This window comes from Ruegeria sp. D4 (assembly GCF_056534475.1).
Window position 1 is genome coordinate 1 of the sequence record NZ_JBQFPJ010000001.1, and the last position, 55,965, is coordinate 55,965.

55 protein-coding genes, 1 tRNA gene and 1 other RNA gene (1 of these 57 only partly in view) are annotated in these 55,965 nt (G+C 58.5%); 24 read left to right on the plus strand and 33 right to left on the minus strand.

Annotated features, from left to right (window positions below; all coding sequences use genetic code 11):
- The first annotated feature begins 527 nt into the window (after positions 1-527).
- Positions 528-3,680, plus strand: a complete 3,153-nt coding sequence (locus ACR0MI_RS00005) for an adenylate/guanylate cyclase domain-containing protein (protein ID WP_480442324.1) — start codon at positions 528-530, stop codon at positions 3,678-3,680.
- A gap of 171 nt (positions 3,681-3,851) precedes the next feature.
- Here the strand turns inward: ACR0MI_RS00005 and ACR0MI_RS00010 are convergent, their stop codons facing one another.
- Positions 3,852-5,504, minus strand: coding sequence for an adenylate/guanylate cyclase domain-containing protein (locus tag ACR0MI_RS00010; protein ID WP_170816668.1), 1,653 nt, complete (start codon positions 5,502-5,504; stop codon positions 3,852-3,854).
- A gap of 387 nt (positions 5,505-5,891) precedes the next feature.
- On the opposite strand from ACR0MI_RS00010, the gene ACR0MI_RS00015 reads away from it, so the two are divergent.
- The 4 genes from ACR0MI_RS00015 (at position 5,892) to ACR0MI_RS00030 (ending at position 11,036) form a co-directional block, all read left to right on the plus strand.
- A tRNA-Gly gene (locus ACR0MI_RS00015) sits at positions 5,892-5,966 on the plus strand.
- A 266-nt stretch (positions 5,967-6,232) separates the two neighbouring features.
- Complete coding sequence (locus tag ACR0MI_RS00020; RefSeq protein WP_170609814.1) at positions 6,233-8,053, plus strand: ABC transporter transmembrane domain-containing protein; 1,821 nt, start codon at positions 6,233-6,235, stop codon at positions 8,051-8,053.
- A gap of 156 nt (positions 8,054-8,209) precedes the next feature.
- Positions 8,210-10,099: an acyl-CoA synthetase gene (locus tag ACR0MI_RS00025; RefSeq protein WP_170609816.1), complete on the plus strand. Its 1,890-nt coding sequence runs from the start codon at positions 8,210-8,212 to the stop codon at positions 10,097-10,099.
- 13 nt (positions 10,100-10,112) lie between these two features.
- Entirely contained in the window at positions 10,113-11,036 is a 924-nt protein-coding gene (locus ACR0MI_RS00030; RefSeq protein WP_170609818.1) for an alpha/beta hydrolase, read from the plus strand.
- 9 nt (positions 11,037-11,045) lie between these two features.
- Here the strand turns inward: ACR0MI_RS00030 and ACR0MI_RS00035 are convergent, their stop codons facing one another.
- The 15 genes from ACR0MI_RS00035 to ACR0MI_RS00105 all read right to left on the minus strand — a co-directional run bounded on the left by ACR0MI_RS00035 (position 11,046) and on the right by ACR0MI_RS00105 (position 26,617).
- Positions 11,046-11,882: an alkaline phosphatase family protein gene (locus ACR0MI_RS00035; RefSeq protein ID WP_480853305.1), complete on the minus strand. Its 837-nt coding sequence runs from the start codon at positions 11,880-11,882 to the stop codon at positions 11,046-11,048.
- Positions 11,883-12,040: 158 nt separating this feature from the next.
- Positions 12,041-13,678 (minus strand): ABC transporter ATP-binding protein, encoded by a 1,638-nt coding sequence (locus tag ACR0MI_RS00040; protein WP_170609822.1) that lies wholly within the window; start codon positions 13,676-13,678, stop codon positions 12,041-12,043.
- On the minus strand, positions 13,675-14,490 hold the full coding sequence (locus tag ACR0MI_RS00045; RefSeq protein ID WP_170610901.1) for an ABC transporter permease: 816 nt from the start codon (positions 14,488-14,490) through the stop codon (positions 13,675-13,677). Before ACR0MI_RS00045 ends, ACR0MI_RS00040 begins: the two co-directional genes overlap by 4 nt.
- Positions 14,490-15,446, minus strand: coding sequence for an ABC transporter permease (locus tag ACR0MI_RS00050; RefSeq protein ID WP_170609824.1), 957 nt, complete (start codon positions 15,444-15,446; stop codon positions 14,490-14,492). Before ACR0MI_RS00050 ends, ACR0MI_RS00045 begins: the two co-directional genes overlap by 1 nt.
- A 15-nt stretch (positions 15,447-15,461) precedes the next feature.
- A complete protein-coding gene (locus ACR0MI_RS00055; protein ID WP_170609826.1) occupies positions 15,462-17,048 on the minus strand; it encodes an ABC transporter substrate-binding protein in 1,587 nt (528 codons plus the stop codon).
- A gap of 357 nt (positions 17,049-17,405) precedes the next feature.
- The gene (locus ACR0MI_RS00060) at positions 17,406-18,509 is read right to left on the minus strand and encodes a DUF4147 domain-containing protein (RefSeq protein ID WP_170816667.1); all 1,104 of its coding nucleotides are present in this window, start codon (positions 18,507-18,509) and stop codon (positions 17,406-17,408) included.
- Entirely contained in the window at positions 18,509-18,946 is a 438-nt protein-coding gene (gene dtd, locus ACR0MI_RS00065; RefSeq protein WP_170609830.1) for a D-aminoacyl-tRNA deacylase, read from the minus strand. Before dtd ends, ACR0MI_RS00060 begins: the two co-directional genes overlap by 1 nt.
- 39 nt (positions 18,947-18,985) lie before the next feature.
- Positions 18,986-19,654, minus strand: a complete 669-nt coding sequence (locus ACR0MI_RS00070; RefSeq protein WP_170609832.1) for a nitroreductase — start codon at positions 19,652-19,654, stop codon at positions 18,986-18,988.
- Positions 19,655-19,736: 82 nt separating this feature from the next.
- Positions 19,737-20,861 (minus strand): TFIIB-type zinc finger domain-containing protein, encoded by a 1,125-nt coding sequence (locus ACR0MI_RS00075; RefSeq protein ID WP_480440502.1) that lies wholly within the window; start codon positions 20,859-20,861, stop codon positions 19,737-19,739.
- An 83-nt stretch (positions 20,862-20,944) separates the two neighbouring features.
- Complete coding sequence (locus ACR0MI_RS00080) at positions 20,945-21,343, minus strand: hypothetical protein (protein WP_480853311.1); 399 nt, start codon at positions 21,341-21,343, stop codon at positions 20,945-20,947.
- 4 nt (positions 21,344-21,347) lie between these two features.
- Positions 21,348-22,496 (minus strand): SPFH domain-containing protein, encoded by a 1,149-nt coding sequence (locus ACR0MI_RS00085; protein WP_170609838.1) that lies wholly within the window; start codon positions 22,494-22,496, stop codon positions 21,348-21,350.
- Between the two features lie 28 nt (positions 22,497-22,524).
- Positions 22,525-23,514, minus strand: coding sequence for a DUF2927 domain-containing protein (locus tag ACR0MI_RS00090; protein ID WP_170609840.1), 990 nt, complete (start codon positions 23,512-23,514; stop codon positions 22,525-22,527).
- The gene (locus ACR0MI_RS00095; protein ID WP_170609842.1) at positions 23,489-24,679 is read right to left on the minus strand and encodes a toxic anion resistance protein; all 1,191 of its coding nucleotides are present in this window, start codon (positions 24,677-24,679) and stop codon (positions 23,489-23,491) included. Before ACR0MI_RS00095 ends, ACR0MI_RS00090 begins: the two co-directional genes overlap by 26 nt.
- A 30-nt stretch (positions 24,680-24,709) precedes the next feature.
- A complete protein-coding gene (locus ACR0MI_RS00100; protein WP_170609844.1) occupies positions 24,710-25,624 on the minus strand; it encodes a 5-bromo-4-chloroindolyl phosphate hydrolysis family protein in 915 nt (304 codons plus the stop codon).
- Between the two features lie 177 nt (positions 25,625-25,801).
- Entirely contained in the window at positions 25,802-26,617 is an 816-nt protein-coding gene (locus tag ACR0MI_RS00105) for a pseudouridine synthase (protein ID WP_170609846.1), read from the minus strand.
- Between the two features lie 62 nt (positions 26,618-26,679).
- Here ACR0MI_RS00105 and ACR0MI_RS00110 point away from each other — a divergent pair, with 62 nt between their 5' ends.
- Positions 26,680-27,138: a nucleoside deaminase gene (locus ACR0MI_RS00110; RefSeq protein ID WP_170609848.1), complete on the plus strand. Its 459-nt coding sequence runs from the start codon at positions 26,680-26,682 to the stop codon at positions 27,136-27,138.
- Between the two features lie 27 nt (positions 27,139-27,165).
- Here ACR0MI_RS00110 and ACR0MI_RS00115 read toward each other — a convergent pair whose 3' ends face one another.
- Together ACR0MI_RS00115 and ACR0MI_RS00120 are read right to left on the minus strand one after the other, a co-directional pair.
- Positions 27,166-28,137 carry an adenylate/guanylate cyclase domain-containing protein gene (locus tag ACR0MI_RS00115; protein ID WP_480853315.1) on the minus strand — a complete coding sequence of 324 codons (972 nt, stop codon included), beginning with the start codon at positions 28,135-28,137 and terminating at the stop codon, positions 27,166-27,168.
- Positions 28,138-28,144: 7 nt separating this feature from the next.
- Positions 28,145-28,837, minus strand: coding sequence for a metal-dependent hydrolase (locus ACR0MI_RS00120; protein WP_170609852.1), 693 nt, complete (start codon positions 28,835-28,837; stop codon positions 28,145-28,147).
- A gap of 57 nt (positions 28,838-28,894) precedes the next feature.
- Between ACR0MI_RS00120 and ACR0MI_RS00125 the strand changes: the two genes are divergently transcribed.
- Complete coding sequence (locus tag ACR0MI_RS00125) at positions 28,895-29,548, plus strand: ceramidase domain-containing protein (protein ID WP_170609854.1); 654 nt, start codon at positions 28,895-28,897, stop codon at positions 29,546-29,548.
- Here the strand turns inward: ACR0MI_RS00125 and ACR0MI_RS00130 are convergent.
- Together ACR0MI_RS00130 and ACR0MI_RS00135 are read right to left on the minus strand one after the other, a co-directional pair.
- Positions 29,539-30,111 carry a DUF4202 domain-containing protein gene (locus tag ACR0MI_RS00130; protein WP_170609856.1) on the minus strand — a complete coding sequence of 191 codons (573 nt, stop codon included), beginning with the start codon at positions 30,109-30,111 and terminating at the stop codon, positions 29,539-29,541. The genes ACR0MI_RS00125 and ACR0MI_RS00130 overlap by 10 nt on opposite strands.
- Positions 30,112-30,262: 151 nt before the next feature.
- Complete coding sequence (locus ACR0MI_RS00135; RefSeq protein ID WP_170609858.1) at positions 30,263-30,421, minus strand: hypothetical protein; 159 nt, start codon at positions 30,419-30,421, stop codon at positions 30,263-30,265.
- A 233-nt stretch (positions 30,422-30,654) separates the two neighbouring features.
- Here ACR0MI_RS00135 and gatC point away from each other — a divergent pair, with 233 nt between their 5' ends.
- The 5 genes from gatC (at position 30,655) to rnpB (ending at position 34,356) form a co-directional block, all read left to right on the plus strand.
- Positions 30,655-30,942, plus strand: coding sequence for an Asp-tRNA(Asn)/Glu-tRNA(Gln) amidotransferase subunit GatC (gatC, locus tag ACR0MI_RS00140; RefSeq protein WP_170325838.1), 288 nt, complete (start codon positions 30,655-30,657; stop codon positions 30,940-30,942).
- 3 nt (positions 30,943-30,945) lie between these two features.
- The gene (gene gatA / locus ACR0MI_RS00145; protein WP_170609860.1) at positions 30,946-32,433 is read left to right on the plus strand and encodes an Asp-tRNA(Asn)/Glu-tRNA(Gln) amidotransferase subunit GatA; all 1,488 of its coding nucleotides are present in this window, start codon (positions 30,946-30,948) and stop codon (positions 32,431-32,433) included.
- A gap of 38 nt (positions 32,434-32,471) precedes the next feature.
- Positions 32,472-33,173, plus strand: a complete 702-nt coding sequence (locus ACR0MI_RS00150) for a hypothetical protein (protein ID WP_170816665.1) — start codon at positions 32,472-32,474, stop codon at positions 33,171-33,173.
- Positions 33,124-33,825, plus strand: coding sequence for an N-acetylmuramoyl-L-alanine amidase (locus ACR0MI_RS00155; RefSeq protein ID WP_170619103.1), 702 nt, complete (start codon positions 33,124-33,126; stop codon positions 33,823-33,825). The genes ACR0MI_RS00150 and ACR0MI_RS00155 overlap by 50 nt, the downstream gene beginning before the upstream one ends.
- A 139-nt stretch (positions 33,826-33,964) precedes the next feature.
- Positions 33,965-34,356: RNase P RNA component class A (gene rnpB / locus ACR0MI_RS00160), an RNA gene on the plus strand.
- Positions 34,357-34,362: 6 nt separating this feature from the next.
- On the opposite strand, the gene ACR0MI_RS00165 is transcribed toward rnpB, so the two are convergent.
- The 3 genes from ACR0MI_RS00165 to ACR0MI_RS00175 form a co-directional block, all read right to left on the minus strand.
- Positions 34,363-34,695, minus strand: coding sequence for a GYD domain-containing protein (locus ACR0MI_RS00165; protein WP_170609866.1), 333 nt, complete (start codon positions 34,693-34,695; stop codon positions 34,363-34,365).
- Between the two features lie 65 nt (positions 34,696-34,760).
- Positions 34,761-35,603 carry a DUF2182 domain-containing protein gene (locus ACR0MI_RS00170; protein ID WP_170609868.1) on the minus strand — a complete coding sequence of 281 codons (843 nt, stop codon included), beginning with the start codon at positions 35,601-35,603 and terminating at the stop codon, positions 34,761-34,763.
- 12 nt (positions 35,604-35,615) lie between these two features.
- Entirely contained in the window at positions 35,616-36,251 is a 636-nt protein-coding gene (locus tag ACR0MI_RS00175; RefSeq protein ID WP_170609870.1) for a DUF1326 domain-containing protein, read from the minus strand.
- 348 nt (positions 36,252-36,599) lie between these two features.
- On the opposite strand from ACR0MI_RS00175, the gene ACR0MI_RS00180 reads away from it, so the two are divergent.
- The 3 genes from ACR0MI_RS00180 to ACR0MI_RS00190 all read left to right on the plus strand — a co-directional run bounded on the left by ACR0MI_RS00180 (position 36,600) and on the right by ACR0MI_RS00190 (position 38,321).
- Complete coding sequence (locus ACR0MI_RS00180; protein WP_170609872.1) at positions 36,600-37,304, plus strand: DUF533 domain-containing protein; 705 nt, start codon at positions 36,600-36,602, stop codon at positions 37,302-37,304.
- 128 nt (positions 37,305-37,432) lie between these two features.
- Positions 37,433-37,600: a 50S ribosomal protein L33 gene (rpmG, locus tag ACR0MI_RS00185; protein ID WP_010441901.1), complete on the plus strand. Its 168-nt coding sequence runs from the start codon at positions 37,433-37,435 to the stop codon at positions 37,598-37,600.
- A gap of 214 nt (positions 37,601-37,814) precedes the next feature.
- Positions 37,815-38,321 (plus strand): hypothetical protein, encoded by a 507-nt coding sequence (locus ACR0MI_RS00190; protein WP_170609874.1) that lies wholly within the window; start codon positions 37,815-37,817, stop codon positions 38,319-38,321.
- Between the two features lie 53 nt (positions 38,322-38,374).
- Here ACR0MI_RS00190 and ACR0MI_RS00195 read toward each other — a convergent pair whose 3' ends face one another.
- The 3 genes from ACR0MI_RS00195 to ACR0MI_RS00205 form a co-directional block, all read right to left on the minus strand.
- Positions 38,375-38,857, minus strand: a complete 483-nt coding sequence (locus tag ACR0MI_RS00195) for a GNAT family N-acetyltransferase (protein WP_170609876.1) — start codon at positions 38,855-38,857, stop codon at positions 38,375-38,377.
- 71 nt (positions 38,858-38,928) lie between these two features.
- On the minus strand, positions 38,929-39,705 hold the full coding sequence (locus ACR0MI_RS00200; protein ID WP_170609877.1) for a Bax inhibitor-1/YccA family protein: 777 nt from the start codon (positions 39,703-39,705) through the stop codon (positions 38,929-38,931).
- Between the two features lie 172 nt (positions 39,706-39,877).
- Complete coding sequence (locus tag ACR0MI_RS00205) at positions 39,878-40,096, minus strand: DUF1127 domain-containing protein (protein ID WP_170609879.1); 219 nt, start codon at positions 40,094-40,096, stop codon at positions 39,878-39,880.
- A gap of 126 nt (positions 40,097-40,222) precedes the next feature.
- Here ACR0MI_RS00205 and ACR0MI_RS00210 point away from each other — a divergent pair, with 126 nt between their 5' ends.
- Positions 40,223-41,104 carry a LysR family transcriptional regulator gene (locus ACR0MI_RS00210; RefSeq protein ID WP_170609881.1) on the plus strand — a complete coding sequence of 294 codons (882 nt, stop codon included), beginning with the start codon at positions 40,223-40,225 and terminating at the stop codon, positions 41,102-41,104.
- A 6-nt stretch (positions 41,105-41,110) separates the two neighbouring features.
- On the opposite strand, the gene ACR0MI_RS00215 is transcribed toward ACR0MI_RS00210, so the two are convergent.
- Positions 41,111-42,067 (minus strand): NADPH:quinone oxidoreductase family protein, encoded by a 957-nt coding sequence (locus tag ACR0MI_RS00215; protein ID WP_170816663.1) that lies wholly within the window; start codon positions 42,065-42,067, stop codon positions 41,111-41,113.
- A 344-nt stretch (positions 42,068-42,411) separates the two neighbouring features.
- On the opposite strand from ACR0MI_RS00215, the gene ACR0MI_RS00220 reads away from it, so the two are divergent.
- The 3 genes from ACR0MI_RS00220 to ACR0MI_RS00230 all read left to right on the plus strand — a co-directional run bounded on the left by ACR0MI_RS00220 (position 42,412) and on the right by ACR0MI_RS00230 (position 45,070).
- Positions 42,412-42,783, plus strand: a complete 372-nt coding sequence (locus ACR0MI_RS00220) for a helix-turn-helix domain-containing protein (RefSeq protein ID WP_170609884.1) — start codon at positions 42,412-42,414, stop codon at positions 42,781-42,783.
- A gap of 44 nt (positions 42,784-42,827) precedes the next feature.
- Positions 42,828-43,619: a histidinol-phosphatase gene (gene hisN / locus ACR0MI_RS00225; protein WP_170609886.1), complete on the plus strand. Its 792-nt coding sequence runs from the start codon at positions 42,828-42,830 to the stop codon at positions 43,617-43,619.
- A 116-nt stretch (positions 43,620-43,735) separates the two neighbouring features.
- The gene (locus ACR0MI_RS00230; RefSeq protein WP_170609888.1) at positions 43,736-45,070 is read left to right on the plus strand and encodes an 8-oxoguanine deaminase; all 1,335 of its coding nucleotides are present in this window, start codon (positions 43,736-43,738) and stop codon (positions 45,068-45,070) included.
- Between the two features lie 65 nt (positions 45,071-45,135).
- On the opposite strand, the gene guaD is transcribed toward ACR0MI_RS00230, so the two are convergent.
- Positions 45,136-46,425 (minus strand): guanine deaminase, encoded by a 1,290-nt coding sequence (gene guaD / locus ACR0MI_RS00235; RefSeq protein WP_170816662.1) that lies wholly within the window; start codon positions 46,423-46,425, stop codon positions 45,136-45,138.
- A gap of 138 nt (positions 46,426-46,563) precedes the next feature.
- On the opposite strand from guaD, the gene mgtE reads away from it, so the two are divergent.
- A complete protein-coding gene (gene mgtE, locus ACR0MI_RS00240) occupies positions 46,564-47,958 on the plus strand; it encodes a magnesium transporter (RefSeq protein WP_170609891.1) in 1,395 nt (464 codons plus the stop codon).
- Positions 47,955-48,527 carry a 5-formyltetrahydrofolate cyclo-ligase gene (locus tag ACR0MI_RS00245; protein WP_170609893.1) on the plus strand — a complete coding sequence of 191 codons (573 nt, stop codon included), beginning with the start codon at positions 47,955-47,957 and terminating at the stop codon, positions 48,525-48,527. The genes mgtE and ACR0MI_RS00245 overlap by 4 nt, the downstream gene beginning before the upstream one ends.
- Before the next feature lie 3 nt (positions 48,528-48,530).
- Here the strand turns inward: ACR0MI_RS00245 and ACR0MI_RS00250 are convergent, their stop codons facing one another.
- On the minus strand, positions 48,531-48,764 hold the full coding sequence (locus ACR0MI_RS00250; RefSeq protein WP_170816661.1) for a DUF333 domain-containing protein: 234 nt from the start codon (positions 48,762-48,764) through the stop codon (positions 48,531-48,533).
- Positions 48,765-48,853: 89 nt separating this feature from the next.
- On the opposite strand from ACR0MI_RS00250, the gene ACR0MI_RS00255 reads away from it, so the two are divergent.
- From ACR0MI_RS00255 to ACR0MI_RS00265, 3 genes are all read left to right on the plus strand, one after another.
- Complete coding sequence (locus ACR0MI_RS00255; protein ID WP_170682012.1) at positions 48,854-49,675, plus strand: TIGR00282 family metallophosphoesterase; 822 nt, start codon at positions 48,854-48,856, stop codon at positions 49,673-49,675.
- Positions 49,676-49,757: 82 nt separating this feature from the next.
- The gene (locus ACR0MI_RS00260) at positions 49,758-51,536 is read left to right on the plus strand and encodes an SLC13 family permease (RefSeq protein ID WP_170609899.1); all 1,779 of its coding nucleotides are present in this window, start codon (positions 49,758-49,760) and stop codon (positions 51,534-51,536) included.
- 97 nt (positions 51,537-51,633) lie between these two features.
- Positions 51,634-52,380, plus strand: coding sequence for a YbaY family lipoprotein (locus ACR0MI_RS00265; RefSeq protein ID WP_170609901.1), 747 nt, complete (start codon positions 51,634-51,636; stop codon positions 52,378-52,380).
- A 4-nt stretch (positions 52,381-52,384) separates the two neighbouring features.
- Here ACR0MI_RS00265 and ACR0MI_RS00270 read toward each other — a convergent pair whose 3' ends face one another.
- The 4 genes from ACR0MI_RS00270 to ACR0MI_RS00285 all read right to left on the minus strand — a co-directional run.
- The gene (locus tag ACR0MI_RS00270) at positions 52,385-54,046 is read right to left on the minus strand and encodes an FAD-binding dehydrogenase (RefSeq protein ID WP_170816660.1); all 1,662 of its coding nucleotides are present in this window, start codon (positions 54,044-54,046) and stop codon (positions 52,385-52,387) included.
- An 11-nt stretch (positions 54,047-54,057) separates the two neighbouring features.
- Positions 54,058-54,915 carry a bile acid:sodium symporter family protein gene (locus tag ACR0MI_RS00275; protein WP_170609904.1) on the minus strand — a complete coding sequence of 286 codons (858 nt, stop codon included), beginning with the start codon at positions 54,913-54,915 and terminating at the stop codon, positions 54,058-54,060.
- A 72-nt stretch (positions 54,916-54,987) separates the two neighbouring features.
- Positions 54,988-55,722 (minus strand): glutamine amidotransferase, encoded by a 735-nt coding sequence (locus ACR0MI_RS00280; RefSeq protein WP_170609906.1) that lies wholly within the window; start codon positions 55,720-55,722, stop codon positions 54,988-54,990.
- A gap of 16 nt (positions 55,723-55,738) precedes the next feature.
- Positions 55,739-55,965, minus strand: the 3' end of a protein-coding gene (locus ACR0MI_RS00285) for an SLC13 family permease (RefSeq protein WP_480853329.1). Its footprint extends 1,546 nt past the window's final position; 227 of the gene's 1,773 nt are visible here — the last part of the coding sequence; its start codon lies beyond the right edge, outside the window; its stop codon occupies positions 55,739-55,741.

A 55,965-nucleotide genomic window follows, 5' to 3' on the forward strand; every position in this document is an offset into this window, starting at 1 on the left:
CACATCATGCTCTGAACATGCGCCCACCTGTGCCTGAAACCTTATTAGAGAAACCTCAATTTAGTGGTGCCGAACGAGGGGGCTAGACAGTTCAACTAATCCTGATAAACAGAAGTGGCGCCATGAAGATCACCTCGGTCGAGGTCCTTCCCTTGATGCCGGAGACCCGCGTTTGAATGCCCAATCCGCTTGTCCGCCGCATTCACACCGATAAAGGCATCTTTGGTGATGGTGAGGCCGGGACCGGCCGTGTGTTAAGTCTCGGAGCATTCTGCCGTCGAATTAATTCGAACAGCAACTCTGCATCGCGGACGTTGGTGAGAAGCGCGGCGAATGACCGCTTTCCGCCCTGAGTGACGAATGCTGCGCTCATCATCTATGTCTGCTTTGGGTTCGAAGCAGACATTGACTGCGCGGTGAATGAGCGACTGCCTTGCGGACAAAGAAGACCTTTAGAAAATACAAATCGCGACAATCTTTTATATGCCTGCTAGTCTGGAGGGGTGGGACCTACCAAACACATCGGCATGTCGATCGACCGATTTCTGAAGGAGATTGGACTCGAAGAGTATATCGATGTTTTCCGGGATGAGGCTGTGGAGCTCGAAACACTCCGGGATCTTCGCGATGAAGATTTGCGCTTGCTTAAAATGCCTCTCGGGCACCGAAAGAAGCTCCTTCGGGCAGCTGCAGCATTCGCACATGTCGAGAACACCCATACTGATGAAAAGCCAGAAAACCGGCGTGTCACAGTATTGTTTTCCGATCTAGTTGATTCAACGCGCTTGGCTCAGAAAATGTCGACCGAAGATTTGCGCGATTTGTTGGCCTCGTTTCACATGGCCAGCGCGCAAGCTATCGAACGGCAAGGTGGCCATGTCGCCAAGTATCTTGGCGATGGGCTGATGGCTTACTTTGGGTATCCAAACGCGCATGAAGATGACGCACTTCGTGCAGTCGAAGCTGCTCTCGCACTTAGGCATGCAGCGCGTAGCATTCCGTTGCCTGAAGGCGACGCCTTGCAGGTGCGCATAGGGATTCACACCGGTCGAGTCGTGGCGGGTGAAATGGGAGCGGGCCGCACGCGGGAGAAGCATTCAATTGTTGGTGAAGCGCCAATTGTCGCATCGCGACTCGAACAATTGGCCGAGGCAGACGAGATTTATGTTAGTGGTGCAGTACGTCTACTGGCCGAGGGTTTTGTGAACACCGAAGCCATCGGCGAACAAAAGCTGAAAGGAATTGATCACCCGCTTCGGGTGTTTCGTGTATTGGGCCGAACCAATGCCAAAAGCCGTATCGAAGCGCGCAGCGAACGTGGCCTGACCAAAATTGTAGGTCGAGGCGCTGAAATCGCCCTGCTGCAATCTCGGTGGCAAAGTGTCTGCGAGGGTGAGGGGCAGACAATCCTTCTGAGTGGAGAACCCGGCATCGGAAAGTCTCGCCTAGCCGCGCATCTTCACGATCGACTGATGCAAAGCAATTCTACGTCAGTGATTACACAGTGCTCGGAGCAACACAGCACTAGTGCGCTTTATCCTTTCATCACGTTGCTCGAAACGACCGCCGAAGTTTTGGACAACGATTCAAAGAAAACCCGACTATCGAAGCTGTCGGGCCACGTTGATTCCTTGCTCGGCAGCGAGGCCGCCAAAAGCGTCGAAGACTACCTGTCGATCGAAGATACCCCCATGGTTAGCGGTCAGCCAACACAGAAGCGCCGAAATTTCATTGCGGCTTTGTTGGATTGGCTGTGCCGACCAGCAAAAAACGGATATGCCTGCCTGATTTTTGAAGATGCGCATTGGTCTGATCCCAGTTCGTTAAAATTGCTGACTCAACTGATTGCTCGCACACGCCAATTGCCAATACTTGTGGTCGTCACCTCGCGCCCTGGATTTGATCCCGAATGGGTTAGACAGCATAATGTGACAGCAATTTCACTGAACCGGTTGGGACGCAGAGCAAGCAGAGAAATTGTTCGCGAAAAACTACTCAGGGAACCAAGCTCCCGAGACCGCACCGAAGAAATTGTAACCAGGGCTGAGGGGGTACCTCTGTTCCTCGAAGAGTTCTGTCGGGCTTTGCGCGACGGAGGTGAGAGGAACGGCATTTCAACGATACCTGAAACGCTAGACGAGTCCTTATCCACTCGCCTTGACGGTTTAGGCCAAGCCAAACGTCTTGCTCAAGTTGGCGCAATGTTGGGGCGCCGGGTTCCACGAGATCTTCTGGCCAACGTTTTGGACACAGACCCTGCCGACATTGAGCAAAACATTTCCAAGTTGGTAGATGCCGCTATCTTTGCGCGCGAGGACCACGGAGGTAAAGTTGAATACATGTTCACTCACGCTCTCGTTCAAGACGCAGCGCTAGCTAGCCTGTTGAAGCGCGAGCGCGAAAAGTTGCATGGTAAAATCGCTGATGCGTTGATCGGCCTAAGTGGAGACAGCAGGTTCCCAGCTGAGGCAATTGCGCGTCACCTCTTTGAGGCCAGGCGCTTTGATGAAGCGGTGCATCTGTGGTTCCATGCTGGACGCCTGATGCAGCAACGGTCGGCGGATCATGAAGCGATTAAGCATTTTCGCGAAGGTCTCGCAGCACTCAATATGCTTCCTCAGTCTGACGAACGGGACAGAAGAGAGCTTGAGCTTGTCATGGCGCTCGCACCTCTAATACTTGTCGTCAATGGCTGGAGTGCAAAAGAGACATATGAGATCTACGCGAAGGCAAGGGCTCTTTGCGAAAAACTTCGCGATCGCAGAGGTTTACTGCCAGTTAACTACGGTGAGTATCTGATACATGTGTCTAGGGCGGAATATGGTAGTGCGCTCGCTTTAGCCCAAGAGCTGCTGGCGCTTGCGGAGGAACTGGAAGACGAGGCAGGGCTTTTGCAAGGTCACCGGGTCGTCGCTTGGTGCTCTCTCTATTTGGGCAGATTGGCCGAGGCGGATACGCATGCTCAGAAGCTCCTTGCGATGTACGACTTGGATCGGCATCAGAAAGTCGCTTTGGACTATGGCTATGATCCCCGCGTTGCTGGGCTGTCCATTCTGGCAATTATCTTTTCGTTGCGAGGAGAATGTGCAGAAGCAGAGCGACTTGGTGTTGAAGCGGTAGCCCACGCACGCAAGATTGGGCATGCAAGCAGCCTTGCGTACGCCCTGATGTTTGCATGCGCAATGTCGGCAGCAATGCGCGCAGACGCTGAGACGGCAAAGCATTACGGACAGCACCTGAAATCGTTAGCCGAAGAGCAGGAGAGTGAATTGTGGGCTGCTTATGCCGACGTGATACTTGGCTGGTCCGGTAAAAAAGGATCGGATGTCGTCCGCGCAGCTATCGACAGACTGTCTCTGACGGCCCGCAACCCATGGCTTCCGTTTTTCCAATCACTTTGCGCCGAACTCTTGATGTCTGAAGGAGAGCAGAGCACCGCACAGGATTTGCTACATGACGCTCTGTCATTCGTTGAGCGAAGCCAAGAGCGGAACTGGGAGCCGGAAATTTGTCGACTGCTTGCGCACACGTTGCCCGGTAAGAACGCAGGTCTTCGAGCTACAGAACGCGGCTGGCTGACGCGAGCAATCCAAGCCGCCACAAGAAATGGCGCAAGGGCCCTCGAACAGCGCGCTCGGCGTGATTTGTCGGAAGTCGATGACAGATTGCGAAGTGGATAGGCAAGTTTGCTGCTCGACTGTATTGGGATCGGGGCAGTCATTCGCTCAATGGCAACGAATGTCTAACTTGCGGACATAACGGTCATTCGTCGCGCAGTCGGGCGTCTTTTGGCGCACTAATATTGGACCCCGGCCAGAGCGCCGGAGGTATAAACGGGCAGAACTCTCACGTCACGCGTCCAAGACGAGCAATGCATCCGAAATCCGGTCTGCGGCAGATTGATCGCGCAAGGGGAGCCGGGCCAGTGAGGTCGGTTCGAAATCTGCTTCGATCTGCTTAAGATGCATTAGTCTTTGGAGTGCAGCTTCTGTGTCGCCAGAAACAGAAAGTGCTTCAGCCAGCAGCGCTAGATTCGCCGGCAAATTTGGCTCTGCATGGTCGGCCTGCATTAACTGTTGGACTGCACGAGAATGATCTCCAGCTACCAGCGCGACATAGCCGGCGTCTCGATAGTAGAGATGCCGGTAGGGATAGGCAGGGTCGCACGCAAGCGCGATATGCGACAACTTGGTTGCGTCATCAATTGAGCCTTCGGCCAGCTTAATTAGGGCCATAGTATTAATCGCGTGATAGTAGTCGGGGTTCAGCGTCAGAGCCTCTTCCAAATCAATGCGCGCGGCTTGCAAGTCGTGGTTCCCAAAAAGCGATAGCGTCCCGCGTACGGTCCGGATCAGGTGGTCATTTGGCCTAATTTTCGTTGCGGTATCGATCAGTCCTCGCGCTTTTACGACTTGCTGAAGGCCCATGTCTCGCCAGCCAAGGATGCGGGACATGCTGACTATATTCCAGCATAGCATTGTCATTGCCATCCAGTTGTCTGGATCAAGGCGCAGAACACGTTGCAGCAAGGATCGCGAAAGCTCCCAAGATTCCTTGGTAAATGTGAAGTTGCAGCCCATCGCAAAGTTGAGCAGTTCCTCAACGCTCATGTCTTCTGGAGATTTGTGCTTGAATTTTTCCGCCAGTAGGGCTGGAAGTCGAATTCGGATTGATCCGGCCACGCGCTGACACAAGCGATCCTGGATGTCGAAAGCGTCTGAGCCTCCTTCATCAATTCGATCGGTCCAAACACACGTGCCCGTGGCGCATTCCACGAGTTCAATCAGCACGCGCCAACGATCGCCCGAAACCCGAATGGATCCACCAAGTTTAAAGTCTGCGTCGTTTTTGACGGCAACGAGTTCCAATCCGGTTTGACGGCCGAATGCGTGGCTCAAATCCGCGCGCAACGCAGACGCCATTTCAATCGCCGCAGCATTTCCTCCTTCAAGGTTGCTCAAGTGGAGCTTGGGTTTGCCATTCATGCCGACTGGTGTCCGGGTCAAAGCGGGGAGCGGTCCTGGCCAGCTCCAAACCTCAACTGGCATTTGAATGTTTTTCAGTTCTACAACACCGTTTGGGTGGAACTCTGCATCCACCCCACGGTGCATAAGGCGTTGAGCATCTGCAGAAATGGCGATGCCGCCGCCATCTGCGACCGTCTCAAGACGTGCCGCCACGTTTACCCCAGAGCCGAAGATGTCGCCGTCAATGTGAGTTATGTCGCCCACGTTTACCCCGATCCGAAGTGACAGATCCGAACCTTGCATGTCCGATTGGATTGCCAGGGCGCAGTTTACGGCGTCGGCGGCAGACGCAAACTCAGCCAGCCAGCTATCGCCCATTCTTTTTACCACCTGTCCATGCCTACCTGTGATTTGCTTCTCGACAATCTCGGACTGGATTTTCAGAACGGCGTTGAGCGTGTGAACCTCGTCGAGCTCCATTCGGCGGCTGAACCCAACTATGTCTGCCGCGAGCACTGCTGCAAGTCGTCGTTCCATGCATTGGACTATAACGGTTCAAAGCAAACTTGGCAGCCAACGTATACGGTATATGACCAAGTTGGGCTCAAATCGGTCATTCGCTGCGTCTCGGCGCATACAGTCCATTTGAACGTCCGCTCCGGGCTCGGTGCAGTCATTGCCGCCAATAAGACGAATGCCCGTTCTTTCAGCAATGGGGACATTCGAACAGTTCCGATTGGAACAGGGACACTTTGATTGTTCAGTGCTTCTATTTGAAAATTGACAGCTTACTTTTCGGCCAAACTCCATTACTTGCCTGCGATTCAGCTGCAGATTTTTTGTTCAACAAAGATCAGTTGCCTGAAAAAAAACAAATCCTCTATTGACCGTAAATTCGGGATGAAATACACCCGCTCGAGCTGAGCGGGCGTCGTATACTGGCTATTACCTCAGCCTTCCAAGCTGATGAAGCGGGTTCGATTCCCGCCGCCCGCTCCAAGAATTTATTTCCGACATATAGCCTGCAAAATGACTATATGTATTTTAATAGTGCATTGAAATATTTGTGAAAGTAGTGATAAAGACGCTTGCCTTCCAAGCTGATGAAGCGGGTTCGATTCCCGCCGCCCGCTCCAGATCAGCCCCGAAAACTCTGCGTCAAATGGCCCATGTGGACCGCTGATTTTGCCATGCGGCTTGACCCTGCCGGTCACTGCCGTCAAGAAAGCGGTCACTCAAAACCGATCAAGACACAAGGGCCAGACATGGCAAGAAGCACGACCGCCAGTCCAGCAACAACACCGGCCCCCGGTGCCAGCGAAGAGCGTAAGGGATCCAGAAAGGTTGGGGTACTGACGTCTCTCTGGCCGTTCATGAAGCCGTATCGGTTGCTGATGATCGGGGCCAGTCTGGCGTTGGTGCTGACCGCGAGCATGACGCTGACACTGCCGCTGGCGGTGCGTCGGGTGGTGGACAATTTCCGCATCGAAGACGGTGAGCTGCTCGATTGGTATTTTCTGGCCGCACTGGGCATCGCGGCGGTGTTGGCGGTCGGAACCGGGGTTCGTTACGCTCTGGTGACGCGGCTGGGTGAGCGTGTGGTTGCCGATATCCGCAAGGCGGTGTTTGACCGTGTGATCGGCATGAGCCCGGAATTTTATGAACGCATCATGACCGGTGAAGTTCTGAGCCGCATCACCACAGACACAACCTTGATTCAATCTGTGTTGGGGTCGTCGGTCTCGATTGCGCTGCGCAACATGCTGCTGTTTTTCGGTGGTCTGGTGCTGATGCTGCTGACCTCGGCCAAGCTGACCGGCATGGTTTTGCTGCTGATCCCGATCGTGGTCGTTCCGATCCTCGTTCTGGGCCGCCGCCTGCGCGTGATCAGCCGCGAGAACCAGGACTGGATCGCCGCTTCGTCAGGCAACGCGGGTGAGGCGCTGGGCGCCGTTCAGACCGTGCAGGCCTTTACCCACGAAGACGCCAGCCGCAAGCAGTTCGGTGACATGACCGAGACTTCGTACGTGGTTTCGCTGCGCCGAATTCAGACCCGTGCGGTGTTGACTGTAATCGTTATTTTCCTAGTGTTTTCCGGCATCGTCGGCGTGTTGTGGATGGGCGCGAATGATGTGCGGAACGGGGTCATGACCGAAGGCGTTCTGATCCAGTTCGTGATCTATTCGATCATCATGGCAGGCTCGGTCGCCGCGCTGTCGGAAATCTGGAGCGAGCTTCAGCGCGCCGCAGGGGCAACCGAACGGCTGGTTGAACTGCTGAACGCCGAAGACACCGTGATCGATCCGGCGCAGGGCCATACACTGCCACAGCCTGTACGGGGCGAAATCCGATTCGAAGACGTGACTTTCCGCTATCCGGCGCGTCCGGACATCGTGGCGCTGGACCACCTGACGTTGCAGGTCAAACCGGGCGAAACGGTTGCTTTCGTTGGTCCGTCCGGGGCAGGCAAGACAACCGTGATCCAGATGATCCAGCGGTTCTATGACCCTGACGGAGGTTATGTCAGCCTCGACGGGGTGAACCTGCGCGATCTGAGCCGTGCCGATTTCCGCCAGCACATGGCGTTGGTGCCTCAGGATCCGGTGATCTTTGCGGCCTCTGCGCGGGAAAACATCCGTTTTGGCCGTCTTGACGCAACCGATGCCGAGGTTGAGGCCGCTGCACGTGCCGCCGCCGCACATGACTTCATCTTGGCGCTGCCGGAAGGCTATGACAGCTTTGTCGGCGAGCGAGGCGTCATGCTGTCTGGCGGACAGAAACAGCGTATCGCGATCGCTCGCGCAATCCTGCGGGACGCGCCGGTTCTGCTGCTGGACGAGGCGACCTCGGCACTGGATGCCGAAAGCGAACGGGCGGTGCAGGGCGCGGTGGATCAGATGCGCGCAGGGCGGACCACGCTGATCGTTGCGCACCGTCTGGCCACAGTTAAAAAGGCCGATCGCATCGTTGTGCTCGAAAGCGGCCGGATCGTGGCGCAGGGCACACATGAGGATCTGGTGGCGCAGGATGGCCTCTATGCACGTTTGGCGCGCCTGCAATTCACGGATGGCGTCGCTGCGGAATAGCCTGACGTATGGGCAATTCCGATTTCGCCGTGGCGTAATTCTACAAATCTTCTGTATCTCTCGATAAGCCGTTGCTTGATAACGCTCGGTTTTGGCCGCATCCTTGCATGCAAAGCAAACCCGCGCGTGACGTGGGAGAGATAAGGGAGGAGCCACATGGCCTTTGTGGGATTGGAAGACAAGGCGAGAATGGAGCAGGAGATGCCGTGGGAGGACCGCGACGTTCCGGTTACCTTCCATCAGTTGCTGTCGCGTACGGCCGGGCGTTTTCCCAACCACAAGGCAATCAGCTTTCAGTTGTTGTCTGGCCCGAAGGACAAGGCGGAGACCCTGACCTGGTCAGAACTGCTGGGCAAGGTTAATCAGGCGGCCAATCTGTTCCGTTCGCTTGGCATCGGGGAAAAGGACGTGGTGGCCTATGTGCTGCCCAACTGTAACGAAACGCTGGTCACTCTGATGGGTGGGGCGGTCGCGGGTATCGTGAATCCGATCAACCCGTTGCTGGAGCCGGAGCAGATCGCGGCCATCCTGCGGGAGACAGGTGCGAAGGTTGTCGTCACGTTGAAGTCATTCCCCAAGGCGGATGTCGCGCAGAAAGTGGAAGAAGCCGTACGGCACGCGCCAAGCGTCAACACCATTCTCGAAATTGATCTGAACCGCTATCTCACGCCTCCGAAATCGTGGCTAGTGCCGTTCCTGCGTCCCAAAATGGGTGACAAGGAGCATCTTGCCCATGCGGACTACAAGGATTTCGGACAAGAGCTGGCCAAACAGCCGACAACACTGACCTTTGAAGACAGCAAGGAAGACCGCGTCGCCTGTTTCTTCCATACCGGAGGGACAACCGGTATGCCAAAGGTCGCGCAGCACAAATATTCCGGTCTGATTTACAATGGCTGGCTGGGCAACACGCTGTTGTTCGATGAAAACGACGTCATCATGTGCCCGTTGCCCATGTTCCATGTCTTTGCTGTGCATGTGATCATGATGGCGGCGGTGTCCTCTGGCGCACATGTGATTTTCCCGACGCCTGCAGGGTATCGGGGCGACGGAGTGTTCGACAATTTCTGGAAACTGATCGAACGCTGGAAAGTTACCTTTATCATCACCGTTCCTACCGCGATTTCCGCCAAGATGCAGCGTCCCGTGGATGCTGATATCTCAAGCGTTAAAACCGCCTTTTCGGGTTCGGCCCCGTTGCCGGTGGAGCTGTTCCGCCGGTTCGAGGAAGCGACCGGCGTTACAATTGTCGAAGGTTATGGCCTGACCGAAGCAACCTGCCTTGTTTCGTGCAATCCGGTGGATGGCGAGAAGAAGATCGGCTCGATCGGTATTCCGTTCCCATACACCGACGTCAAAATTCTGCGCGACGGGGCGGATGGCCCGACGGAATGCAACGTAGACGAGATTGGGGAAATCTGTGTTTCGAACCCCGGTGTCTACGCGGGCAATACCTATACCGAAGTGGACAAGAACGTTAACCTCTATCATTTCGACAAGTATCTTCGGACGGGTGACCTGGGGCGGTTTGACGAGGACGGGTATCTGTGGATCACCGGTCGTGCCAAGGACCTGATTATCCGCGGCGGCCACAACATCGATCCGGCCGAGATCGAAGAAGCACTGCTGGGGCACGAGGCGGTCGCCTTTGCGGGCGCAATCGGACAGCCGGACGCGCATTCGGGGGAGGTGCCGTGCGCTTTCGTGGAACTGGTCGACGGGGCCAGCGTGACCGAAGAAGAACTGTTGGAATACTGCAAGGTTCACGTTCACGAGCGTGCAGCGCAGCCCAAGCATATGACAATTCTGGACGAATTGCCAAAAACGGCGGTGGGCAAGGTCTTTAAGCCCGAACTTCGAAAACAGGCGATTACCCGCATCTACAATGGTGCGCTTGAGAAGGCGGGCGTCGACGCGCGCGTGGTTTCCGTGATCGACGACAAAAAGCGCGGGCTCGTCGCACAGCTTGACGCGAACGGCTCATCCGAGGACGATGTTTCCAAAGTGCTGGGATCGTTCACCCGGCCATGGGAATGGGCTGCCTGACCGCGGAGGGACAATGGATTATGAACGTCTGATCGATGAAGAAACCTGGGCGTTCATAAGACGAACGGCTGAAAGCTATCCCGAAGATGCCGTCGAGTTGTCGATTGACGATCAGCGCCGCGTCTATGACGCGATGTGTCAGGACTTTCGCCAACCCCGGCCGCCGGGCGTAAACACGCAGGACAGGTCCGCCAACGGTGTACCTGTCCGGGTCTATACAGCCGGAGATCCCACCCGCACCGTGGTTTATTTTCACGGCGGCGGGTTTGTCGTGGGGGGCCTGGAAAGCCACGATGACGTCTGTGCCGAAATCTGCGCGCAAACCGGATACCACGTTGTCGCCGTCGACTATCGGCTTTGCCCCGAACATGTGCACCCGGCGCAGTTTCAGGACAGCTGGACTGCGGTCACCTGGGCCGCGCAGGAGTTCGGCGATCCCATGGTACTGGCCGGCGACAGCGCCGGGGGTAATCTGGCGGCAGCGGTTGCACACTATGCGCGCGGGCGACTGGACGACGTTCTGGGGCAGGTCCTGATTTATCCGGCTCTTGGTGGGGACATCTCAAAGGGGTCCTATGTCGAGCATGCGCATGCTCCGCTTTTGACGCAGGAAGAAGTGACGTTCTATGAAAAAGTCCGCTGCGGCGGTTCCTTGCCGGATCATGATCCGACTTTTGCGCCTTTGCACGATTCTGACTTTTCCGGGCTCCCACCAACCGTTGTCGTAACCGCTGATTGCGACCCCTTGCGGGATGACGGGTCAGAATATTGTGAAAGGATCATCGCCGCTGGCGGGCAGGCTTGTTGGATCAACGAACCTGGTCTGGTTCACGGCTATCTGCGCGCCCGAACATCTGTCACGCGCGCAGCAGCCAGCTTTGAACGCATTTCCGTCGCCATCGAGGCGCTGGGGCAGGGCATCTGGTCTTACGACTGATCCCCTGCCTTATTTCAGAAACGCCTTAGCCTTCATTGTGTCGGCGATGGGGGCGCCCAAACGGGAAAGGATTGTCGGGGCAAGCTGTAGCTGGTCGATCACCTGATCGGCTTCAGGTCCCTTTGCGTCCCCAAAGTAATACAGCGCCGTTTCCTGTTGCAGCGGGCTGCGCCCGCCGTGGTGGCCGCGTTCGTCCTGACCGTGATCGGCAGTCACGATGACCTCGTAGCCCAGTTGCCGCCAACGTGGGATGAACGGGGCCAGCATTTCGTCCGCGACGAAACAGGCGTGATCCATCTCTTCGCAATCGTGGTAGAAGCGGTGTCCCATGCTGTCCAGTGTACAGGCGTGAAGCAGCCCGTAATCCAGCCCGTGACGCAGGCAGAGGCTGGTCAGAGTGGCATATAGGTCTACGTCGGACGGCGTCATCTGATTGGCTTTGCCGTAGCCGGTCATGGTGTGGAACCGGCCGTGGTTGATCGTCTTGCTCTCAGGCTCATCATATTCGATGTCGCGGACGTAATCGAACGGATGCCGATTGAAGAATTGCGACCAATAGCTGTGGGTCACGGCGCCGGTCACGCCACCCGCCTCACGGACCTGGCTGAAGACGTCCTTGTGGCTTAGCCGGAACACGTTTCCGTTGCCCGTGCAGCCGTGCTCCTGCGGTGTCACTCCGGTATGGATCGACGCATAGCAACTGGCCGATGTGCATGGCAGAACCGCGCGCAGTTTCCAAACCCGTGCCTCGCCGTTTTCGACCCAGCCTTCAAGGTTGCCGAACAGTCGCCGGAAATTGCGCCACGGAACACCGTCCAGAATGATGAGGAGTAGTTTGCGGTCCATGTCATTGGCCTTTTGATTGAATATTTCAGGCGACCCTAGGGGATTCGCGGTCAGGGTTCTGCCCGTTCGCGCCCCCAATGGCAAAATCCCGACACCTGCCATCGAACAAGGTGCCGGGATTTCAGATTTTCACCGAAAAGTCACGGAAAGGGCAGGGATCAGTTCCCGGCACTTTCCATCTTGCGGTGGGCGACGACCTCTTCCAGCCAGCCCAGATGCATCTCGGGGACCGAGCTGAGCAGCAGGTCGGTATAGTCGTCGAACGGCGGGCTCAGAACCTCGGATTTCGGACCGTACCGGACCACGCGGCCCTGGTACATTACGGCAATCGAATCCGAGATCGCTCGCACTGTCGCCAGATCGTGGGTGATGAACAGATAGGCTACGTCCTCGATCTTCTGCAGGTCCAGCAGCAGCTTCAGGATCCCGTCCGCAACCAGCGGGTCGAGTGCCGAGGTCACCTCGTCACAGATGATCATCTTGGGCTTGGCCGCCAGCGAGCGCGCGATACATACACGCTGTTTCTGACCACCGGACAGTTCCGCCGGGTAGCGGTCGATGAACTTTTCGCCCAGTTCGATCTCATCCAGCAATTCGATGATCCGCTTGCGCTTTTCCGCGCCGCGCATGTTGAAGTAGAACTCCAGCGGGCGGCCGATGATCGTGCCAACCGTTTGACGGGGGTTCATCGCCACGTCGGCCATCTGATAGATCATCTGCAACTCGCGCAGGTCCTCGCGGGAACGCCCCTTTAAGTCGGGCGACAGCTTGCGACCGGCAAAGGTGATCTCTCCGTCGCGCGGCGGCAGCAGGCCAGTGATCACCCGTGCAAGCGTCGATTTACCCGAACCGGATTCCCCCACGACCGCCAAGGTCTGCCCCGGATGAAGCTCGACGTTGACGTTGTGCAGCACGTCGAAATTCAGACCCTTGTAGCGCGCGGTGATGCCGTCGACGCTCAGCACCGCTTCGGGTGTGGGCTTCTTTTCTTCGTGTTCGATGGAGCGGACCGAGACCAGCGCCTTGGTGTATTCCTCTTGCGGGTTGTTGATGATCTGATCGGTATTGCCGTATTCGACAGTGTTGCCCATTCGCAAAACCATGATGTCGTCGCTCACCTGCGCAACAACAGCAAGGTCGTGCGTAATGTAGAGCGCGGCAACGCCGGTATCGGCAATGGCTTCCTTGATGGCCATCAGAACATCGATCTGCGTGGTAACGTCCAGCGCCGTGGTGGGTTCGTCGAACACCACCAGATCAGGCTCGGGACACAACGCCAGGGCTGTCATGCAGCGCTGCAACTGACCGCCCGAGACCTGGTGCGGGTAGCGTTCGCCGATATTGTCCGGGTCAGGCAGACCCAGCTTGGCAAACAGCTCCCGTGCGCGGCCTTCGGCCACTTTCCGCGAGAACTTTTTCTGTTCGACTGCGGCCTCAATCACCTGATCCATGATCTTCTTGGCCGGGTTGAACGAGGCTGCGGCGGACTGGGACACATAGGTGACCTCACCCCCCCGCAACTTGCGTATGTCGCCATGCGACGCTTTCAGAATGTCTCGTCCGTTTACCCAGACTTCACCACCGGTGATTTTCACACCGCCCCGGCCATAGGCCATCGACGCCAGTCCGATGGTGGATTTACCGGCGCCGGATTCACCGATCAGGCCCAGCACCTTGCCGGGCGCGAGGTCAAAGCTGACCCCGTGCACGATTTCGATGTCATGAGGCTTTTCGCCCGGCGGGTAGACAGTCGCGCCGATTTTGAGGTCGCGGACCTTGAGAAGGGTATCACTCATCCCCGGCCTCCTTTCAGCGATGTGGTACGGTTCAGAATCCAGTCAGCCACAAGGTTGACCGAGATGGCCAGTGTTGCGATGGCCACAGCGGGGTAGAGCGCTGCGCCAATGCCATAGACGATGCCATCCTTGTTCTCTTTCACGATGCCGCCCCAGTCCGCCAGCGGCGGCTGGACGCCAAGACCCAGGAACGAAAGGGTCGAGATGAACAGAACCATAAAGATGAAACGCAAACCGAACTCGGCCACCAAAGGCGACAGAGCGTTCGGCAGGATTTCCCGAAAGATGATCCAGCCCCGGCCTTCGCCGCGCAGCTTGGCGGCCTCGACATAGTCCATGACGTTGATGTCCACGGCGACAGAGCGTGACAGGCGATAGGGGCGCGTGGCGTCCAGCAGGCCCATCACAAGGATCAGGATCGGGACGGTTACCGGAACGATTGCCAGAATGACCAGCGCCAGGATCAGGGTGGGGATAGACATGACCAGATCAACCGTCCGGCTGAGCGCCTGATCGGCCCATCCGCCCAGAACCGCAGCCAACAGTCCCAAAGACGTGCCGGTAATGAAGCTGAGCAGTGTCGCAGCGGCGGCGATGAAGATCGTTGTCCGACCGCCATAGATCATCCGGGTCAGCAGGTCGCGTCCAATATTGTCGGTGCCCAGCAGATGCTCGGCGCTGGCGGGCTCCCAAACGTCGCCGACGACTTCAGCCATTCCGTAAGGCGCAATCAATGGGGCGGCAATGGCCACAAAGAAATACGCGCCGGTGAACATAAGGCCGATCAATGCCGAAAGAGGAATGTTCTTTATCATTTCGGATGCCTCAGTCTTGGGTTGGCAAGGATCGACACGATATCCGCAACCATGTTCAGGCCGATATAGACCGCCGCGAACACCACGCCGCAGGCCAGAACAACGGGCACGTCACGCTTGGTCACGGCGTCCACAAGATACTGCCCCATGCCGGGATAGACGAACACAACCTCGACGACGACGACACCCACAACCAGATAGGCGAGGTTCAGCATAACCACGTTAACAATCGGCGAAATCGCGTTGGGAAAAGCGTGTCGGGCAATGACTTGAAACGTGCTCAACCCCTTCAGTTCTGCTGTTTCGATATAGGCCGACTGCATCAGGTTCAGAATGGCCGCACGCGTCATGCGCATCATTTGCGCCAATACCACTAGCGTCAGAACGAAGGCCGGCAGCGCAATTGCGTTCAGCTTTTGCCCGAAGGACATGGAATCATTGATCATCGCTAGTGATGAAAACCATCCCAGCTTGACCGAAATATAGTAGATGACAACGTAGCCGATCAGGAACTCCGGGATGGAAACTGTCGTCAGGGTCACCGCGGAAATCAGTTTATCCGGCCAACGGTTACGGTACCGGACGGCAAGCAGCCCCAGAAAGATCGCAAGCGGGACGGACACGATTGCGGCAACACACGCCAGAAACAGAGTGTTCCCAAGTCGTTTTCCAATGCTCTCGGCAATATCGAGCTTGTTGGTGAGTGACTGGCCAAGATCACCCTGAACGATACCTCCCAGCCATTCGAAATAGCGTGTCAGGGCAGGGCGGTTCAGGCCCATCTCCTCTCGCAGGTTGGCCAGGGCTTCAGGCGTTGCGGACTGCCCCAGGACGGCTTGCGCGGCGTCTCCGGGAAGGGCTTCGGTTAGGCCGAAAATCAGGGCCGAAGCGCCGAACAGCAAAAGGATTCCCAGCGCAAGGCGCTGGGAAACCAGTTTGATGATGGGGTGCATTATCCGTAGCCCGTATCAGACGAACCACATTTTGCGGGACATGTTGCCGTTCATCATCTCCTGAGTCGGGTCAGATTCCCAGCCGTCCAGCTGGTTGCTCACGCCTTCGACAAAGTCGTTGAACATCGGACAGATCAGGCCGCCTTCGTTGCGGACCATTTGACCCATCTGGCTATAGATGCCCTTGCGCTTCTCGGCGTCCAACTCCGCGCGCGCGGCGAACAGCAGATCGTCGAACGCCTGAACCTTGAACCGCGTGTCGTTCCAGTCGGCGCTGGACAGATATGCGGTCGAGTACATCTGATCCTGAACCGGACGGCCACCCCAGTACGACGCACAGAACGGCTGAACGTTCCAAACCTCGGACCAGTATCCATCGTTGGGTTCACGCTTGATTTCCAGCGGAATACCCGCCTGCGAAGCGGTTTGCTGGAACAGCGCAGCGGCGTCCACAGCACCCGGGAAGGCACCGTCGGCGACACGCAGAACGATCGGCGAGCCGTCATGGCCGGACTTCTTGTAGTGCTCAGCAGCTTTTTCAACACTGAATTCGCGCTGTTCGATGGTCTCATCAAACAGGGGGTAGGCTGCGTTGATCGGCATGTCATTTCCGATCGAGCCATAGCCGCGCAGCACTTTGTCCACCAGTTCCTCGCGGTTGATGGCGTATTTCAGCGCGGTGCGCAGTTCGTTGTTGTCAAACGGCGCAGTGTCGCAATGCATGATGAAGACATAATGTCCGCGACCAGCAGTCGAGTGCACCGTCAGGTTCGGTGCGCGGCCCAGAAGGTCGGCAACTTTGGGTTCAACACGGTTGACCGCATGGACCTGGCCGGATTGCAGCGCGGCCGTCCGTGCGGTTGCATCGTTGATAACAACGACTTCGACGCTGTCAAAGTTGCCGAAATCGCTGTTCCAGTGGTTTTCATTTTTGGTGAACAGGTGACGGACACCCGGTTCGTCCACTTCCAGCTTGTAAGGGCCGGTACCGATACCCGCACCAGGGTTGTCCATGCCGCCATCCGGCTGAATGATCAGATGGTAGTCGGCCATCAGATAGGGCAGGTCCGCATTCGGCTCGCTCAACGTGACCTGGAAGTTGTCGCCATCGGCCTTCATCGACTCGATGCCTTTCATGATGCCCAGAGCACCCGACTTCGAATCTTCGTTCGAATGACGCTGCATGGTCTTCAGCACGTCTTCGCTGGTCATTGTCTTGCCGTTGTGGAATTCGACACCCTGACGCAGCTTGAAAGTCCAGACCTTGGCATCTGCGCTGCCTTCAACGCTTTCGGCCAGACGCGGTTCGATCGTGCCGTCCGGCGCGACTTCGACCAGCTGGTCTCCGAATTGCTTGCCGTTCTGGAACGGAACCGAACTTGCATAGGTTGCCGGGTCAAGCGAGTTCGTGGATTCGCCGCCCTGCAGGCCGAACTTCAGATCACCGCCCTTTTTCGGGCCTGCCGCACGCGCGGCATCTGCAAACATGGTGCTGGCCATTGCCGCAGTTACACCCAATGCCGCTGCTTTCCCCATGAATTCGCGACGGGTCAGCTTGCCGGCTGTAACCTGTTTGGTCATGTGAGTGAGTTGTTCGTTCATTCAAGAATCTCCCGGTTGGTAGAGTTGCAGGCCCTTTCTGGGCTTTTTATTGACGCACGAGTCAAAGTTCGCGCATTTTAGAGCAGGCGACAAGAACTAAAATTTCAAGAAATGCCGTCCCAGCCTAAAAATGTTGTGTCTCGAAGGTCGCTCATCCAGATGGAACGCGACCAGATTACTTGTCCTTCAATACTATATCGCGATCCAGGCGTATCTCATCAGTGAAACTTTCTTCACGAAAGGTTTGATAACTGTCGATGTGCGGGCGCAAAATACGTCAGTTTTTTCTGGTTTTGCGGACCGATCTCTGTTCGAAAAGACCAACATCGTGCGACTTCGGGACCAGATCATTCCCGTTCACGCGCGCACCACGACAAGCAGGTCCATAACGTTCGTTCCGGTTGGGCCGGTGACCAGCAATGCGCCTGCTTTGTCCAGAAAGCTCCCGCTGTCGGCCCGCTGCAATGCCTGCTCTGCGCCCTCGCCCCAGGTTGATCCGTCGATAATTGCACCCGCAGCCAGTGTGGGTCCATCGGTTCCATCGGTCCCGCCGACCACCAGTGTCAGCCCCTCGGTCCCGGCGATTTCCCGTGCCAGAGCCAGCGCGAGCGCCTGATTCCGCCCCCCGCGGCCAGGGTTTTGCGGTAGTACAACTGTTGGTTCACCACCAAAAACCATGGCGCCCGTCGACATGGACCGCAACCGCGGCCCCAGCGTCCGGGCAATTTCCAGATAATCGTCGTGCAGACACTCCTCGTTGGCCAGCACCGTGTATCCGGTGTTCGCCGCCAATTCCGCTGCTGCGCCCCGTGCATGTGCATTCGACGCTACGATCCGGGCCGTAGCCTGGTAGGCGTGATCATCGGGCAGTGCGCCGATGCCCGAACCGATGACGTCGAGGTCATCACCGGGCACATCGGATATGGCCAGAACGGTCACGCGCGCGCCCGAAAAACCAGCCAACAGACCGCCGCCCTTGATCCGCGACAGCTTGCGCCGTTCGGCGTTCATGGCGGTAATATCCAGCCCCTCGGACAACAGTCTTTTGTTCAACTGTTCCAGATCGGACAGAGTTTTGCCCGGCACCAGATCCTCGGCCAGCGACGAGGCGCCGCCGGATACCAGCAACAGAAGATGTGATCCGTCCGCCATGTTCTCGACGGCTTCACGCAGGGCTTTGCCGCCCGCAAGACTGCGGTGGTCTGGAACAGGGTGCGAGGCCTCGATCACCTCAACATGCGGAGGCAGGTCGCGGCTGTGATCGTCCTTGGTTACGACAAGTGTCGGCAATGCTCCAAAATGCTCCAGCGCCGCCCGCGCCATGGCCGCTGCCGGTTTGCCCACGGCAAGGATGCGATCGGGCGTCGGGATATCGCTCAACGCCTGTCTAACAGACGTGTATCCATCCACCGCCGAAACGCCGGCCTGCCAGATCCGCTGTGCTTTTTCCGCTTGGGACATCAGTTTTCCACCCAGATTGTGACCGGTCCATCGTTGACCAGTTCGACGGCCATTGTCGCGCCGAATTCTCCTGTTTCGACGGCAACACCCTGAGCCGCCAGTTTGTCTGCAAACGTTTCATAAAGCTGTTTGCCCTGTTCCGGAGGCGCAGCCTCAGAAAATCCTGGTCGGGTGCCGCGAGACGTATCGGCGGCCAGTGTGAACTGACTGACCACGAGGGCCGATCCGCCGATATCTAGCAGCGACCGATTCATCTTTCCGGCGTCGTCCTGAAAGATACGCATTTTGGCAATCTTCTGCGCCAGCTTGTCCGCCTGCTGTTCGTCGTCACCCCGCATAGCACAGACAAGGATCAGCAGACCGGTGCCGGACTGACCGATCATTGTTCCGCCGACCGATACGGATGCGCGCGTCACGCGTTGCAGAAGGGCCCGCATGTCTTCTCTCCTAGTCCATTCTTTTCAGGAACACCGGCGTCAGCCCCGCCAGTCCACGATTTCATCCACGCCTGCGCGGTTTGTTCGGAAACTGTTCGCAGGGTGGTCCCTGTCCGGGTACCCGAAAGATATCGCACACAGGATCAGGCGATCATCCGGGATCTGAAAAAAGCGGTGCAGAAATGGGCTGTAAGCCGCCAGCGCCGCCTGGGGAATGGTGGCCACGCCCAGAGCCTGCGCCGCCAGCGTAAACGCCGTGACAAAACCACCGCAATCCATCGCACCGTAAGGGCCTAGCTCGGCCGGGCTGGAAATAATGGCGCAATGGGGCGCACCGAAAAGGGCAAAATTCTCGCTCATTTGCCGCGCCGACGCCGCGCGGTCGCCGCGCTCGATACCGACCGATTCGTACAATGCCCATCCACAGGCACGGCGGCGTTCCTGATAGGTACCTGAATATGAGCTGGGAAAGGGCAGGTCCGGGGCAGGGGTGCCGGTCGCGGCTTCATGCATCATGGCCTGCCGGAAGCGCTCGGTTTCCGCGCCGCTGGTGATAACGACCTGCCAGGGCTGTGCATTACACCAACTTGGCACACGGGACGCGCTGGTCAGGATTTTCCGGATATCACCCCGCGGTACCGGATCTGACAAAAAGGCGCGGCAGGAGTGTCGATCCTCCAGCAAGCCGTTCAATGCCGATAGCGTCACCCGATATCTCCTTCGCCCCAACGCCGCGCAGGATGGCTGCGGGTTGGGCGAAGATCAAGGGTCCGGACGACGGATTGTAAGTCTATTGCTGGCCCGTCGCCGCCAGGTAGCCAACCCCGGCCGCGACCAGAAGTCCAAGCACCACAGCGATCGTGATCTTGATGGCCGACCAAGGCCGTTCCCCCTGAACCCGGCCGGTTCGCCCATTCACTACGAATCGATAGGTCTGACCGCGATATTTGTAGGCCGCCATCCAGACCGGCAGCAGGATATGTTTGAAGGTAACATCCCGCACATCGGTTTCGACCGCATGCACGCGCTGACGGTCGCCCCCGATGTCAAAGCGTACATCCCGTTCTATGACGCGCGCCATATGCGCCCGTGCCTCGGCATACCCGTCCTTCAACTCGACCGTATAGGCTTCGGCCCGAAAGCCTGCCAGGTACTCGGGCTGATAAGGCTCCAGCGCGGGCAGGTCCCAGGGTTCCAGTGCATCGGTGTAACGTTTCGGCAATGAGCGAGACGCGAGCACAAGAACATCATCAAAAAACCGCGCCACGCGGCCCGATTTGGGAGACCATCGCACCTTTGCGACCTGTTGCTGAACCCGCTTCCCATCGCGCATGACCGTTATGGTTTCATAGTAGATCACACCCCGCTCACCGCGATATCGGGATTTGGTATCGGCATCGAACGTCCAGTAGGGCACGTAGATACCCTGCATCTTCCGCCCCTTGCGGGCGTATTCTTTCAGGCCATTCGGGGCGAACCACAGCTGGCCGAGCCAATCACCCATGGCCTTGTGGGCCGAACGTTCATCCAGCGCAAACGGCAATACCCCTTTGGGTTTGATGTGACGGTTCACGCCCGAATCCGTGACTACTGGCGTGGCGCAGAACGGGCATTCCGCCGCGTGCGTGGCGGGGTCGAATTCGACCTGTGCGGCACAGTTCGGGCAGGACAGAACTCGGGTTTCCTCAATCTCGCTGTCTGGCAGTCGATCTGCAACTGCCGCGTCAAAATCCAGCTCACGCAGGCTTGCACCACCCCACGGACCCGCACCAATCGACACCGAGTGCCCACAGTGATCGCAGGTCAACGTGCCGTCGCCGGGATTGAACCGGTAATCAGCGCCACACTGGTTGCATGGAAAGCGGTGTTCGTCTGTTTGTGTAACAGTGAGTTGCTCAGGATCGGTCATTGCCATTTCACCAGGGTTTACTGCCTCTTACAGGCGCGTGTTCAGTTGCTTTCCAAATGGTCATAGAAATCAGATGCCGGAACGACCTGCTATTGGTAGCTGCGTCTGGCGCCATTGCCGAACTCGACTTGAATCAGAATTGTGCCTTCGGGATTGCCGAATAGGTCAAGGCACGCGCCTGACCACTGATCAGCCGCAGCCAGACATATCCGGTTGCCTGACATCTCCGACACATAGGTGGACGTGCGAAGATCGGATAGCGCCCCAAATGACCGGTATTCAGCCCGGCCATTCTGGAATATCCGGAAACCGTCGCCTTTGGTATCGAACAAATCGGCGGCAGCCCCCGGATGAGCCTTGAAAAAACTCTGCCGCGCGGCGTCCACCACGAGCGGAGGAAGAGAGGGCGTGGCCGGTTCGCGGCCCGGTCCCGCACATCCGCTCAGCAAAGCGACGGCGATGAAGACTGGCGCAACAGACCTTCCCATCGGGTCACGCACCCGGCGGCGGCGGCGGGAGAATGGTGAAAAGTTGCGCCAGTTCCTGCACATCACCAGCCTTTTTCCAGCCGTCCTGTCCGGCCGTCCAGACATGCGTGTCGCGGGTGATTTCGCCATCCGCGGCCATACGGCCCATTTTGGCTTTAGAAAACGGCCCACTAACCTGTCCGTCCACCGCGATGTGCCAGACATGTTCCACGGGCGGCGGGGGCGGTGGAGCCACACGCGCCGTCGTTTGCGGAGCAGCGGGGGCGGACGCGCCCCAGGGGCCGCTCGGCTGACCTGCTGCCATGTTCGACATCTGCTGCGCCATCGCCATGCCCATTCCCATACCAAGACCTGCGCCCATACCGCCACCCTGACCGGGGTTGTTGGCGGCGGCGGTCATTGCCTCTGCCGCAGAATACTGGGTGAACTTGCCAAGATCACCCGCCAGTCCCATAGAGGTGCGTTTGTCCAGCGCAGCCTCGACCGCCGGAGGCAGCGAGATGTTTTCGATATAGAACTCGGGCATTTCCAGCCCGTAGCCATCCAGCACCGGCGACACCTCTGCCGCGATCAGCTTGCCCAGATCGGCGGTATTGGCCGCCATGTCCAGAACCGGAATGCCCGACCCGGCGATCACCCGGCTGAACTCCTGCACGATGATGTTGCGGATCTGAAAACTGATCTCGTCCATGGTGAATTCGCCATCGGTTCCGACGATTTCGACCAGGAACTTCGCGGGGTCCTTCACGCGGATCGTGTAGGTGCCATAGGCCCTGATCCGGGTCGGGCCAAATTCGGGATCGCGCAACATGATCGGGTTCTTGGTGCCCCATTTCAGGTCATTGAACCGGGTCGTGTTGACGAAATAGATCTCGGATTTGAACGGAGACTGAAAGCCGTGGTCCCAATGCTGTAGCGTCGTCAGGATCGGCATGTTGTTGGTCTCAAGCATGTAAAGGCCCGGCGTAAACACATCCGCCAGTTGACCCTCGTGCACAAACACCGCCGCCTGACCTTCGCGCACCGTCAGCTTGGCGCCATACTTGATCTCGTGTCCTTCGCGTTCGAACCGCCAGACCATCGTATCCCGGGTGTCATCCACCCAATGAATGACGTCAATGAATTCGCCGGTCAGAAAATCGAAAATTCCCATCTGGGTTCTCCCGTCCTTGAGGTCAGAGCTACTGACCCATCAACTCGCGTGAAATGATACGCACCACGGGCCGGGCATCTTCAACAGAGACGCCAGGCTGCAGACGCGGATCGTAAAGAATAGTCAGCAATTTCTCGTCATGGCTGGTCAGAAGCGCAAACTCGTCATCGTCGTTGAAAATCGACGGTCGCGCTGTGGGGCTGTCGTTGGACAGACCCAGGCCTTGGGCGATTTCCTCGTGAATGCAGCTGCGCCGCACCAGATCAGGCAATTCGGAACGGATCAGCGTGACAGCACGTACGTATTTATACGGTGACGTTCTTGTGGCCGAGGCCAGCACGAAACAGTCGAAGCTGGCGCGGGGATTGGCGATCAGATCCAGCGAGGCCTGACTGATATTCGGTATCAGCTGTTTCACGCGGGCGACGACGTAGGCGCTGTCGTCCTTGCCGGCAAAGAAGACGTGAAAATTGGCCTTGCGACTGACGACCGACACAGGGTGCCCCGTCAGTTTCGCCAGACGTTCGGTGTAGCCTTGGACAAGTTCCGAATCCCGCTTGCGTGTTTCGGGCAGAACTGACGGCCCAAACTCGGTCTGGATGCGCACCGGCCCCGACCAGCGACTGAGCTGCCCATCGGTCTGTCCTGAACCAATCGCCACGGCGTGATCAGGGTATTCACTGTAAAACGCGATGGCTTCGAAATTGCGAGCCAGATCGTCGGCATCATAGGGCGTATCCGGGCCGCCACCGTCCACACGAAGCAATCCGCGTGTCAGCAGATCGCGCTCGACCCGCTGATAGAAACGCGCCAGATCCTGACTTGCCGCAGACGGGGGAACATAGGCATTGGGCTGCGGCGCCGGTTCGGCCGGGCGAGCCTCGGGAACAATTGACGTCGTCAGCGCTTCGTCGCAATTGGCCAGAGCCAACAGCGAAACAAGTCCCAGCAGGACCTTGAGACATTTCAACGGACGCACGCCCCGGCCCGCCTCAGCCCGATACAGCGGTTCCGGCATTGTCGCCAATGCCATCCTTTCGGGCTTTGGCCGCCGCCAGAGTGTCACGCAGTTCAGCCTCCATCTTTTTCAGCTCTTCTTCGGCGGCGGCGCGTTTGGCTTTGCCCTCATCGGCGATGGCAAGGCTTTCGTTGATCGTGCCGATCAGGTCTGCATTGGCCTTTTTGACGGCCTCAATGTCAAAGACACCGCGTTCCATTTCCTCGCGGATCATCTTGTTGGACTGGCGCAGATTGGCCGCGTTCGAGGTCAGCAATTCGTTGGTCAGGTCGTTGGCTTCGCGCACGGCCGAGGCAGCCTCGGCGCTGCGCTGGATTGTGACGGCCTGCGCAAGCTGCGTCTCCCACAGCGGGACTGTGTTGACCAAGGTCGAGTTGATCTTGGTCACCAGCGACTTGTCATTTTCCTGAACCAGACGGATCGATGGCAGCGACTGCATTGTCACCTGTCGGGTCAGCTTCAGGTCGTGAACGCGGCGCTCCAGATCATCGCGCGCGGCGCGCAGATCGCGCAGCTCCTGCGCTTCCATTACCTGTTCGCCCTCAGCGGCGGCCTGAACCTCGGCCTCTTTTTCCGGGATGTCGTGGCTGTCCAGCTCGGTCAGCTTTTCCTCGCCCGCCGCGATGTAAAGCGCCAGTTCGTCATAAAAGCCCAGCGTCTTTTCGTATAGCAAATCCAGCGACTTGATGTCCTTGAGCAGGGTGTGTTCATGCCCCAGAAGATCGTCGGTAATCTTGTCGATCTGGCCTTGCACATCTTCGAACTGCGCTGTGAATTTGGCAAAGGGCGCGGCCTTACCCAGCAATTTCTCCCACCAGCTACGTTCGCGGCGTACGTCCAGCTCACTGACCGAGAACCCGCGGATCGTGGTCACGATATCGCGCAGGCTGTCGCCCGCGGGGCCAACATCCTTGTTGCGTACGTCCGCAAGCATGGCCTGGCTGATCTCTTGCAACTCGGCCTGTGCCGACGAACCAAAGGACACGATCGAATTGGTATTGCCCATGTCGATCTCTTCCATCCGCTTGCGAATTTCGGCGCCGACAGGTTCATCGGCCTCTTCCAGCGGAACAATATCGGCCTTGGGCTCGGGCAGGGCCACGGCAGTCACTTCCTGCACAATCGTTTCAGCTTCAACGGCCTTTTTCTTGATCTCATCGGACATGGGGATATTCCTCGCTCAAATAATGGCCGGTCAGTCCAACCGGACGCCTTCGCGCTGCAGCCTTTCGCGCAGCACTTCAATTTCAACCGTCAGATCACTTCGGTCATCCAATAGCATCTTGCGGGTGCGCGCGGCGAAATTCTGTTCCAGATCATCCAGCAAAGATGAATAATCTGACAAGGCTTGCGCATCGCGGGTGCGCGCGTAGACATCTGCAAACTTGATCGTCGCATCGCGGGCACCCTGCAGATAAACCGTCAGGTATTTGCGGGCACCGGCCAGATCTCGCGGGTCTTCCTCGACTGTGCGGAAAAGATCGCGGGCGGTGTCCTGAAACCGTTCAACCCGGGCTTCGACAGTACGGTCCCCCGCACGTTTGATCGCTTCGGTCATTTCGGAAAGATGGGCTTCGGCGTCTTCCACTACACGTGCGACGCGATCCTGTTGAAAGGTGTCTATACCTTCCATGCCCTTGTCTTTCATCGGATCAAGGCCAAACGAGACCGAGTGCAGAACCGCCGCCGCTGCGCCAAACAGAACAGGCGCCAGCAGGCTGACCTGCGATACCGCCTCGGCATCCAGATACTCGGTCCGGAACGAAGCAAGCGCCACACCCAACCCGGTCAGAATGCTGGCGAAAATCTTGCGTGGAAAGGCGGGGCGGCGGGCTGTGCGACGGGCGTTATAGGCCCCTTCGGCGCGCAGGCCTTCGCGCAGCAGAAACGCAGCAGCCGTCAGCAAACCGGCAGCCACAAGACCCATGGTCATGCCGATGGCACCGTCGTTCAGAGACAGGAACACCAGGGGGATTGCCGGAATGAAAAGAACATTCGCCCGTGCGCCCGCAGGTTCGACCCGCGCACTGTCAAATTGTCCGCGCTTGGGCTGATCCGAAGGTGTCGTATCACCCTGGGGGCTGTATTTTCCGCCGTACTTTTTGGCCATGCGCCTATAGCCCTCCCAGCAGGCCGGTGCATACTCCAAACAACAGCACCAGCAGTGCCGCGTAGGCCAGTTTTTGCACTCCGCTTCCGGACATGGCACCCCCAAGGACTTCCGCGTTCACAGAAAATTTAGTGTATGCGCGGGCTTGGCGCTAGGGGGAAGGTTGTCCGACAGGCGTCACTTGCGAGGTTTCTTGCCGACCGGGGGACGTTTTCGTTGTGGGCGCGTGGTCCGTTTAGCGGTGCCATCGGATTTTTCGCCGCCTTCCAGCCCCAGCTGATCCCGCATCACGCGGCGGCGCACTTCCTCGACCTCGCCGGGCTTCAGGTCGCCCAACTGGAATGGTCCATACGAGACCCGGAGCAGGCGGTTCACCGCATACCCGATATCCTCGATTGCGCGGCGAATCTCGCGGTTCTTGCCTTCGCGCAGGCCGATCGTCAGCCAGGCGTTCGCCCCTTGTTGGCGGTCCAGGGAAACGGTCATCGGCTGAAACCGTTCCCCGTCGATCACCAAACCCTTGCGCAGCGGTTCGAAATCTTCATCCTTCGGCCGGCCGTTCACCCGGACGCGGTATTTGCGCAGCCAACCGGTCGAAGGTAGTTCCAGCTTGCGCTTGATGCCACCGTCATTCGTCAGCAGCAGCAACCCCTCGGAATTGAGGTCAAGCCGCCCGACGCTCATGACCCGGGGCATGTCCTCGGGCAGTTTGTCAAAAATCGTCGCGCGGCCCTTTTCGTCGCGTGTGGTTGTCACCAGCCCAGAAGGTTTGTGATACAGCCAAAGGCGCGAGGGCTCGGGTTCGGATACCGGTTTGCCATCGACCACAATTCTGTCTTTCGAGGTGACATTCAGCGCCGGGCTGTCGATCACCTTGCCATTCACGGCCACGCGACCTGCTTCGATCATGCGTTCAGCCTCGCGGCGCGAGGCGACGCCCGCGCGGGCAAGGACCTTGGCGATCCGGTCGCCGGGAGGAGGGGTGTTGCTCATGGACCCGGCCATAACCTATCCTGCCCGCTTGCGAAAGGCAGGTTTCTGATGCAGTCAGAGATATGGAATTCAGATCGCATATGAGCGCGGCGCTGGAACAGGCCAGATTGGCAGGCGAACGCGGAGAGGTTCCGGTCGGTGCGGTTATCATCGCGCCCGACGGTCGGATTGTTGCGACCGCAGGCAACCGGACGCGCGAGTTGAATGATCCGACCGCCCATGCCGAGATTCTGGCCCTACGCGCTGCCTGCGCCGATGCCGCGTCCGAGCGACTTCCGGATCATGACCTTTATGTCACGCTGGAGCCGTGCGCGATGTGCGCTGCCGCTTTGGCCGCCGCGCGCATCCGGCGTGTTTATTTCGGGGCTGCCGATCCGAAATCGGGCGGTGTGGCACATGGCGCACGGGTCTTTACCCACCCGCAGACGCATCACAAGCCGGATGTTTATGATGGTATCGCAGCCAAAGAATGCGAAACCCTGCTGCTTGAGTTCTTTGCCGATAAGCGGGCCGGCAAGTGATCTTACCCTGACGTGGTTTGAAAGGGTCTAGGTCCAGTCCAAAAGGTAAACTGTCTGGTGCCCGCCGAACCCTTTCAGCTGAACTGGTTTTGGGGCACTGAACTTCAATCCGGCGGTGTTGCCCACCAGCAGCCTTGTCACTTCAGTCACGTGGATTTCGTATGGCCCGCTGACATTCGTAACCCGCGCCGCCTTGTTGACGACGGACCCAAAGAAATCTTCGTCTTTGTGGATGACGTCGCCGGTATGAATCCCAATCCGAAGGCCAAGCGCCGTGTCGACTGTGGCCGACCTGTTTTCCCGTTGGAAATTGACGGCCGCCTGAACTGCGTCATGGACGGACGGAAAAATCGACATGGTGCCGTCGCCGAGCGATTTGACCAGACGCCCCTGATGCGCATGGATCACTTTCTCTGCCAGATCAAAGTGATCCGATATGATTTTGATCCACTCCTGATCGCCCAGTCGCCGTGTGATTTCGGATGATCCGGCAATGTCTGTGAACATGACCGAGGCGGTGCCCTCGCTCTGCTCCTGCGTGAACTCGCGCCGTGCCGCTTCGATCAGCGCATTCAGGGCCTCATGTTCGATCCCGATCTTTTCCATGTTAGAGGTCGGATTGGAGACATGCATCTGCATTATTTTCCAGACGCCGTTTTCCAGATGGAGAACAAAGGTAAATCGGTGCAACGCGGCTTTGCCGTTCGTGGAAAAGGTCATCGTCGCTTCACAATGTGCCCAACCGGCGTTTCCGCACTCGAAGGCTTCCAGCGAATGTTCCTGCCAGGCATAGTCGGGAATTTCTTTCGTATGATCGACGAAACCCTGTCGGAACACCTGCCCGGACCAGGATTCTTCATCCGCCGATCCCTGATAACGCAGGTGTTCCGAAGTTGAGAGCATGTTCTCCAAAACCGCGCGGTCCCTGTCTTGCACGGCCTTGTTCCATCGCCGCACAACCGCGATCAATTCCGGTGAAGGAGAAACCTCGCCGCTCACATCGGACCTATAGTTTAATCGCCTGCATCACTTCAGGCTCGATCACATCGACGCCGGGCAGGCCGTCTTTCAGATCCTGCGCAGATTGCTCAAGGATCGGGAAGGTTTTGTAGTGGCAGGGTATCACGGTCCGAAAATTGAAATAGCGCTTGGACGCATAAGCCGCGCCTTTCATGTCCATGGTGAAATGGCCGCCCGCGGACAGAATGCCGATATCCGGTTTGTAATAGTCGCCCATCCAGTTCATGTCGGCCATGATATCGGTGTCACCAGAGATATACAGCGTTTTGCCCTCGGTGACGATCATGAACCCGACCTCGGTGCCGCCGGTGCGCAGCCCCTCCGGCGTCGAAAAGGTTGAACTGTGCGACGCAGGTACCATCGAAACCTTGATGCCGTTCAGGTCGACCGTGCCGCCTTTGTTGAACCCGACCGTTTCAATGCCTTCAGTTTCGCCCCAAAAACCCATCAGGTCGTATTGGCCGACAACCGGCACGCCCAGGCGCTTCGCCAAGGGAAGGATATCGACCACATGGTCGAAATGGGTATGAGTCAGCAGAATATGCGTGGCCCCTTCGACCGCCGCGTCATGCTGAGTTTCGGGCAGGACGGGGTTACCGCTCAGCCAGGGATCGATCAGCAAGACCTGACCGCTGGTTTCGATGCGGAAACTGCCGTGACCCAACCAGATGATATTCATGAAAATCCTCCCATTCAGACTGTTGTCCTCAGCCTAGCATCGGCTATGTAAAAATCCATGGACTGGATGCAGGAAATCGATGGCTATTGCGAACGACTGTCGCCCGCCTATTGGGCTGAACCGGTCAATGCGCTGACCAATGCCGCCTTCCTGGTTGCAGCATGGGTAATGTGGCGCCGGGTGCGAGGGCAGGGTTTGCCCTTGGCGATGGTGCTGGTCGCAGTGCTCGCCCTGATCGGATTGGGCAGTTTTCTGTTTCACACTCATGCACAGGTTTGGGCGGCTATTGCCGACACAACGCCCATCCTTCTGTTCATTCTGATCTACATCTATGCGGTAAACCGCGACATCTGGCGGATGTCTCCGGGATGGGCGCTGGCCGGCACCGCGCTGTTCATCCCTTATGCGGCTGCGACAATCCCGCTGTTTCGGTTTGTGCCGGGTCTTGGCGGGTCCGCTGCCTACGCGCCGGTCCCGTTGCTGATCCTGATCTATGCTGCATTGTTGCGGTCAAAAAAACCTGTTCTGGCGCGCGGCATGGCCGCCGGGGCAGTACTGCTGATCCTGTCCATCACGTTCCGCGCGCTTGATCCGGCCCTGTGTGCCCAATTCCCGATGGGCACACACTTTATGTGGCATCTGTTGAACGCAACGATGCTGGGTTGGATGATCGAAGTCTACAGAAAGGACCTGGCCGAAAATCAGGTCTGATCGGCGCGAAAAGCATCGGCCAGATGATCGGGCAGGTCGAATTCCCGCAACACCCGCGCGCGCCCTTCGCCAGACATCTTTCGGGCCGTTTTCTCGACGATACTTTGAATCTTCTCGGCCGAATGTTTTGCAGCAAAGGGCTGGAAGTACCATTTGAGAAAGACGAAACAGATCACGTCTTCCAGGGCCTGAACTTCGGCATCGCGTTTGATGCCTTGCTTGCGCAGCATCCGGCCCGCGGCATCGATCTGATCGGTGCCGTAGCCTTCCTTTTTCATCAGGCCCATGACGACTTCGGCATGGTGAACGCCCTGCGCCTTGCGCCAAGCCAGATAACCGGTCCGCCCTTCGGGGTATTCGCTGCGCGCCAGTTTCCAGCGTTCCACGTGCTGACCGCGTGCCGCAATCTGCAGCGCGTCAGAGGCGTCGGGGAACAGCCGCGCAAGCTCCTCGCTCATCCGCTTGCCATAGAGCAGGGCCTCCGGCTCTCCGCCATCCTGGTTGGGATCTTGTATGTTGACTGCGTCGATTGCGTCCAGGACGGCTTGTTTTTGTGCGCTCATGTATGGCTCCATAGTCTGGCAAGTCTGCGCCTGCCGGATCTCCCGGCGAGTCATTTCGCCCTATGGTAGCGGCTTGTCGCAGGGTCCGCAGCATGCAATTGCAGCAACGCCGGATCAGTCGCGCCATATCTGATCCGGCGTTTTCTTCTATTTAGTTTCCGCGAATTGTGGTGTCCTTGGTGACCGGCTGGGTAACCGGTTCGGGGAAGGTCAAGGTGCGGGTCAACGGGGTGAAATCAAAGCCCGAAGCCATTGCTGGCGCAATGGCGGCAGTTGCGGACAAAACGAAGGCGGTGATGAAGGTTTTCATGATCTTTCTCCGGGTTTTGTGCTGTTGCACATGTTAGAAAGTGAACAGCGCAGTTCAGTTTTTCAAGGCGCAAAGTGAACCGTATAGTTCACTTTTTTGCATATGAGATATTCAAAATTGAATGGGGTGCTGCGGACCTGCCATGATCACCTTCGATCATCCGCCGAGTCTGTTGGTCTTGCGACCGGTGCGGCAGACGGGTAAATGCCCCCTAACGCATATGAGGTTTTCCGATGTCGATTGACCAAAGCACCGCCGCCAAGGTGGCCAAACTGGCCCGGATCAAGGTCGAGGACGACGCGCTGCCGGCGCTGGCGTCCGAGTTCAACACCATTCTTGGGTTCATCGAGCAACTCAACGAAGTGGATGTCGAAGGCGTCGAGCCGATGGTCTCGGTCGAGCCGATGCGCCTGAAACGTCGCGAGGATGTGGTCACTGACGGAAACCAGCAGGACAAGGTTCTAGCCAATGCCCCCGACGCCCGCGAAGGCTTTTTCGCAGTCCCCAAAGTGGTGGAGTAAGACATGAGCGATCTGAACAAACTGGGCCTGGCCGAAGCCCGAGACGCGCTGCGCAAGGGTGATGTGACCTCAGTCGAGCTGACCGAAGCCTGCCTGAAAGCAATCGATCAAGCAGATGCTTTGAATGCTTTTGTCCACAAGACGCCCGAGATTGCACTGGAGCGCGCCAAGGCGGCTGATGAGCGGATCAAGGGCGGCGACGCACCGTCGATGTGTGGCTTGCCAATCGGCATCAAGGATCTGTTCTGCACCAAAGGCGTGCCCTCGCAGGCGGCCTCGAAGATTCTGGAAGGTTTCAAGCCGGAATACGAATCCACCGTTTCGCAGCAACTGGCCGATGCGGGCGCGGTTATGCTGGGCAAGCTGAACATGGACGAGTTCGCCATGGGCAGCAGTAACGAAACTTCTGTATATGGCAACGCGGTCAGCCCCTGGCGCCGTGGCAATGACGACGCGCAACTGACACCAGGCGGTTCATCCGGTGGGTCGGCTTCGGCCGTGTCTGCCGACCTTTGCCTAGCGGCAACCGGTACCGATACCGGCGGTTCGATCCGTCAGCCTGCCGCCTTCACCGGCATCACCGGCATCAAGCCGACCTATGGTCGTTGCTCGCGCTGGGGTATCGTCGCCTTTGCCTCTTCGTTGGATCAGGCTGGTCCGATGACCAAGAACGTGCGCGATGCTGCGATCATGCTCGAGGCGATGTGCGGTCACGATCCCAAGGACTCGACCAGTGCCGAACTGGCGGTGCCGAACTTTGAGGCGATGCTGACCGGCGACATCAAGGGCAAAAAAATCGGTATCCCCAAAGAATACCGCATGGATGGAATGCCTGCTGAGATTGAAAAGCTCTGGGCCGAAGGGGCCGAGATGCTGAAAGCAGCGGGTGCCGAGATTGTCGATATTTCGCTGCCGCATACTAAATACGCGTTGCCCGCGTATTACGTGATCGCACCGGCCGAGGCGTCCTCGAACCTTGCGCGTTATGACGGTGTGCGTTATGGCCGCCGCGCGCAACTGGCGCAGGGTGACGGCATCACCGAGATGTACGAAAAGACCCGCGCCGAGGGTTTCGGACATGAGGTGCAGCGCCGTGTCATGATTGGTACTTATGTGCTGTCAGCCGGTTTCTATGACGCCTACTACAACCGCGCTCGCCGCGTTCGGACCCTGATCAAGAAAGATTTCGAGGACGCGTTTGCCGCCGGAATCGATGCGATTCTGACACCTGCGACACCGTCGGCCTCCTTTGGTCTGGGCGAGATGACCGAAGCCGACCCTGTTCAAATGTATTTGAACGACGTGTTCACAGTGACGGTGAATCTGGCCGGTCTGCCCGGTATTTCGGTGCCTGCGGGTCTGGATTCACAAGGTCTGCCCCTTGGCCTGCAACTGATCGGACGTCCGTGGGACGAAGGCGATCTGCTCAACACCGCCTATGCGCTGGAAAACGCGGCCGGTTTCGTGGCCAAGCCGGGGAAATGGTGGTAAGCCTCTGTCAACCAGAGCAGCAGACACGGAGCAGTCACATGCGCTTTTTGCTTCTGATCCCCGCCATCGGCGTGGTGGCGGCTTGCACCGACGTGGCACCAGTGGCCAACACGGGATTCAACACGCCTGATTACCAGGCGCAACGCGAGGCTGAACTGGCCGGGCAGGGACTGGGCGGTAATCCGTTGCTTGGCCCGGTGGACGTGTCCGCACAACCGCTTGGCGCTCCGGGTGCGGTGACACCCGTGGCGACCGGGGCCAATGCGGACATCGCTTCTCAGACAGCCGCCGCCTTGGCCAGCACTTCTCCGCAGGGCGCATCCACTCCGATCCCGGTGTCCAATGCACAGGGAATTTCCGACGAACAGGATTTTGCGGCCGTATCCAACCGCCGCAGCATCGAATCCGACGCCGCCCTGATCGAACAGAACCGCCAGACATACGAGGTGGTCGCACCAACCGCCGTACCGCAGCGCGGGTCGGACGGACAGCCCAACATCGTTCAATATGCTCTGAACACGTCGAACCCCGTGGGGACCCAGCTTTACAGCCGCGCCGGGTTCAACCTGCAGGCTAAGGCGCAGCGCAACTGCGCGAAATATCCTTCCCCGGATCAGGCACAGATCGATTTTCTGTCAAATGGCGGCCCGCAGCGGGATCGTCAGGGGCTTGACCCGGACGGTGACGGCTATGCTTGCAACTGGGACCCAAGCCCGTTCCGCAGTGCCGTCAGCAACTGATCCCCTGACGCCGATCTGGCACCCGTCGCCAAATTTCGGACCGCGCCGCGACAGGTTGAAGCCGTCTTTGGTTGTACTCCACTACACGGCGATGGACAGCGCACAGGCGGCCTTGGAACGTCTGTGCGATCCGCAGGCCGAAGTCTCCGCACATTACCTGATCGGAAATGATGGCACCCTCTGGCAAATGGTGCCCGAGGAAAACCGCGCATGGCATGCCGGGACAGGGGAGTGGCTCGGTCAAAGCGATATCAACTCGCGCTCGATTGGGATCGAGCTGGACAACACAGGCTTTCATCCCTTTTCGCACCTTCAGATGAATGTGCTGGAACACCTGTTACCCCAAATCATGACGCGCTGGTCGATCCCACCGCAAGGCGTGATCGGGCATTCAGACATGGCACCGGGCCGCAAATCAGACCCCGGCCCCCGCTTTGACTGGCCTCGACTCGAACGTCAGGGGCTTGCGGCGCGGCGAGGGCAGGGAAGCGGCCCTCCGAACGCGTTAAAACAAGAGTTCCGCACCAAGGCCCGCTTGGCAGGCTATACCGCTGACACGGATGACGAAACACTCCTCACCACCGTTCGGCTCAGATACCGCCCCTGGGCTAAAGGTCCGCTCACACCCGCTGACCTTGCGCCGATCAGCTGAGCATCCCCCAAACAAATCCGGGCTTTATCTGGCTATAAGTATCCCGGGGTTGAATTGGCCGCAGGCCAAGAAGGGGCTGGCCCCTTCGCACCCTGTCCACTCTTGACGTCACCGCCCCCAAGGCATACCCAACGCCAGCGCGGAGGGCCGGATGGCCGCTGGGGTGCAAGCCCGAGAGGAAAGTCCGGACTCCACAAGACAACGGTGCCGGGTAACGCCCGGGCGGGGCAACCCGACGGAAAGCGCCACAGAAAACAAACCGCCTTGCTTGCAAGGTAAGGATGAAACGGTGGGGTAAGAGCCCACCGCGCCGCTGGCAACAGCGGCGGCACGGCAAGCCCCACCGGGAGCAATGCCAAATAGGGTCCCAGCGCGGGTCGGTCGGCGCAAGCCGATACCGCCGCTAAGCGCGTCTTGGCCGAGAGGGACCGGGTTGGCAGCTTGAGCCGCGCAGCAATGTGCGGCCTAGAGGAATGGTCATCGAAGGGGGCAACCCCGGAACAAGATCCGGCTTACAGGCCCTCCGCGCGTATCCTCTTACCCTCCGGGCGGTGTGTAGGCACCGGTCAGGGCTGCCGCTTTTTCCGTGATGGCAACAAAATCCTCTGCCGTCCACGCGCGGACCGTCTCTATCTTGTCGACGGCGCCCGATGCGCCGACGGCCATTCCGACCGCAACTGCGTCGGTGCCGTCAGGTGCCTCACTGATCACAACCACATCGTTCGATCCGGTGGTCATATAGAATGCCAGCAGCTTGCCGCCCACCTTGTCAAGCAGGGCTTTGACCGGCGCGGTGCGGTCCGATGGCTTTTGCAGCATTCCTTTGATGCCGGATTGGGAATAGGTGGCGTACGTTATGAATAAAGGCATTTTCTCCTCCTGGGATCAATGTGACGGAACCCTGAATTCGGCCGGTTCCCTGGCCGTTTGAGCGCCTAGGTGCCGGAAGATATCGCGCTTGCCAGCACCCAGGCACCTGTTGCAATCAAACCGATGCCCGTCGCCGGGATCAGCCAACGGGCTCGGGGCAGAAGTTTTTCCAGCGCAACGTAAATTGCGATGGCGACAATCCAGTAGAGGTTCATGATGCCGCCGACGAACAGCAAGAGCATCAGGGCCCAGCAGCAGCCCAGACAAAATGTCCCGTGAATGACGCCCATGCTGAACGCACCCGATGCGCCGGGCCGATTGTGTTCGGCAAGAAACCGGGCGGGGCTTTGGCAATGTCGCAGACAAGCGGATTTGAGCGATGAAAGCTGATAGAGGCCCGCCGCAATCAGGACACAGCCTGCAAATGCCTTTGACCGGACGGTCATCATGGGGCCATCAGACAGGCCGACATGCTCAAGACCCCATTGCGCCAGTGTCGCAAGCAGGCTGAAGCCCCCCCAGGCGATTAGGTATCCTGCGAGGAACAGCAAGCTGAGGCGGGCCGCATTGGCCTTGTCAGCGCCGACACGTTTGAGGGCCAGAAACAACAGGACAACAGGGGCCGCGCTGGGGGTCATCATGGCGATCATCATGACCCACCACATCAAAAAGATGAGCAGCGCGTAGGGCAGGCTCCATGGCCGGTCGACCGGCATCTGCATGGGCTCACCGATTGGCCGGGCCATCCTTGTCATTTCGACGGCAGACATGTTCATGCCGATCCCGGCAATCGTGTACCATGAGGCCCCGAGAACGATGACCAAGACACTGACCAGAACGATCAGCCTGTCCTGTCGCAGCAACCGCTCAGCGACCGCCACGGGCGGTGCGTCAGAGTTTCGTGTCATGCGACGCCCCTGTTAAGCGCCCAAAACACCGTGGCCGGAAATGTTGAGATGCGCCAAGTGCGCGTGGGTGGCATCAAATGTCAGGCTTATGGCACCCCCGGATGTTCTCGTCGTACCTGCGGCGGATTCCGCGTGGCGGTACTCGAACCCGTTCGGCAGCTGGATGGATGCGCGGTGCGGCGCTCCGGATACGATATGCGGGATCGGGTTGACCTCGACGTCGAAGATACCGTGGACTTTCGCGAACCCCTTACGTTCCTCGCGATCCCAGTCCAGCTCGATCGGAAGGTACAGAGTTTCGTGTTTCTGCGGGGCCATGGCGCTGTAGACGTACCACATGGTGGCCATTTCATCGGTGTCCTCGCCGGTCATGATCGCTTGCAGGGCCGCCCGCTGATCGGGACTGGCGCTTTCGTCGATGATAAGCTGCATCTGACCGCCGCCTTCGTGGATCGGTCCGGGCCAGTAATAGACGCCGGCAGCGCGTAAGCCCGCCAGATCGGTATCGCCATATTTGCCAGCTTCAATGTCAAAGACGACAACCGCTTCGCAATTCCCATGTGTGGGAAGTACGCTGAACTGGCAAGGACAACCGAAATTGCAGTTACAATTGGCCAGCTCTTCCCCCTGAATAGTCCATTCTGTCATGATAGCCCCCCAGAAAAACATGCCTAAAAACTCTGCTGACAGAGGTTTCGCCTGTTTTCGGTGCCTCAAGCGTTAAGCGCTTAGATGGCTTCTTGGGTCTGTGAACTGGCGGCACGGTATCACGAATTTGTGATCCGGGCAATTGAAGCTCCGCATGTGCGGGAAAGCGCCAATTTTCTGATGGAAATGCGCGAGTGCGTACATGGTTTTTCGTTTTCGTATAGTCTTGTGTCTGCTGAGTTTTCAGTCCGCAACAGTCCAGCCGTTGTCCGACGAATTTCGAAAGCCGGGTTCAAGGACGTCTGAGTAGGTGCGGTGAGGAGTAATTTTTGAATCGGGAGGACGATTATGAGTTTCATGAAAGCACTTGCCTCGGTGGCCGTAGGGTTTGCTGCCGCGAAAGGACTGGAGAAATACAAGCAGATGGGCGGCATGGCTGGCCTGCAGGATGCAATGCAGGGTGCGGGGGGCGGATTTGGCATGGACCAGCTTGGCAAGATGGCCGAGCAGTTCGGCATGCCTGGCGGGGCCGCTGGACTTCAGGAGATGATCGGCAAGCTGGGTATGGTCAACCCGGCTGGTGCCGCCGGGCTGGGCGGTCTGATGAACGCCATGCAGGGCGCGGCAAGGTCGGGCAGCCAGCAAACGGCGGACATGATGGATACCGTGTTCCGGGGAACACCCGGTGGCGCCGTCATGGAGGAGCAGGCCAAGCTGATGCTGCGGGCGATGATTCAGGCGGCCAAGGCGGATGGTGAACTGGACACCCATGAGAAAGAAACAATTCTGGGAGAGTTGGGCGACGACGTCAGCGATGAGGAGCGAGCCTTCGTTCAAGAACAACTGAACGCGCCGATTGATGTCATGGGCTTGGCGGCCGCTGCGGGCGGACCTTTGAAAACACAGATATACGCCACGTCTCTGGCTGCGATTCGCCTGGATAACGCGCGTGAGGCGTCATACCTGCGTCAGCTGGCAACCGCATTGGGGCTGTCGGACGCGGAATGTAATCAGATTCATACCTATATGGGGGCACCGACACTTCCTGCATAAGGCCATCCCACCTTCTGCTGCCTCGATGCGCGCGATAGCCCTTGACATGGGCTGTGCAGCGCGTAAAAGCGCACGCTCATAGGAATTCAACCGAAAGGCCCCTGCCTTTTCGGACGCAGGAGATAACCATGGCGAAGCCGACGACAATCAAGATCCGTCTGAACTCGACCGCGGGCACGGGCCACTTCTACGTGACCAAGAAAAACGCTCGCACCATGACCGAGAAGATGACCATTCGTAAATACGACCCGGTCGCTCGCAAGCATGTCGAGTACAAGGAAGGCAAGATCAAGTAATCTGCCTGTCCATCCGGACACAGTTAAAGGGTTCTGCGAAGCAGGACCCTTTTTTGTTTTTCAACGTTTCACAAGCGCGTTTGTGCTTTCCTATGCACGTCCATGGCCGTTGCAGCAGAGCATCAGCATATGGCCCAATCGCATCGCCGGCGTCTTGCTTTTCGTGGCGACCTGCCGCTACGGTTGAGCAAACCGCCACAAAACGTTGAGCGCCATGAAAAAAATCTTGTTATCTTCGACCCTCGTTCTGAGCCTGTCGGCCTGTGAGGACCCGTTCAACCGCCAGGGCGTTGGTTTTACCGGCATTGATGGTGAACCGCGCACGGTCTCGGAAGTCGAAGGCGCAGTTGCATTTGCACCGCCAGCGACCAATGTACCTGCGGAACTTGCGAAAATTCCGACCGTTTCGGTCGTCTCGGATGAGACTGAATTGTCAAAAATCGCCGGTGTGGCGATTGCCAATGGCGGGCAATCCGATGTCAGCGCGGTTCAATTGTCTACCCAGGGCAACAACCTGTACCTGAGCACTGTCAGCGTAAACGGCACGCTTTTCGGGGTTCTGCGCACCGCCAGCAACGGTGGAAAAGTGGACAGTTCCACCGGAGCGGCGTTTGGCGCCAACACGGAACGGTTCACCGGGTGCCTGCCAGCTGGCGAAGTTTACCGGAAAGGGTCTGACAGTCGCAGCTCCGGTTTTGCGGTGCCGCTGAACTGTAGCTGATACTCGGACTGACAACGAATTTGATTGGGCCCCACCTTTTCGGTGGGGCTTTTTCATTGAGGGCTAGGGTCACGCCATTCCATTATGGTCAGAGAATGGTTCAGCCCGGAATGGGCCATAAGGGCCTGGGACGGTGCGTTGAAACTGGCGACCGAGGCCGTAAGAACGCTTCGGCCCACCTGCCTCAGCCGCGATTTGACGGTTTCCAGCAGCGCTGTGCCGATGCCACGGCGGCGCGCGGCCCTGTCGACGCTGATCTGGTGGAGAACAGCGCGGGTATCAACCGAGTGAAAGGGTGACGCGGGACGCCGGGAAATCTCGAAAATTGCGTAACCCAGCAGCTTGTCGCGTTCGAAAAAACCGACAGCGAACAGGTTGGGTTGCATGAGCCAGGATTGCAGGTAATCGGCCAGCTCGGCATCCGGCGGCAGCGCTGCGTATCTTTCAGGCTGATGTTCCAAATGGAGGTCATGAACCTGGTGCAGCAGGGGTAAAATCAGATGGGCCTGATCTGGCCGGATATCCTGGATCGTCATTGGTTTTCTTTCCGCAAAAGAAAAGGGCGGGTCTTTCGGACCCGCCCTTTCGTATTGGATTGTGCGCCGCGTTATTCGCGGTTGCCAAACAGCTGGAGCAGGAACATGAACATGTTGATGAAGTCCAGATACAGGCTCAGCGCGCCCATGATGGCGGCTTTGCCCAGCCATTCCTGATCACCCGAGTGGGCCATTTGCAGGTATGTGGCCTTGATGTTCTGCGTGTCATACGCGGTCAGACCGGCAAAGATCAGAACGCCGATGACCGAAATGGCGAAAGCCATGGCAGACGAGGCGATGAAGATGTTGACGATCGACGCCACGATCAGGCCGATCACGCCCATGATCAGGAACGTACCCATCGCCGAAAGGTCTTTTTTGGTGGTGTAACCATACAGCGACAGGCCCGCGAAGGCGATCGCGGTGATCAGGAACACCTGAATGATCGACTGGCCGGTGAAGACCAGGAAGATCCAGCTGATCGATACACCCATGACAGCGGCAAACAGGTAGAACACCGTCTGTGCGCCGGCTGCGGACAGGCGATTGATCCCGGCGCTGAAGCCAAAGATGAAGGCCAGCGGAGCGAACATGATCACCCATTTAAGCGGCGAAGCGAACAGTGCGTATCCGAGCGACGTCAGATACTTGGTCTCGCTCAGCTGAGCTGCCGCGGCAGACGGATCAGTTGTGGTTGCAAGGCCGGCGATGGCCCATGCAGCCAGGAAAGTGATCAGCATGCCCACGGACATGGTGCCGTAGACTTTGTTCATGTGGGCCCGCAGGCCCTCGTCAATCTGGGCGGCGCGCGCACCGGTCGCCGTCCGGATCGTGTCAAATTGTGCCATTAAGGGTCTCCCTTCGCAATTCTGGTTCAGCCCGCAGTTGCAGACCGATTTCCCTGCAAATATCGGAGAGTGAGGCACATGTTTCAAGAGTTTTACGCCCAAAACCTGCTAAAATACTCGACAAATCTGACGGCATTGTTTCAGTTGCCGCCAGATCGCGATGCTTGGCCGGTCAATACAGACGTTTGTGCCAGTTTTCGGGAGCATCCCAGAACGGGCGGGCTGCTTCGCGACTGGCCTCGGTGTGTGTCACGCCGATGTCTTTCAGTGCGTTGCCATCCAGCTTGGCAAGGTCACGACGCTGCCGGGCAAGGCCAAGAAGATCCCGCAATTTGAAGCCTTTCGATGGCTGTTTGCATACGTGCTCGTGTGATGCTGCAATTTGGGTCATAACGATTGTCCTTTCCTTGCTCGGTGATGATTAATGCGGTTTGCATCAACTTCCTTGATTTATATGGATCACTGTGGCACATTTTAAAAATGAATGTTTTTGACGTGAACCATCAGGATTATTGAAATGAGAAATTTGGACATCACCACTTTGCGGTCCTTCGTTGCCGTGGCCGATCAGGGCGGCGTCACACGCGCCGCCGGTTTTCTGCACCTGACGCAATCTGCGGTTTCGATGCAGCTCAAGCGTTTGGAGGAGCTTCTGGGCCTTGAGCTACTGGATCGCAGCGGCAGAACCATCGCGTTGACGGCGTCGGGCGAACAATTGCTGGCCTACGCGCGCCGCATGATCGCCCTGAACGACGAAGTGATCTCGAAACTCACCGATCAGGCTTTCGAAGGCGAAGTCGTGCTGGGCGTGCCGCATGACATTGTTTATCCGGCCATCCCGCGCGTGCTACAGCGTTTCAACGCAGATTTTCCGCGTGTCCGCGTCCAGCTGGTTTCGTCCTATTCGCTGCAACTCAAGGACATGTACAAGCGCGGCGAATGTGATCTGATACTGACGACCGAGGCCTCGGCGGCCGAAGGTGCGGAAACCGTGGCCGAGTTGCCGTTGCGCTGGATTGGAGCTTCTGGCGGGTCGGCGTGGCGCAAGCGCCCATTGCCTTTGGCGCTTGGTCGGCGCTGTTTGTTCCGGCCTCAGGTCATTGCGGCGCTGGACGCGGCGGGTATCCCCTGGGAATTGTCTGTCGAAACAGAAAACGACCGTACAATCGAAGCGACCGTCAGCGCCGATCTTGCCGTTCACGCAATGCTGGATGGAACGGAGGCCGCGCATCTGCAGCAAATCGACTCGGGTGGAGCATTGCCAGAGCTGCCTGCCCACATGATCAACCTTTACGGAGGGGATCCCGGTCGCGGCGCGGTGATCGAGGAGCTGGCGTCGCTGGTTCGTCAGAATTTCCGCATGGTGGGCGGCACACCATTGAAGGCTGTGGTCGGGTGACAGGCCTCAGATCGTGATGACGATCTTGCCGGTTGATTTCCGTTCTTTCAGCAAACGCATGCCCTGTTCCACGTCCTCCAGTGGCAGGGTGTGGCTGATATGCGGTTTGATCCGGCCTTCGGCGCGCCAACGGAACAGCGTGTCAAAGCTGTCGCGCACGATCTGCGGCCTGAATTTCAGATACCCACCGATATAAAGCCCGATTACGGTCAGGTTCTTGACCAGAAGATGGTTGGCCGGAATTTGCGGAACCTCTCCACCCGCAAAGCCGATCGGTAGCAGTCGGCCTTCGGGGTTTGTGGCACGAAAGGCGGCTTTGAACACGTCGCCGCCAATCGCATCATAAACCACGTCCGCCCCACCCAGTTCCCTGACGCGGGCGCGGAGGTCTTCGGAGGCATCCACGAGATGATCCGCACCTGCCGCGCGGGCCACCGCAAGCTTTTCAGAACCACGGGCCTGCGCAATCACTGTCGCGCCCATCAGTTTGCCGATTTCAACGGCAGTCAGGCCGACGCCGCCCGCCGCGCCGGTGACCAAAAGGGTTTCGCCGGGTTGCAGGCGCGCACGATGATCCAGCGCGATATGGCTGGTGCCGTATGCAATCTGAATGGCGGCAGCGTCCTCGAAGTTGATCTGATCGGGCAGGAGAATCGCCCTTTCGGCATCGAATACGCCAAACTCGGCCAATCCACCCTGACCTGAATAGACCGCAACACGGTCCCCGGGCTTCAGATGAGAGACATTGTTTCCAATTTCATCAACAATACCCGCGATCTCCATGCCCAACGTAAACGGAGTATCCGGGGTGTCCTGATAGGTGCCGTTCTGCATAAGCAGATCCGCAAAATTCAATCCGCACGCTTTAATAGCGACCCGAACCTGATCCCGCCCCGGCTTTGGGACGTCGATGTTGCAGAGCCGGGCTGTTGATTCTCCGGATTGAAGGCGAAAGGCCAGCATCGTCGCGCTCCTTGTTTTTCGCATAGGTCAGCGATGCGGGGGGAATGTCAATCAATTACCAGAGGGCGCGTGAATGATGTATAATAGGGCTTCGTGGATTGTGTCTGTTCGGGAAACAGAACGCTCAAAACCGGCGGTTGTACAACCACAAACCATTATACGATGTTACTGATTCAACCTTCTTGAAAAAAAAGACAAAAGAGGTGATATTGAAATCTGGTGCTGTTTCGGGGGAGCACATTCCTGAATTAGGGAATAGTTAACAGCGGCTCGCTAGGTTGGCGAACACGTTTGTTTTTTTGCGTAACCCCCGGCAGTTGTGTGTGTAGTAGAGGAGAATACCAATGACTCATCACGTCGATGTCCATGTGGGCAAACGCGTAAGGCATCGCCGCTGGCTGATTGGCATGACCCAGCAGCAGCTGGCCGAGCAGGTTGGTATCAAGTTTCAGCAAATCCAGAAATACGAAACCGGGGCCAACCGGATCAGCGCTTCGCGCCTTTGGGACATCGCCGAAGCATTGGATGTGCCGGTCAGCTTTTTCTTTGAGGGTCTGGAAGAAACCCAGAAAGAAGATGCCGGGAAGAAATCGGTGCCTGCCGATCTGATGGGAGATAAGGAAGCTTTGGATCTGGTTCGCTCGTACTACGCGATCCCGGAAAACCAGCGCCGGCGTCTGTTCGAACTGGCGCGTGTTCTCAGTGACGTCGCCTGATCAGCAGGCTTGACTTCGGAACGCGCTGACCGCACGGGTTGCGCATGTATCAAAGTTCAGCAACCGATCTGGAAATCGCCGGGGAAATGGCCGATGCGGCGCGCGCGGCCATACTTCCTTACTTCCGGCAGTCCGATCTTGAAACGTCCAACAAACTGGCTGATGGGTTTGACCCCGTAACCGTCGCTGACCGCGAGGCGGAAAAGGCGATGCGGGCCGTTCTGGCGCGGCGCTGCCCGCAGGATGGTATTTTCGGCGAGGAATTCGGCCATGCCGACGGCACCAGCGGGCGGACCTGGGTTCTTGATCCGATCGATGGTACGCGAGGGTTCATCAGCGGTACCCCGACATGGGGCGTTTTGATTGCTTTGAGCACGCAGGACGGGCCGATCCTGGGTGTGATTGACCAGCCTTATATTGGTGAGCGGTTCGTGGGGTCCGCACACGCGGCACAGGTCACAGGCCCGACAGGTACCCGACAGCTCAGGACCCGGTCTACGCAATCGCTGGATCAGGCGATGGTGTTCACAACCTTTCCCGAAGTTGGAACGCCTGAAGACCGGGCCGGGTTTGAGGCGGTGTCTCAGCAAGCCAGACTGACCCGTTATGGAATGGACTGTTACGCCTACGCCCTTCTGGCGGCAGGGCAGGTTGATCTGGTGATCGAGGCCGGACTGAACGCTTATGACATTCAGGCGCCGATCGCCGTCATTCAGGCGGCGGGTGGTATCGTGACAGATTGGCAGGGCAGACCGGCCCACAATGGAGGCCGCGCACTGGCGGCTGCCAACCCGGACATCCACGCCTCTGCGCTAGAGATTCTTCGCAATTTCTGAAACCTGTTGATGGCACCCGCAGCCGCCGGTACAGTGCCGATGGCTGGTTCTTGTGTCCGTTTTCCGCCAGCCCATGCACTTCTTGCACGAGACGGACTGATGCAGGAGGGCACAAATTGACTGATACTCTAATAAAGAATGCCGATTTCATTCTGACGATGAATGACGATCGGCAGGAACTAAATGGCGCGGATATCCTAATCCGGGACGGCGTTATTGCTGAATTGGGGCAGGGGCTTACCACAACCGGTGACGTGCACGACGCCAAGGGCTGCGTCGTGACCCCCGGCCTGGTGAATACGCACCACCACCTTTACCAAACTCTGACCCGGGCGGTTCCCGGAGGTCAGGATGCGCTGTTGTTTGGCTGGCTGCAAACACTCTACCCGATCTGGTCCCGCTTTGGCCCGGAAGAGATGTTCGTTTCTGCTCAGATCGGATTGGCAGAACTGGCGCTTTCGGGATGTACGCTCAGTTCCGATCATCTGTATCTTTATCCCAATGGCGCGCGACTGGACGACACCATCGCCGCCGCCGCCGAACTGGGCCTGCGCTTTCATCCGACACGTGGTGCGATGAGTATCGGTGAGAGCGATGGTGGCCTGCCGCCGGACATGTTGGTCGAGGCAGAGCAGGATATTCTGTCTGACATGATCCGGGTTGTGGACAAATTCCACGATCCATCCGAAGGGTCGATGTGCCGCGTCGGTCTGGCCCCGTGCTCACCATTCTCGGTCAGTCGTGAACTGATGCGCGACACGGCGGTGCTGGCACGGGACAAGCGCGTGATGCTGCACACGCATCTGGCCGAAAATGACGAAGACATTGCATATTCCCAGTCACAATTCGGATGCCGTCCGGGCCAGTATGCGCAGGAGTTGGGGTGGACCGGTTCGGACGTCTGGCACGCCCATTGCGTCAAGCTGGACAGTGCCGAGATCGATCTGTTTGCCCGAACCCGCACCGGTGTTGCGCATTGCCCGTGTTCAAACTGCCGGTTGGGGTCAGGCATAGCGCCGGTCCGCGCAATGCGCGACGCGGGCGTTCCGGTTGCGTTGGGCGTTGACGGGTCGGCCAGCAATGACGGCGGCAATCTGGTGGCCGAGGCCCGGCAGGCGATGCTGTTGCAGCGGGTCGCGAATGGCGCGGATGCCATGTCGGCCCGCGAAGCGCTCGAGATAGCAACCCGTGGCGGTGCAGACGTGCTCAATCGCCCCGATTGCGGGCGGCTTATGCCGGGCAAACGCGCCGATATCGCGATCTGGGATGTATCCGGCATAGAAAGCGCGGGAAGCTGGGATCCGGCCGCCTTGCTGCTTGCGGGGCCGTTTCGGGTCAAACATCTGTTCGTCGAAGGCAGACAAATCGTGCGAGATGGGCACATAACCACGCTGGACATGCCCCGCGTGATCGAACGCCAGAATGAACTTGCGCGGGCGCTTGCCAGATAAGCGTCGATCTCGTCGTCTGTTCAGAAATTCCGTTGCCGGAGGAATGCGCCGTCAGGCGTATTCCTTCAAACCGTGACTGGTTTGCCGGCAATCCGGACCTCGGCAATGGCCCGGTCATCCCCCATCATGATGGTTGGGAAAACGGCTTCCCACAGGTCTTCTGCGCAGGCTTCGCGCTGGGCAATGGCCGGGGTCGAGGCCAGGTCGAGAACCACCAGATCCGCCTCCATCCCCGGGGCGATATTGCCGATGCAATTGTCCATTCGCAGCGACCGGGCCGATCCGACGGTGGCCAGCCACAACAATTGTGCCGCATGCAACGGCGATCCGCGCAACTGGCCGATCTCGTAAGCTGCGGCCATTGTCCGCAACATCGAGAAACTCGATCCTCCGCCGGTATCCGTCGCCAGCCCGACCCGGTGACCGTCTTTCATCAGCCCGGCCATGTCGAACAGGCCCGAGCCTATGAACGTGTTTGAGGTCGGGCAGTGAATCAGGGCCGCATCCAGTTCGCGCAACCGGTCGCGTTCGCGTGGCTCCAGATGAATGGCGTGACCATACAGGCCATGGCTGGCCAGCAGGCCGAACTTTTCGTAGGTGTCCAGGTAGTCGCGCGCGTCGGGAAACAGCGACCGGACCCATTCGATCTCATCTGTCTGTTCGCTCAGGTGCGTCTGCATCAGGCAATGTGGGTGCTCGGCCCACAATGCCCCCATGGCTTCAAGCTGTTCCGGGGTCGAAGTTGGTGAAAAACGGGGCGTAATGGCATAGGACAGCCGGTCGATGCCGTGCCACTTCTCCAGCAGTGCTTCGGACTGATCATAGGCCGTCTGTGCCGTGTCGCGCAGACCCTCGGGTGCATTGCGATCCATACAGGTCTTGCCGGCCACGACCCGCTGTCCACGCTGCTGCGCCGCAGTGAAAAAGGCGTCGACGCTTTCCGGGTGGATGGTGCAGAAACTGCACATCGTTGTTGTCCCATGCGCAGCCGTCAGGTCCAGATACCGGTTGGCGATCTCGGTGGCATAGGTGATTTCACCAAACTTCATCTCTTCGGGGAATGTATAGGAGTTTAGCCAATCGATCAGCCGCTTGCCCCAGCTGGCAATCATGGCTGTCTGCGGATAGTGCACATGCGCGTCAACGAACCCTGCCATGATCAGGTGCTGTCCGTGATCGACGATTGCGGCATCCGGATGCGCTTCTGTCAGGCTCCGGGTGTCACCAACGGCCGCGATATGGCCTTCATCGATGACGACCGCCTCGCTGATGGTGACGGCATCTTTCGGTTCACCTTCGAAAGGTGAGCCCGAAAAGCTCAGGACACGTCCCTTCAACAGTGTTTTTTGCGCCATTTCCGCTTTCCTCCGCCCGGCTGAGACCGCGAAACACCATAAGCGCGCGGAAGATGCCGGTAAATTGGCGCATTGTCATTGTTTTCCGGTAGCTGCTTCTTCTAATTAGGGGCAAATGGAAATGCGCGGGGGCAGCATATGACAACAGGCTTTGATGAACCCGTAACCGAGTCCGCCGAGGACGAAGATGTCTACGCGCTGGACCGCCGGACTGTGGCAGCCATCCTTTATGCTGTCGATGTAGAAGATCGCGACAAACTCGTCGAATTGATGGAGCCGCTGCACGCGGCTGACATCGCCGACCTTCTGGAGCAGATCAATCCGTTCGATCGTGCCCGGCTGATCCGGCTGTATGACAAGGAGTTCGACGGCGACATTCTTTCCGAACTGGATGAAGTGGTTCGGGAAGAGGTGATTGGCGTTCTGCGCCCGGATGTTCTGGCCGATGCTGTCCGCGATATGGAAAGCGACGATGTCGTCGACCTGCTGGAAGACCTTGAGGAACCTCAGCAGGAAGCCATCCTGGGCGCGCTGGAGCATGCCGAGCGGATCGCGGCCCTGCAGGCGCTGTCTTACCCGGAAAATTCCGCCGGTCGCCTCATGCAGCGCGAAGTGGTCATGGCGCCTGAGCATTGGACAGTGGGTCAGGCCATTGATTTCATGCGCGCCAATGACGACCTGCCCGAGCAATTCTATCACGTCATTCTTATCGATCCACGCCTGAAACCGGTGGCGCAGGTCGCCTTGGGAAAACTGATGGCAACCCGGCGCGAAGTTCCGCTGCGCGACATCGCAGAAGAGGAATTCTATACCATCCCCGTCGATCAGGACGAAGAGGATGTGGCCTATGCCTTCAACCAGTACCACCTGATCTCGGCTCCGGTCATGGATGACGATGGGCGGCTGGTGGGTGTAATCACCATCGACGATGCGATGGTTGTTCTGGACGAAGAACACGAGGAAGACATCCTGCGTCTGGCTGGGGTTAGCGACGAAAGCTCGCTGTCCGACAGCGTGGCTGCAACCAGCAGGCGCCGACTGCCGTGGCTGGCGGTGAACCTGTGTACCGCCATCTGTGCCTCGCTGGTGATTTCGCAGTTCGAAGCGGCCATCGACCAACTGGTAGCTCTGGCGATTCTGATGCCGATCGTTGCATCAATGGGCGGCAATGCGGGCACTCAGTCGCTGACGGTTGCCGTGCGGGCACTGGCAACACGCGACCTGACGGGTTCGAACGTTAGGCGCGTGATCCGGCGGGAGTTGCTGGTTGGGATGCTCAACGGTCTGTGTTTTGCGGTCGTTCTGGGCACGGTTGGCATGTTGTGGTTCGATTCGCCGCTATTGGGTGTCGTGATCGGGTCCGCGCTGGTCGTGAACATGATCATCGCGGGCTTTGCAGGTACGGTAGTACCGGTCTTGCTGGACCGTATGGGTGTTGACCCGGCGCTGGCATCTGGAACCTTTGTGACGACAACCACGGATGTGATGGGGTTCTTCATCTTTCTGGGGCTTGCCAGCGTGGTGCTATTGTGACCGAAACGACCGATCTGACAGAAATCAAGGCTGCCGCCCGAAGGGCCGCTTTCGCCCGCCGCAAGGCGGCGTTTGACACGCGCATGCCCGGCGCGGCAGGGCGGTTGTCAGAGGTGCTGGCCGGGTATCGCGGGGTGCCGCTGTCGGGCTACATGCCGATCCGCACCGAGATCGACCCGCTGGCGGCAATGGCCGAGGCGTCGGCCTACGGGCCAGTCGGCGTTCCGGTGATTCAGGCCGCGGGGCAACCACTGAGGTTTTCCCGTTGGACCCCCGATGGTGTTTTGAAAGATGGGCCGTTTGGCGCCAAAGTGCCCGAGGTCGACGATTACTTCGACCCCGAGATCCTGATCGTGCCATTGGTTGCCTTTGACGCGCAGGGCGGCAGGCTGGGTTATGGCGGCGGGTTCTATGATCGCACGCTGGAGGGGCTGCGCGCCAAACGCCCGACGTTGGCCATCGGGTTTGCATTTGATGCGCAGCAGGCCGAGGGGTTGCCTCTGGAAGCGACAGATCAGCCGCTGGACATGGTGATCACTGAAAGCCGCGTTCTGACCTTTTCCGATTGATCGTCAGGCCGGGTTGTTTTCGCGGAAATATTCCCAGGCGTCGACTTCGCGCCCGTCTTCCAGAATGCAGACGCCGAACTGGCCGTCAGCACCGTCCCGGATCTCATACCGTGCGCCGCTTTCCACGCAAAAGGTCGCGGCCGGGTTGGCCAGCTGAGTGGAAGACTCGCCGGAAGAAGGCTGATCACATGCTGCCAGCGGAGCCAGACCAAACATCGCCACAAAGATGCGGAACATATAAATTCTCCTGTGTTGGGTGTATTGACGGATTATGCAGACAGTTTAACCGCTTGTGCTTGCCTGATGCCACACTTAGGACGGTTTGAATGAGGATACTTTTTCTGGGTGACGTCATGGGCCGTGCGGGACGCGCGGCCATACAACAGCATCTGCCGCGTCTGCGCGACGAATGGCGGCTGGATTTCGTTGTGGTCAACGGTGAAAACGCCTCGAACGGGATGGGGCTGACAGGTGATCACGCAAAGCTGTTGCTGGATGCGGGGGCCGATTGCCTGACACTGGGCGATCATGCGTTCGACCAGAAAGACATGCTGCAATTCATCGAGAAAGAATCGCGCATCGTGCGACCGGTGAATTTCGCCAAGGGTGCGCCCGGTCGGGGGCATCGTCTTTTCAACGCGCCGGGTGGGCGCAAGGTGCTGGTTGTGCAGGTTTTGGGGCAGGTGTTCATGAAGCGGCCCTTTGACGATCCGTTCTCGGCCATCGAGCCGATCCTCAAGTCGCATCCCCGTGGCGGGCAGGCGCAGGCCATCATTGTCGACATGCATTGCGAGGCAACGTCCGAAAAAATGGCCATGGGTCACTATTGCGACAGGCGTGCCAGCCTTGTGATCGGCACGCACACGCATGTGCCGACGGCAGATGCGCAGATATTGCCGGGCGGCACGGCTTATCTGACGGATGCCGGGATGTGCGGAGACTACGATTCGGTCATCGGCATGGACAAGCAGGAGCCGATGAGGCGGTTTATCACCGGAATGCCCAAGGCCCGGTTCACACCTGCGAATGGCGAAGCCACTCTAAGCGGAGTTTTTGTCGAAACCGATGATCGCGACGGTCAGGCCAAGTCGATTCACATGGTGCGGGTGGGCGGCCGACTGCAACAAGCAGGCCCGCCGGGTGCATGACAGGCTTGCTCAACCCCGAGCAATGCGTGAAACTGCATGTCAGGCGCTCAGGCCGGGTTAGGGTTCGGACAGAATACCACGAATGCAATTCCTTCAATTGACAGACACCGGCAGCGCGATACTGGCGCTTGCGATTGTCGCGGGCATGTTCGTCATGTTCCTGCGCGAAATCTATCCGACCGAGGTCGTTGCCATCGGTGGGGTCGCACTGATGCTGGTAACCGGCATTCTGCCCTACCAAAGCGCGCTTGCGGTCTTGTCCAACCCGGCCCCGTGGACCATCGCCGCGATGTTTATCATCATGGGCGCTCTGGTCCGGACAGGGGCGTTGGACGCCTTTACATCGACGGCGCAGAAACAGGCGCAGGTCAATCCACGAATAGCAATTGGCCTGTTGATGGGGTTCGTCATTCTGGCCTCGGCCGTCGTGTCCAACACACCGGTGGTTGTTGTGATGATCCCGGTGTTCGTACAGATCGCACGAACGCTGAACATGCCCGCCTCGAAGTTGCTGATTCCGCTGAGCTATGCTGCCATTCTGGGCGGAACCTTGACGCTGATCGGCACCTCGACCAATCTTTTGGTCGACGGCGTTGCCCGGGCGCAGGGAATGACCCCCTTTACCATCTTCGAAGTGACCCCGTTGGGGATCGCTCTGGTGATTTACGGAATGATCTACCTGCGCTTCATCGCGCCGCGCCTGCTGCCTGCACGCGACAGTATGGCCACGATGCTCAGCGACCGTTCGAAGATGAAGTTCTTCACCGAAGCGGTGGTGCCGCCTGACAGCAACCTGATCGACCGAGAAGTGATGGGCGTGCAACTGTTCAAACGCCCCGGAGTGCGCCTGATCGACGTGATCCGGGGGGACGAGTCGCTGCGGCGAAATCTGAAGGACGTGAACCTGAAAGTCGGGGATCGCGTTGTTCTGCGGACCGAGATGACCGAGTTGCTCAGCCTTCAGCGCAACAAGGAACTCAAGCGGGTCGATCAGGTTTCCGCTGTCGAAACCAAGACGGTCGAGGTTCTGATCACACCGGGCTGCCGCATGGTTGGCCGAACCCTTGGTGCGCTGCGCCTGCGCCGCCGTTATGGCGTTTACGTGCTGGCCGTGCACCGCCGGAACCAGAATATCGGACGTCAGCTGGATGATCTGATCGTGCGCGTGGGCGACACTCTGCTGCTGGAGGGCGCGCCCGCGGACATTCAGAGATTGGCGGCGGATATGGATATGGTCGATGTTTCCCAACCTTCGGCGCGGGCGTTCCGGCGCAGTCACGCGCCAATTGCCATCGGCGCTCTGGTGGGCATCGTCGCTCTGGCGGCCCTTGGTGTGGCACCGATATTGCTGTTGTCGATCCTTGCGGTTGCCGTCGTTCTGATCACCCGATGCATCGACGCGGATGAGGCGTTTTCCTTTATCGAAGGCCGGCTGCTGGCCCTGATCTTTTCGATGCTGGCAATCGGAGCGGCCCTGGACAAATCCGGCGCCGTGTCCCTGATTGTCGAGGCGATCGCGCCGGGCCTGAGTGCCCTTCCGCCGTTCCTGATTATCTGGGCAGTCTATCTGCTGACATCCGTTCTGACCGAGCTGGTCTCGAACAATGCGGTGGCAGTTGTGGTGACGCCTATCGCTATCGGACTTGCACAAGCGGTCGGCATCGATCCGCGCCCGTTGGTGGTGGCGGTCATGGTGGCGGCGTCCGCGTCTTTTGCGACCCCGATCGGGTATCAGACCAATATGATGGTCTATGGCCCCGGCGGGTATCGGTTTACCGACTTCCTGAAGGTCGGCGTTCCGCTGAACCTGACAGTTGGTTTACTGGCCTCGCTTCTGATCCCGCTGATCTGGCCATTGTAACACCGGCGTGGAACCGCCGAAATTGGCGGGCTGCTCTTGTAAATGCCGATCCGGGCACAATCTTTTCTGCTTAGAGTATCAAAGCAAGGACAGAACAATGCCTTTTCCCAGGATCGGGCAGGTCATCGTCGCCTGCGCAGTATTTTTGACCCTGCTTGGCAGTCAGAGTTCCGCCGGAACTCTGACCGGAACCGCCACATATCGCGAACGGATAGCGGTTCCGCCCAATGCGACCCTCTATGTGCAATTGCAGGATGTTTCGCGTGCGGATGCCCCGGCGCTTACGCTCGCCTCTCAGCGTTTTGCCCTTGATGGTGTACCGGCGACATACGAACTGGCTTACGATGACGCGCTGATCCGTGATGAAATGCGCTATGTCGTCCGTGGATCGATTTTTCTGGGCGACAAGTTATTGTTCACCACCGATACCGCTTATCCCGTGTTGACCGGAGACGCTGGTAACACCGCAGACCTTTTGCTGGTGCAGGCCCGCCCACAGGGCGCGGAAGCTTTGCAAGGGTCGACCTGGGTGGCGATGGGTCTGAACGGTGCGGTTCTGGAAACGGACAAATTCCCCGAAATAACATTTGCTGAAGATGGCAGTTTTTCTGGCAGCGGCGGATGCAATCGCTTTTCCGGTCAGGCAGAGATAGCCGGCACCGATATCGCTTTTCCTGACAACATGGCGGCCACACTGCGGGCTTGCCCACCGCCACAGGATGAGGTCGAGCGGGAGTTCTTCCAGGCACTGCAGGACGTGACCACCTTTGCGTTCAAAGGCGACACGCTGAATTTTCTGAACAGTGCCGGCGAACCGGTCGTGCAGCTAAACCGCGCAAAATAGATCCTCAGGCCACGGCCCGGGACCGTCCTGCGTTGCGGCCTGAGAAAATGCAACCACCCAGAAACGTGCCTTCCAGCGCGTTGTATCCGTGATAGCCGCCGCCGCCAAATCCCGCGACCTCGCCGGCGGCGAAAAGGCCGGGCACGGTCTGCCCGTCTGCGCCGATCATCTGGCTGTCCAGATTGGTTTGCAGACCGCCCAGCGTCTTGCGTGTCAGAACATGCAGTTTGACGGCGATCAGTGGCCCGTTTGAAGGATCAAGGAACTTGTGCGGCTTGGCCGTGCGGATCAGCCGGTCGCCGCGATAGTTGCGCGCCGCCAGGATCGCCATCATCTGTGCATCCTTCGAGAACGGGTTGTCGACCTGCGAATCCCGCGCTTCGATCTGGGCGCGCAAGTGAGCTTCGTCAATCAGGTCATCGCCCAGATGGTTCATGCCCCGCACCAGTTCGGTCAGGGTGTTGGCAACGACGAAATCCTCGCCCTTTTCCTTGAACGCCTCGACCGGCCCGGTGGCTTTTGAGCCGGACAGGACACGTTGACGGATCACCTCTTTCCAACTGCCCGAGGTGAAGTCCGGGTTCTGCTCGGACCCCGAAAGGGCAAATTCCTTCTTGATCACTTTCTGGGTCAGGACAAACCAGCTGTATTCGTACCCAGTTTTCAGGATTTCGCGCAGCGTGCCCAGAGTGTCGAAACCCGGCAGGCAGGGCGGTTCCATCCGGTTGCCCTTGGCATCGAACCACATTGAGCTGGGGCCGGGCAGAATGCGGATTCCGTGGGCTGGCCAGATCGGATCCCAGTTCCGCACGCCCTCGGTGTAGTGCCACATCCGGTCGCCGTTGATGACATGCCCGCCCGCCTTTTCGCTGATCGGGATCATCCGGCCATCGACGTGAAAGGGAACGCCCGCAACCATGTCCTGCGGCGGGGCGCCCAGACGCTCGCGCGGCCAGCTTTTGCGCACCATTTCGAAGTTGCCGCCAATGCCGCCGGACGTGACGATGATTGATGGCGCATAGAACTCGAACTCGCCAACCTCGTCACGGTTGGTCTTACCACCGCGCTGGGCGTCGTCGTCGGCCAGAACCTCGCCCGAAACGCCTTTGGCCGCGCCGTTCTGCATGATGATGTGGCTGACCTGATGGCGGAATTCCAACCGGATCAACCCGGCGCTGACATGTTCATGCACCCGGCGGATGAAGTGTTCCAGCACGCCCGGTCCGGTGCACCATGTAATGTGAAAGCGCGGGACCGAATTTCCATGTCCATCCGCGAAAGATCCGCCGCGTTCGGCCCAGCCCACCACCGGAAACCAGCGCAGGCCCATATGATGCAACCACGGGCGCATCTCGCCAGCGGCAAACTCGACATAGGCTTCTGCCCATTTGCGGGGCCAGAGGTCATCGTCACGGTCAAACTGCGCACTGCCCATCCAATCGCGCAGGGCAAGATCCTGACAGTCGCGGATGCCCATGCGGCGTTGCTCGGGCGTGTCGACCATGAACAATCCGCCAAGGCTCCAGAACGCCTGACCGCCCAGAAAGTGTTCAGGTTCCTGATCAACGATGATCACTTTCTTGCCGCGGTCGCCAAGTTCCGCCGCCGCTGCCAGACCGGCAAGACCGCCGCCAACGACAATTGCATCTGCAGTATTGTTGGTCATGAAATGTCCTTTCAGCGGTTGCGGAACCAGACGAGAAACGGAAGAGCCACGAAATACATTGTGATGCCATAAACGGCCGAGGGCAGGGCCAGCGGGCTGAACCCGCTTTCTGTTCCAGTGATCAAGGCCGCCAGCGTGATACCCAGTGTCGAGTTCTGAATGCCGGTTTCGATGGAAATCGTCTTGCTTTCATTCCACGACAGATTGGCCGCACGCGCCAGCCCCAGTCCGATCAGCAGCAGCGCCAGGTTCAGTGTGACTAGCCCCGCACCCATGATGCCGAGGTTGTCGATGAACAACTGCCAGTTTCCGGCAAGGGCGGCGATGACGATCAGGATGAATAGGATAGTAGCGGTTTTGGCCAGCGCAGGTTCGACCCAGTCGGCAAACCCGGTTGCAAAATGGCGCAGGCCGACACCAATTGCCACGGGCAGGGTGGTGATCAGAAACATGGCGATGGCCAGTCCGCTGATCGACACCTCGGGCGCATCCTCGGCCATGAAATGGCTAATTGACCATGCGGCCAGTACGGGCACGGTCACGATGGACAACAGGCTGATTACGGCGGTCAGACTGACGGATAGCGCGACATCGCCCCTGGCAAGCCGGGACAGGATGTTGCTGGTCACGCCGCCGGGACAAAAGCTCAGCAACATGAAACCGACTGCGATTGCGGGCGGCAAGGCGAACAGCTTGACGACGGCAAAAGCGGTGACGGGCAGCAAAACTACCTGAGACAAGGCACCGATCGCGAACGGATACCGTCGGCTTAGCACGCGACGGAAATCGGCCGCCTCCAGTCCGATACCAAGAGACAGCATGATGATGGCCAACGAAACGGGCAGGCCGACATTGATGAGCAGATCCAAGAACAACTCCTCCCAAAGCTGTTCGGATCAACCTATGCGAGGGGCGACGGATCAGGCAACCACGTCGTTGGGTCAGCCATAGCGCTGAGCGAACCGCCGCAGGATTTCGCCGGGTTGGGTAACGTCGGCGGCGTGGCACAGATCGATCAGCGTTTGCGCATCTTCTGGCGGGAAATAACCGTGGTCTTTGTAGATGTTGATGCGCTGTTCAAAGTCCCCTGCATCCGCCTCGGGGTGGAACTGCGTGGCATAAACGTTTTGCCCCCATCGGATCATCTGGAACGGGCAGGGGTCCGAAGCCACCAGATGCACGCAACCATCCGGCAGGTTCTGGACGGCTTCCTTGTGGCCAACAAAGGCTTCGAATTCTGATTGCAGACCTGCGGTCAGCGGGTCGGCCGCGCCGGCCTCGGTCAGGCGGCAGATCGAAGGGCCGACCGGCTCGCCAAAGCGGTTCTTGCTGACGTCGCCCCCCAGATGTGCGGCCAGAATGCCCAACCCGTAACAACAGCCCATAAAGGGATGATCCAACGCGGTGATCTGCGGCATCAATCCCATGATGGTGTTTTCGATACGAGCATCCAGCGGCGATTTCGAAGCCGGATCGTCACTGACGCAGCCAGGACCTCCCCCCACGATAATGCCCGCGTAGTCCGAAACACTAAGCCCCTCGGGCAAAGTCTCGCAATCCAGCCGGATGCGATGGGTCTGGTCCGCGTGAAGCCCGGTTTTGTCGAGAATCGAGGCGTACTCGGCGTCCGATGCATCAGTTTCAGGGCGCAGTTGCAGGATCAAAAAGCGTTTCATGTTCTGCCCTTACCCGTCAAAGCGGCCAGAACACAAGTATGGCTGGAACCGAAACCGCGATAATCAGGATCTCCAGCGGCAGGCCCATGCGCCAATAGTCGCCGAAACGATATCCGCCCGGCCCAAGAACCAGTGTGTTGTTCTTATGCCCGATGGGCGTCAGGAACGCAGCCGAGGCGGCAACTGCGACTGTCATCAGGAACGGATCCGGCGACACTTCAAGCGTTCGGGCCATCTGGATGC

Excerpts from the sequence above, each read along its gene's own strand:
- ACR0MI_RS00005 (WP_480442324.1), top strand. The coding sequence starts at position 528 with ATGTCGATCGACCGATTTCTGAAGGAGATTGGACTCGAAGAGTATATC.
- ACR0MI_RS00010 (WP_170816668.1), bottom strand. The coding sequence starts at position 5,504 with ATGGAACGACGACTTGCAGCAGTGCTCGCGGCAGACATAGTTGGGTTC.
- ACR0MI_RS00020 (WP_170609814.1), top strand. The coding sequence starts at position 6,233 with ATGGCAAGAAGCACGACCGCCAGTCCAGCAACAACACCGGCCCCCGGT.
- ACR0MI_RS00025 (WP_170609816.1), top strand. The coding sequence starts at position 8,210 with ATGGCCTTTGTGGGATTGGAAGACAAGGCGAGAATGGAGCAGGAGATG.
- ACR0MI_RS00030 (WP_170609818.1), top strand. The coding sequence starts at position 10,113 with ATGGATTATGAACGTCTGATCGATGAAGAAACCTGGGCGTTCATAAGA.
- ACR0MI_RS00035 (WP_480853305.1), bottom strand. The coding sequence starts at position 11,882 with ATGGACCGCAAACTACTCCTCATCATTCTGGACGGTGTTCCGTGGCGC.
- ACR0MI_RS00040 (WP_170609822.1), bottom strand. The coding sequence starts at position 13,678 with ATGAGTGATACCCTTCTCAAGGTCCGCGACCTCAAAATCGGCGCGACT.
- ACR0MI_RS00050 (WP_170609824.1), bottom strand. The coding sequence starts at position 15,446 with ATGCACCCCATCATCAAACTGGTTTCCCAGCGCCTTGCGCTGGGAATC.
- ACR0MI_RS00055 (WP_170609826.1), bottom strand. The coding sequence starts at position 17,048 with ATGAACGAACAACTCACTCACATGACCAAACAGGTTACAGCCGGCAAG.
- ACR0MI_RS00060 (WP_170816667.1), bottom strand. The coding sequence starts at position 18,509 with ATGTCCCAAGCGGAAAAAGCACAGCGGATCTGGCAGGCCGGCGTTTCG.
- dtd (WP_170609830.1), bottom strand. The coding sequence starts at position 18,946 with ATGCGGGCCCTTCTGCAACGCGTGACGCGCGCATCCGTATCGGTCGGC.
- ACR0MI_RS00075 (WP_480440502.1), bottom strand. The coding sequence starts at position 20,861 with ATGGCAATGACCGATCCTGAGCAACTCACTGTTACACAAACAGACGAA.
- ACR0MI_RS00080 (WP_480853311.1), bottom strand. The coding sequence starts at position 21,343 with ATGGGAAGGTCTGTTGCGCCAGTCTTCATCGCCGTCGCTTTGCTGAGC.
- ACR0MI_RS00085 (WP_170609838.1), bottom strand. The coding sequence starts at position 22,496 with ATGGGAATTTTCGATTTTCTGACCGGCGAATTCATTGACGTCATTCAT.
- ACR0MI_RS00090 (WP_170609840.1), bottom strand. The coding sequence starts at position 23,514 with ATGCCGGAACCGCTGTATCGGGCTGAGGCGGGCCGGGGCGTGCGTCCG.
- ACR0MI_RS00095 (WP_170609842.1), bottom strand. The coding sequence starts at position 24,679 with ATGTCCGATGAGATCAAGAAAAAGGCCGTTGAAGCTGAAACGATTGTG.
- ACR0MI_RS00100 (WP_170609844.1), bottom strand. The coding sequence starts at position 25,624 with ATGGCCAAAAAGTACGGCGGAAAATACAGCCCCCAGGGTGATACGACA.
- ACR0MI_RS00105 (WP_170609846.1), bottom strand. The coding sequence starts at position 26,617 with ATGAGCAACACCCCTCCTCCCGGCGACCGGATCGCCAAGGTCCTTGCC.
- ACR0MI_RS00110 (WP_170609848.1), top strand. The coding sequence starts at position 26,680 with ATGGAATTCAGATCGCATATGAGCGCGGCGCTGGAACAGGCCAGATTG.
- ACR0MI_RS00120 (WP_170609852.1), bottom strand. The coding sequence starts at position 28,837 with ATGAATATCATCTGGTTGGGTCACGGCAGTTTCCGCATCGAAACCAGC.
- ACR0MI_RS00125 (WP_170609854.1), top strand. The coding sequence starts at position 28,895 with ATGGACTGGATGCAGGAAATCGATGGCTATTGCGAACGACTGTCGCCC.
- ACR0MI_RS00130 (WP_170609856.1), bottom strand. The coding sequence starts at position 30,111 with ATGAGCGCACAAAAACAAGCCGTCCTGGACGCAATCGACGCAGTCAAC.
- ACR0MI_RS00135 (WP_170609858.1), bottom strand. The coding sequence starts at position 30,421 with ATGAAAACCTTCATCACCGCCTTCGTTTTGTCCGCAACTGCCGCCATT.
- gatC (WP_170325838.1), top strand. The coding sequence starts at position 30,655 with ATGTCGATTGACCAAAGCACCGCCGCCAAGGTGGCCAAACTGGCCCGG.
- gatA (WP_170609860.1), top strand. The coding sequence starts at position 30,946 with ATGAGCGATCTGAACAAACTGGGCCTGGCCGAAGCCCGAGACGCGCTG.
- ACR0MI_RS00150 (WP_170816665.1), top strand. The coding sequence starts at position 32,472 with ATGCGCTTTTTGCTTCTGATCCCCGCCATCGGCGTGGTGGCGGCTTGC.
- ACR0MI_RS00155 (WP_170619103.1), top strand. The coding sequence starts at position 33,124 with ATGCTTGCAACTGGGACCCAAGCCCGTTCCGCAGTGCCGTCAGCAACT.
- ACR0MI_RS00165 (WP_170609866.1), bottom strand. The coding sequence starts at position 34,695 with ATGCCTTTATTCATAACGTACGCCACCTATTCCCAATCCGGCATCAAA.
- ACR0MI_RS00170 (WP_170609868.1), bottom strand. The coding sequence starts at position 35,603 with ATGACACGAAACTCTGACGCACCGCCCGTGGCGGTCGCTGAGCGGTTG.
- ACR0MI_RS00175 (WP_170609870.1), bottom strand. The coding sequence starts at position 36,251 with ATGACAGAATGGACTATTCAGGGGGAAGAGCTGGCCAATTGTAACTGC.
- ACR0MI_RS00180 (WP_170609872.1), top strand. The coding sequence starts at position 36,600 with ATGAGTTTCATGAAAGCACTTGCCTCGGTGGCCGTAGGGTTTGCTGCC.
- rpmG (WP_010441901.1), top strand. The coding sequence starts at position 37,433 with ATGGCGAAGCCGACGACAATCAAGATCCGTCTGAACTCGACCGCGGGC.
- ACR0MI_RS00190 (WP_170609874.1), top strand. The coding sequence starts at position 37,815 with ATGAAAAAAATCTTGTTATCTTCGACCCTCGTTCTGAGCCTGTCGGCC.
- ACR0MI_RS00195 (WP_170609876.1), bottom strand. The coding sequence starts at position 38,857 with ATGACGATCCAGGATATCCGGCCAGATCAGGCCCATCTGATTTTACCC.
- ACR0MI_RS00200 (WP_170609877.1), bottom strand. The coding sequence starts at position 39,705 with ATGGCACAATTTGACACGATCCGGACGGCGACCGGTGCGCGCGCCGCC.
- ACR0MI_RS00205 (WP_170609879.1), bottom strand. The coding sequence starts at position 40,096 with ATGACCCAAATTGCAGCATCACACGAGCACGTATGCAAACAGCCATCG.
- ACR0MI_RS00210 (WP_170609881.1), top strand. The coding sequence starts at position 40,223 with ATGAGAAATTTGGACATCACCACTTTGCGGTCCTTCGTTGCCGTGGCC.
- ACR0MI_RS00215 (WP_170816663.1), bottom strand. The coding sequence starts at position 42,067 with ATGCTGGCCTTTCGCCTTCAATCCGGAGAATCAACAGCCCGGCTCTGC.
- ACR0MI_RS00220 (WP_170609884.1), top strand. The coding sequence starts at position 42,412 with ATGACTCATCACGTCGATGTCCATGTGGGCAAACGCGTAAGGCATCGC.
- hisN (WP_170609886.1), top strand. The coding sequence starts at position 42,828 with ATGTATCAAAGTTCAGCAACCGATCTGGAAATCGCCGGGGAAATGGCC.
- guaD (WP_170816662.1), bottom strand. The coding sequence starts at position 46,425 with ATGGCGCAAAAAACACTGTTGAAGGGACGTGTCCTGAGCTTTTCGGGC.
- mgtE (WP_170609891.1), top strand. The coding sequence starts at position 46,564 with ATGACAACAGGCTTTGATGAACCCGTAACCGAGTCCGCCGAGGACGAA.
- ACR0MI_RS00250 (WP_170816661.1), bottom strand. The coding sequence starts at position 48,764 with ATGTTCCGCATCTTTGTGGCGATGTTTGGTCTGGCTCCGCTGGCAGCA.
- ACR0MI_RS00255 (WP_170682012.1), top strand. The coding sequence starts at position 48,854 with ATGAGGATACTTTTTCTGGGTGACGTCATGGGCCGTGCGGGACGCGCG.
- ACR0MI_RS00260 (WP_170609899.1), top strand. The coding sequence starts at position 49,758 with ATGCAATTCCTTCAATTGACAGACACCGGCAGCGCGATACTGGCGCTT.
- ACR0MI_RS00265 (WP_170609901.1), top strand. The coding sequence starts at position 51,634 with ATGCCTTTTCCCAGGATCGGGCAGGTCATCGTCGCCTGCGCAGTATTT.
- ACR0MI_RS00270 (WP_170816660.1), bottom strand. The coding sequence starts at position 54,046 with ATGACCAACAATACTGCAGATGCAATTGTCGTTGGCGGCGGTCTTGCC.
- ACR0MI_RS00280 (WP_170609906.1), bottom strand. The coding sequence starts at position 55,722 with ATGAAACGCTTTTTGATCCTGCAACTGCGCCCTGAAACTGATGCATCG.